42 protein-coding genes and 1 pseudogene are annotated in these 48538 nt (G+C 69.2%); 21 read left to right on the top strand and 22 right to left on the bottom strand.

Features of this window, described 5'->3' with window-relative positions:
• The first annotated feature begins 1130 nt into the window (after positions 1–1130).
• The 3 genes from ACIP89_RS37325 (at position 1131) to ACIP89_RS37315 (ending at position 3098) form a co-directional block, all read left to right on the top strand.
• Positions 1131–1751, top strand: coding sequence for a hypothetical protein (locus ACIP89_RS37325; protein ID WP_401933370.1), 621 nt, complete (start codon positions 1131–1133; stop codon positions 1749–1751).
• Positions 1752–1806: 55 nt separating this feature from the next.
• Positions 1807–2223 (top strand): hypothetical protein, encoded by a 417-nt coding sequence (locus ACIP89_RS37320; RefSeq protein WP_402118923.1) that lies wholly within the window; start codon positions 1807–1809, stop codon positions 2221–2223.
• Positions 2224–2645: 422 nt separating this feature from the next.
• Entirely contained in the window at positions 2646–3098 is a 453-nt protein-coding gene (locus ACIP89_RS37315) for a hypothetical protein (RefSeq protein WP_402118921.1), read from the top strand.
• 126 nt (positions 3099–3224) lie between these two features.
• On the opposite strand, the gene ACIP89_RS37310 is transcribed toward ACIP89_RS37315, so the two are convergent.
• Positions 3225–4832: an ATP-binding protein gene (locus ACIP89_RS37310; protein WP_402118919.1), complete on the bottom strand. Its 1608-nt coding sequence runs from the start codon at positions 4830–4832 to the stop codon at positions 3225–3227.
• Positions 4833–4940: 108 nt separating this feature from the next.
• Between ACIP89_RS37310 and ACIP89_RS37305 the strand changes: the two genes are divergently transcribed.
• From ACIP89_RS37305 to ACIP89_RS37295, 3 genes are all read left to right on the top strand, one after another.
• On the top strand, positions 4941–5759 hold the full coding sequence (locus tag ACIP89_RS37305; protein ID WP_402118917.1) for a response regulator: 819 nt from the start codon (positions 4941–4943) through the stop codon (positions 5757–5759).
• Between the two features lie 740 nt (positions 5760–6499).
• A complete protein-coding gene (locus ACIP89_RS37300) occupies positions 6500–7144 on the top strand; it encodes an RNA polymerase sigma factor (protein ID WP_401933383.1) in 645 nt (214 codons plus the stop codon).
• A gap of 77 nt (positions 7145–7221) precedes the next feature.
• A complete protein-coding gene (locus tag ACIP89_RS37295) occupies positions 7222–8055 on the top strand; it encodes a hypothetical protein (protein WP_402118915.1) in 834 nt (277 codons plus the stop codon).
• 215 nt (positions 8056–8270) lie between these two features.
• Here ACIP89_RS37295 and ACIP89_RS37290 read toward each other — a convergent pair whose 3' ends face one another.
• Entirely contained in the window at positions 8271–10763 is a 2493-nt protein-coding gene (locus ACIP89_RS37290) for a hypothetical protein (RefSeq protein ID WP_402118913.1), read from the bottom strand.
• Between the two features lie 214 nt (positions 10764–10977).
• Between ACIP89_RS37290 and ACIP89_RS37285 the strand changes: the two genes are divergently transcribed.
• Both ACIP89_RS37285 and ACIP89_RS37280 read left to right on the top strand, forming a co-directional pair.
• Positions 10978–11409 carry an ankyrin repeat domain-containing protein gene (locus tag ACIP89_RS37285; RefSeq protein WP_402118910.1) on the top strand — a complete coding sequence of 144 codons (432 nt, stop codon included), beginning with the start codon at positions 10978–10980 and terminating at the stop codon, positions 11407–11409.
• Positions 11369–11626: a hypothetical protein gene (locus ACIP89_RS37280; RefSeq protein ID WP_402118909.1), complete on the top strand. Its 258-nt coding sequence runs from the start codon at positions 11369–11371 to the stop codon at positions 11624–11626. The genes ACIP89_RS37285 and ACIP89_RS37280 overlap by 41 nt, the downstream gene beginning before the upstream one ends.
• Before the next feature lie 317 nt (positions 11627–11943).
• On the opposite strand, the gene ACIP89_RS37275 is transcribed toward ACIP89_RS37280, so the two are convergent.
• A complete protein-coding gene (locus ACIP89_RS37275) occupies positions 11944–12837 on the bottom strand; it encodes an NADP-dependent oxidoreductase (RefSeq protein ID WP_401934480.1) in 894 nt (297 codons plus the stop codon).
• Between the two features lie 69 nt (positions 12838–12906).
• Between ACIP89_RS37275 and ACIP89_RS37270 the strand changes: the two genes are divergently transcribed.
• Positions 12907–13482 (top strand): TetR/AcrR family transcriptional regulator, encoded by a 576-nt coding sequence (locus tag ACIP89_RS37270; protein ID WP_401933398.1) that lies wholly within the window; start codon positions 12907–12909, stop codon positions 13480–13482.
• Positions 13483–13838: 356 nt separating this feature from the next.
• Here ACIP89_RS37270 and ACIP89_RS37265 read toward each other — a convergent pair whose 3' ends face one another.
• The 4 genes from ACIP89_RS37265 to ACIP89_RS37250 all read right to left on the bottom strand — a co-directional run bounded on the left by ACIP89_RS37265 (position 13839) and on the right by ACIP89_RS37250 (position 17395).
• Positions 13839–14255, bottom strand: a complete 417-nt coding sequence (locus ACIP89_RS37265; RefSeq protein WP_401933401.1) for a hypothetical protein — start codon at positions 14253–14255, stop codon at positions 13839–13841.
• A gap of 45 nt (positions 14256–14300) precedes the next feature.
• Entirely contained in the window at positions 14301–14984 is a 684-nt protein-coding gene (locus tag ACIP89_RS37260; protein ID WP_401933404.1) for a hypothetical protein, read from the bottom strand.
• Positions 14985–15843: 859 nt separating this feature from the next.
• Positions 15844–16752, bottom strand: coding sequence for a PDR/VanB family oxidoreductase (locus ACIP89_RS37255; protein ID WP_402118907.1), 909 nt, complete (start codon positions 16750–16752; stop codon positions 15844–15846).
• Positions 16753–16765: 13 nt separating this feature from the next.
• Positions 16766–17395 (bottom strand): MSMEG_1061 family FMN-dependent PPOX-type flavoprotein, encoded by a 630-nt coding sequence (locus ACIP89_RS37250; RefSeq protein WP_401933410.1) that lies wholly within the window; start codon positions 17393–17395, stop codon positions 16766–16768.
• Positions 17396–17551: 156 nt separating this feature from the next.
• Here ACIP89_RS37250 and ACIP89_RS37245 point away from each other — a divergent pair, with 156 nt between their 5' ends.
• The gene (locus ACIP89_RS37245) at positions 17552–18169 is read left to right on the top strand and encodes a TetR/AcrR family transcriptional regulator (RefSeq protein WP_401934483.1); all 618 of its coding nucleotides are present in this window, start codon (positions 17552–17554) and stop codon (positions 18167–18169) included.
• A 589-nt stretch (positions 18170–18758) separates the two neighbouring features.
• On the opposite strand, the gene ACIP89_RS37240 is transcribed toward ACIP89_RS37245, so the two are convergent.
• Positions 18759–18977 (bottom strand): ferredoxin, encoded by a 219-nt coding sequence (locus tag ACIP89_RS37240; RefSeq protein ID WP_401933415.1) that lies wholly within the window; start codon positions 18975–18977, stop codon positions 18759–18761.
• 5 nt (positions 18978–18982) lie between these two features.
• Positions 18983–20173 carry a cytochrome P450 gene (locus tag ACIP89_RS37235; protein WP_401933418.1) on the bottom strand — a complete coding sequence of 397 codons (1191 nt, stop codon included), beginning with the start codon at positions 20171–20173 and terminating at the stop codon, positions 18983–18985.
• A 112-nt stretch (positions 20174–20285) separates the two neighbouring features.
• Here ACIP89_RS37235 and ACIP89_RS37230 point away from each other — a divergent pair, with 112 nt between their 5' ends.
• The gene (locus ACIP89_RS37230) at positions 20286–20888 is read left to right on the top strand and encodes a TetR/AcrR family transcriptional regulator (protein WP_401933421.1); all 603 of its coding nucleotides are present in this window, start codon (positions 20286–20288) and stop codon (positions 20886–20888) included.
• A 366-nt stretch (positions 20889–21254) separates the two neighbouring features.
• On the opposite strand, the gene ACIP89_RS37225 is transcribed toward ACIP89_RS37230, so the two are convergent.
• Positions 21255–21614, bottom strand: coding sequence for an ArsR/SmtB family transcription factor (locus ACIP89_RS37225; RefSeq protein ID WP_401933423.1), 360 nt, complete (start codon positions 21612–21614; stop codon positions 21255–21257).
• Positions 21615–21711: 97 nt separating this feature from the next.
• On the opposite strand from ACIP89_RS37225, the gene ACIP89_RS37220 reads away from it, so the two are divergent.
• Entirely contained in the window at positions 21712–22989 is a 1278-nt protein-coding gene (locus tag ACIP89_RS37220; protein WP_402118904.1) for an MFS transporter, read from the top strand.
• 51 nt (positions 22990–23040) lie between these two features.
• Here the strand turns inward: ACIP89_RS37220 and ACIP89_RS37215 are convergent, their stop codons facing one another.
• Positions 23041–23847, bottom strand: coding sequence for a phytanoyl-CoA dioxygenase family protein (locus tag ACIP89_RS37215; RefSeq protein ID WP_401933429.1), 807 nt, complete (start codon positions 23845–23847; stop codon positions 23041–23043).
• 119 nt (positions 23848–23966) lie between these two features.
• Here ACIP89_RS37215 and ACIP89_RS37210 point away from each other — a divergent pair, with 119 nt between their 5' ends.
• The gene (locus tag ACIP89_RS37210; protein WP_402118902.1) at positions 23967–24830 is read left to right on the top strand and encodes a GyrI-like domain-containing protein; all 864 of its coding nucleotides are present in this window, start codon (positions 23967–23969) and stop codon (positions 24828–24830) included.
• A gap of 28 nt (positions 24831–24858) precedes the next feature.
• Here the strand turns inward: ACIP89_RS37210 and ACIP89_RS37205 are convergent.
• The 3 genes and pseudogenes from ACIP89_RS37205 to tap all read right to left on the bottom strand — a co-directional run.
• A pseudogene (locus ACIP89_RS37205) lies at positions 24859–25049 on the bottom strand (thiamine pyrophosphate-dependent enzyme); the annotation flags it as partial.
• A gap of 162 nt (positions 25050–25211) precedes the next feature.
• Positions 25212–25766: a telomere-protecting terminal protein Tpg gene (gene tpg, locus ACIP89_RS37200; RefSeq protein ID WP_401933435.1), complete on the bottom strand. Its 555-nt coding sequence runs from the start codon at positions 25764–25766 to the stop codon at positions 25212–25214.
• A gap of 4 nt (positions 25767–25770) precedes the next feature.
• Positions 25771–27891 (bottom strand): telomere-associated protein Tap, encoded by a 2121-nt coding sequence (gene tap / locus ACIP89_RS37195; RefSeq protein ID WP_402118901.1) that lies wholly within the window; start codon positions 27889–27891, stop codon positions 25771–25773.
• A gap of 299 nt (positions 27892–28190) precedes the next feature.
• Between tap and ACIP89_RS37190 the strand changes: the two genes are divergently transcribed.
• On the top strand, positions 28191–28412 hold the full coding sequence (locus ACIP89_RS37190) for a hypothetical protein (RefSeq protein WP_401933440.1): 222 nt from the start codon (positions 28191–28193) through the stop codon (positions 28410–28412).
• 39 nt (positions 28413–28451) lie between these two features.
• Here ACIP89_RS37190 and ACIP89_RS37185 read toward each other — a convergent pair whose 3' ends face one another.
• The 6 genes from ACIP89_RS37185 to ACIP89_RS37160 form a co-directional block, all read right to left on the bottom strand.
• Complete coding sequence (locus ACIP89_RS37185; RefSeq protein ID WP_401933443.1) at positions 28452–28769, bottom strand: hypothetical protein; 318 nt, start codon at positions 28767–28769, stop codon at positions 28452–28454.
• A 455-nt stretch (positions 28770–29224) separates the two neighbouring features.
• Positions 29225–29614: a DUF6009 family protein gene (locus tag ACIP89_RS37180; protein WP_024490465.1), complete on the bottom strand. Its 390-nt coding sequence runs from the start codon at positions 29612–29614 to the stop codon at positions 29225–29227.
• A 151-nt stretch (positions 29615–29765) separates the two neighbouring features.
• Positions 29766–31313, bottom strand: a complete 1548-nt coding sequence (locus tag ACIP89_RS37175; protein WP_402118899.1) for a phage/plasmid primase, P4 family — start codon at positions 31311–31313, stop codon at positions 29766–29768.
• Positions 31310–32338, bottom strand: coding sequence for a bifunctional DNA primase/polymerase (locus ACIP89_RS37170; RefSeq protein ID WP_402118928.1), 1029 nt, complete (start codon positions 32336–32338; stop codon positions 31310–31312). The genes ACIP89_RS37175 and ACIP89_RS37170 overlap by 4 nt, the downstream gene beginning before the upstream one ends.
• Positions 32339–33125: 787 nt before the next feature.
• Complete coding sequence (locus tag ACIP89_RS37165; RefSeq protein WP_401933448.1) at positions 33126–33746, bottom strand: hypothetical protein; 621 nt, start codon at positions 33744–33746, stop codon at positions 33126–33128.
• Entirely contained in the window at positions 33743–34669 is a 927-nt protein-coding gene (locus ACIP89_RS37160) for a ParA family protein (RefSeq protein WP_402118897.1), read from the bottom strand. The genes ACIP89_RS37165 and ACIP89_RS37160 overlap by 4 nt, the downstream gene beginning before the upstream one ends.
• Before the next feature lie 3418 nt (positions 34670–38087).
• On the opposite strand from ACIP89_RS37160, the gene metF reads away from it, so the two are divergent.
• The 6 genes from metF (at position 38088) to ACIP89_RS37130 (ending at position 45071) form a co-directional block, all read left to right on the top strand.
• Positions 38088–38993: a methylenetetrahydrofolate reductase [NAD(P)H] gene (gene metF / locus ACIP89_RS37155; RefSeq protein ID WP_402118894.1), complete on the top strand. Its 906-nt coding sequence runs from the start codon at positions 38088–38090 to the stop codon at positions 38991–38993.
• 38 nt (positions 38994–39031) lie between these two features.
• Positions 39032–39178, top strand: coding sequence for a hypothetical protein (locus tag ACIP89_RS37150; protein WP_402118892.1), 147 nt, complete (start codon positions 39032–39034; stop codon positions 39176–39178).
• A gap of 929 nt (positions 39179–40107) precedes the next feature.
• Complete coding sequence (locus tag ACIP89_RS37145) at positions 40108–41208, top strand: bifunctional DNA primase/polymerase (protein WP_402118926.1); 1101 nt, start codon at positions 40108–40110, stop codon at positions 41206–41208.
• Entirely contained in the window at positions 41208–42719 is a 1512-nt protein-coding gene (locus tag ACIP89_RS37140; RefSeq protein WP_401933478.1) for a phage/plasmid primase, P4 family, read from the top strand. Before ACIP89_RS37145 ends, ACIP89_RS37140 begins: the two co-directional genes overlap by 1 nt.
• Positions 42716–43117 (top strand): DUF6009 family protein, encoded by a 402-nt coding sequence (locus tag ACIP89_RS37135; RefSeq protein WP_401933462.1) that lies wholly within the window; start codon positions 42716–42718, stop codon positions 43115–43117. The genes ACIP89_RS37140 and ACIP89_RS37135 overlap by 4 nt, the downstream gene beginning before the upstream one ends.
• 421 nt (positions 43118–43538) lie before the next feature.
• Positions 43539–45071 carry an FAD-dependent monooxygenase gene (locus ACIP89_RS37130; protein ID WP_402118890.1) on the top strand — a complete coding sequence of 511 codons (1533 nt, stop codon included), beginning with the start codon at positions 43539–43541 and terminating at the stop codon, positions 45069–45071.
• Here the strand turns inward: ACIP89_RS37130 and ACIP89_RS37125 are convergent.
• A complete protein-coding gene (locus tag ACIP89_RS37125; RefSeq protein ID WP_401933467.1) occupies positions 45068–45736 on the bottom strand; it encodes a ScbR family autoregulator-binding transcription factor in 669 nt (222 codons plus the stop codon). The genes ACIP89_RS37130 and ACIP89_RS37125 overlap by 4 nt on opposite strands.
• Positions 45737–45952: 216 nt before the next feature.
• On the opposite strand from ACIP89_RS37125, the gene ACIP89_RS37120 reads away from it, so the two are divergent.
• Entirely contained in the window at positions 45953–46849 is an 897-nt protein-coding gene (locus tag ACIP89_RS37120) for an NAD(P)H-binding protein (RefSeq protein WP_402118888.1), read from the top strand.
• Here ACIP89_RS37120 and ACIP89_RS37115 read toward each other — a convergent pair.
• Positions 46835–47797: a ScbA/BarX family gamma-butyrolactone biosynthesis protein gene (locus ACIP89_RS37115; RefSeq protein ID WP_401933472.1), complete on the bottom strand. Its 963-nt coding sequence runs from the start codon at positions 47795–47797 to the stop codon at positions 46835–46837. The two genes, ACIP89_RS37120 and ACIP89_RS37115, sit on opposite strands and share 15 nt — an antisense overlap.
• Between the last annotated feature and the right edge of the window lie 741 nt (positions 47798–48538).

The following is a 48538-nucleotide window of genomic DNA, read 5'->3' as shown; positions in this document are numbered from 1 at the left end:
CCCGCGGAGCGGGTACTGCAGCGGCAAGCCGCTGCAGAGGGCACGAATTGCGCGAGCGCAATTCGGATTCCCGCGCAAGCGCGGGAATGGAATTCCGCAAGCGGAATTTCGACGGAATGCAATTCGCGCAAGCGCGAATTGGAGGCGACCGCGCAAGCGCGATCACCTGGGCTGGCTACGAGGGGGTGCATCACGTGCGGGTCTGTGTAGAGCTTGGGGTTCCCAGCCACCATCCCTGCAACGCGGGTGACGGATCGTCGGCCCAATCGAGTGCCGGCCCCATCGCAGTGACGGGCTCCGCTGCGCTCCACCCTGACCCCTCCCCCGCCTTCGAACCTGACCGTTCACCTTCACCAATATCCCGTCAGCACACACGGAAATCCGCCACAGTGGGGTTTATTTGCGCGATGCATCATTTTGACAGGGAACACTCACTAGAATGATGCATCGCAGCAAGTGACTGTGTAGGGTTTGGTTTCCGGGCACGCCACTTCTGGTCCTGGCCATAAACTGGCCGCGCGAATTCGAATTGCGCAACCTGGACGGCTTAGCCACAGAACGGAAGCGCGATATGGGAATGCCGGAATTCGGCGTGCGGAGGTATGTGAGCCGTTCGGCCACCAGGCCGTACGGCAGAGCCCACCACCAACACTGGCCACGCCTCCGGGTTTTGAGCGTCACGGTCAGCACCGCCCAAGACTCAGAGTCGTTGCTGCTGTCCCGAGCCCGCACCGGGTCACGGCGCCGCACGCGAAGGGAGCTGAGCCACAGAGGCAGTGCCCCTCGAACCGGTGGTTGTCGGGGCGACACGCCCGTTGCTGCCAGCTGCTTGTGCCGTGCGGTTCGCGTGGTGATGGGTGTGGTTCGGGGGGCCGCTGGTGTCTAGTGACACATAAGAGCGTTCCGCGTCGAAACTGACCCTGACCTGCGATGATGCGAAACCGTTTGTTCTAGATCTCCAGAACAAACGGCTCCCGGGTGTTCTGGAGATCTAGAACAAAGTCACCCCAAAACTGACGTTCCGTCAGGTGACTGTGTGCCACGGCTTGTTCTGTTTCTCCAGAACAAGCCGGTTTACCTAGTGCTACCGTGCAGGCTGAAACGTTGATCATCTCTGGGGGACTGTGCTGATGGACCAGCTGCCGATCGTCCGCCCCGGCGAGCGCGTGGTTGCGCGGTCGGACGGCAAGGGCGGCTTGATCCTGGGCGTGGAGAAGATCAAGGGCCGCGAGTTCGCCGCGAGCGCGGAGTGCAGCGGCTACGTGCTGGACGCCCGGCTGCTGCTGGACGTCCTCGGCAGCCTCAAGATGCCCGGCTCCTGGTTCCAGGTCTGGTGCAAGCTCGTGGCGCTGCAGAACGCCAACCGCGTCGACGACCAGACCCGCGCCGCCGCCCGCGGCTTCGTGAAGACGAACCAGCGTGACCTCCAGGCCCGGTGCAACCTGTCGGCGGCCTCGGTGAACGAGGCGTCGCAGTTCTTCGCGCACGTCGGCTGGATGCGGACCGCCAAGCGCGGTGTCCTCCAGCTGAACCCGTGGCTCACGGTGGCCGGCACCTCCGGCGAGCAGGAGAAGTGGCAGGCGCTCTGGAACAGCGCAGAGGGCCCGGCCTGCCTCATCCCGCACGCCGACTACCCCGCCGAGTGGCGCCAGGCGCGCGAGGCGGAGAAGAAGGCCGCGGAGTCCGCCCGCCGCAAGGAGAAGGTCGTCACGCTCCGGCAGCGTCGGCCCGTGCGCAAGGCGAGCGCATGACCTCGCGCGGCATATCCTCGTTACACGTCGACCTGATCGGAAGTGGTGAGGCTCCGTGAGCAGCTCTTACGTCCCCAGCCCTCCCACAGAGGCCCCCGTCACGATTCCCCGTGACGCCCTGCACCTCCTGGCCCTGGTCGACATCACCACCGCCGGCCGCCGCGTCCTGGACGAACTGCTGTACCTCAGCGACCCAGAGGCCGGCACCGCCGCGATCAGCCAGAACGAGATGGCGCGCGAGCTGGGCGCCAGCAAGCCGACCGTGAACCGCGGCTTCAAGGAGCTCCGCGAGTGCGGACTCGCCTGGAGCCTCGAAGACGGCCTCTACCAGCTCCACCCGCTCCTCACCGGCGGCAAGGTCGCCTACCCCATGCCGATCCCGGAGATCCGAGCCGCCGAGCCCGAGCGCTTCACCGAGCAGCGACGGGCGAAGTTCGCCGCCCAGATGGCCAACCTCGCCGCGACCGGCTGACACCGAGAGCCCTCACACGCCCTCCAGCGACCTCCCGGCCCCGCGGGTACGACGAAGGCGCTGCACCCCGGGTGCAGCGCCTTCGTCGTACCCGCCCGCGATCAACCCGGTAGCACTAGGTAAACCGCCTTGTTCTGGAAGAGCAGAACAGCCGGCGCCCCTCGGAGTCGCACAGCAGGGCCAGGACGTCAGCGGCCTCGGTGTCGGACAGGTACGCGCGGGCGACATCGAGGAGCCGGTACGTCTGGGCGCGGCTGACGCCGAACTCTGCCCGGCAGTACGACTCCCAGCTGCTGTGCCCAGGGAAAGCCAGACGCGTGCGGCGTGCGCGGCGCGGACCCGGGCGGCGAGCACCGCCACGGAGCGCCGTAGGTCGTCCATCGCCTCACGCAGCTGGGCCGTCAGCTCCCGACCACGCCACGGTGCGTGTCCATCACCATGACCTGGCCCGGCTGCTGCTGATGTTCCGCTCGCTGACGGGCGAGACGCAGAAGCCGGGCTCGTGGGAGCACATGCACGACTACGACCTGTCCTTCGAACGGCTCGCGGACGCAGCCGACGCCGCTGCGGAGATCATCCACGGAAAGAAGTGGACGGGCCCTGACCTGCGCATGCGCTGCACGACCACCGAGGCGGTCTACGACTGGCCCGAGGGCGGCCCGTACGACGGGGAGGCGACGTTCACCTGGAGGGTGCCGGGCTACGGCTCACGCGCCAGCGAGGACGGCCAGGTCGAGCTGTACTCGAACACGGCGCTGTGCGGGTTCAGCTGGGCGAAGAACGACAGGCCGCGTCGAGTGGAGGGTCTGCCGGGGTGCCCAGAGTGCCGGCGCGAGGTGCAGCTCGGTGCCGACCGCCCCTGCGGCGTCTGGTGACGACCGCCCGGCTACGCGTTGCCGCCGGGCTGACTACCGGTGGATGCGGCGGTGGCTACGATGCGCAGCGGCCTGGCCGGCCGTTGCGATGCCGGGGCAGGCCGTTGTCACGGGTGGGCTTCGGGGTCAGCAATCCTCCGGATCGGCGGCCGGCGCGTCTGCGTGGGCCAGGGGGAGGGTGAAGACGAAGCGGGTACCGGGAGTGTGGCCGGTGTCGAGGGTGATGGTGCCGCCGTGGTATTCGACGATCTTCTTACAGAGGGCGAGTCCGATGCCGTTACCCGGATACGTGTCACGGGTGTGGAGGCGCTGGAAGATCACGAAGATTCTCTCGGCGTATTCCGGACCGATGCCGATGCCGTTGTCGCTCACCGCGAATTCCCAGCGGCGGTCGGCGCCCTCCGCACCGTCCGCTGGTCGCCGGGCGCTGATATGGACCCGGGGCACGACGCCCGGGGCGCGGAACTTGATGGCGTTGGAGATCAGGTTCTGCAGCAGGACGCCGAGCTGGGTGGGGTCTCCGTGCACCACGGGAAGGGGGTCATGAGTGAGGACCGCCCCGGTCTCCTCGATGGCCATGCCCAGGGAGTTGGTGGTGCGCTGCAGCAGGGTCGCGAGGCTGACGTCGGCGTCCTCGGCGTGCAGGCGTCCAACGCGGGAGAAGGTGAGGAGGTCGTTGATGAGGGTCTGCATCCGGTTGGCACCGTCGACCGCGAAGGCGATGTACTGCTTGGCGCGGTCATCGAGCTGATCCGCGTAGCGGCGTTCCAGGAGCTGGCAGAAACTGGCGACCTTTCGCAGCGGCTCCTGCAGGTCGTGGGAGGCCACATAGGCGAATTGTTCGAGTTCCTCGTTGGAGCGGCGCAACTCCGTCGCCCGTTCGTCGAGCTGGGCCCGCGCGCGGTCGCTGAACTCCAGCTCCCTGGCCAGGCGTCGACGCATCCCTTCCACGTCCCTCGCCAGTGCTTTCAGGTCTGCGGGGCCGGAGGAGGCGATGGAGTGCTCGAAGCGGCCGTCCGCGATCCTCCGGACGTCTGCGCGCAACCGTTCCAGCGGCACTTGGACGCCTCTGCGCAGCCCGGCGAAGGCGAGCGCGATGAGGGCCAGGACCACGCAGGCGATGGCGGTGAAGACCGTGTTGCGCAGGGTGCGGGCGCGCTGCAGGTCGCGGCGTGCCTGCTGCCGTTCGGCCTCGATGTGAGTCTGCTGTTCGGCCAGCGAGGCGCGGAGAGCGTCGAAGGCGGCCTTGCCCGACTCCGTCCGCTGCTGGGCGGAGCCGACGGGGTCGGCCGCTTCGCTGACGGGGCGGGCGGTAGTGGCCTGCCATTGCTCGGCGCGCTCGCGCACCCGGGCCAGGTCGGCCGTTGCCCGCCCGTCGCCCTCGGCCAGCCCTTCCAGTGCCCGGGCCGCGGCTCTCTGCTGGGCGAGGCCGTCCTGGTACGGCTTGAGGAATTCAGGCTTCCCCGTCATGCCGTACCCGCGGATGCCCGTCTCCTGATTGATCAGGGCACTCTCCATCCGGACGGAGGCGATCAAAGCCGGCGACCAGCGATCGATGAGCCGCTTGTTGACGTCGGTGGCGTGGGCCAGGGCCCAGACTCCGCACCCGGTCAGGGCCAGGAGGACAACCAGCGCTGCCGCCGAGCCGGCACCCAGCCAGCCACGGGTGGTCCAGCCCCCGGCCGACCGCGGCGGCGGTGTTACCGGGTCCTGCTGAACAGCGTCGATCTGCACGTCGGATCCATCCTCCCTGGTCCCCTGCGGCGTGCCGGGGCGGCGTCACCCTACCGGCGATGACAACCTTGGTTGTCCCCGGGGTGGCTGGGCGTCTACGGTGCACCCATGGCAGATGAGACGCGGCTGAGCCCCGAGCAGGAGGAACTGGCGGAGCGGGCACGATGTGCCGTCGCCGAAGCCGCCCGGCAGCTCTCTCTCCCTACGGCGGTGGCGGATGGCGACGGGCAGGACCCGAACGAGTTCCGGAGCGACGCCCTGGCCTCATTGCGTGCCCTGGCCTACCTAGGCCGGGCGGTGGAGGAGTGCGCGGCCCTGGCCGCGCGGGCCGCCGCGCAGGAGGGCGCCGGTTACCCGCAGTTGGGCAGAGCCTGGGGCGTCAGCCGCCAGGGTGCCCGCAAACGCTGGCCCGGACTCGTTTTCGCCGCTCGCCCCGCATCCCACCCGCTTCCCGACCACCAGACCCGGAGCTCCACCATGAACGGCCTCGCCCCCCGCACGTACACCGTCCTGCTCGTCGAGGACGACATGGCCGACGCCATGCTGATCGAGGAGGCCCTGACCGAGCGCGGCATGGCGCGCGGTATCGAACGGGCCGACGACGGCGTCGCGGCGCTGGAGTACCTCCGCGATCCGCGGAATGAACGGCCGGATCTCATCGTGCTCGATCTGAACATGCCCCGCATGAACGGCCGCGAGTTGCTGAACGTCCTCAAATCCGACACCGAGCTGTCGAGCATCCCCATCGTCGTGCTGACCACGTCCGCCGCGCCGGACGACATCGACGCCGCCTACCGTCAGCACGCCAACGCCTATGTCACCAAGCCCGTCAACCTGGACGAATTCATCGAGTCCGTCCAGAGCATCGATTCCTTCTTCCTCGACATCGCCTCGATACCTCCGCACCGCCTGGGCGACGCCGGCTGAGCGGGCGCGTCCAAGGTCACGCACTCCCGCGCGGGTGCCGGCCGAAGCCAGTCGGCGGATCTCCGTCGGCTGGTGTCACGCGCGGGTGAAGGTTCGCTCGGACGACGTCGGGCGGCGCAGGGTCGGCCGTCCCGCGTTAGGGCGGTCGCCGCGTGCAGAACCCGGCAATCGGCGCGACGGCGGGTCACGACACCGCTTTCGGCGGCTGCTATGGCGTGCCAGAGCCGCCTCAGGCGGTGTCAGCGGGGAGCCGGCCCCGGAACGGTGCTGGAGGGCCGGTCGCAGACCGAGGCGGCGCTGTGGGGCACCACGTGTGGACCGGTGTGCCCGACTCGTCCACGGTGACGTCGAAGCCCCTTCCTGCGGGTGCGGCGGGCACCTCCTTCACCACGCTCGACACGTGTGTGCCCAGCGAACTCCAGGCCGCGGAACGCTGGGTGTACTGGGCTTGCCGGGACAACACGAATTGGCCCCCGTAGTGAGCCGTCGTCACAACGCCGGGCCCCCGTACCACCGGCGGCCCGGTGCATTCCGTATGAGCCCGGTGCATTCCGCATGAGGAACGACACCTCCGGGAAAGGCCTCCGCGCGAAAGCCGCAGGAGCGCCGCAAGCGGGTGAATGGACTCAAGCAATGAACTATCCGCCCAGAGCATGTCTTTACGGCCCGTTCCGTGCCGCCCGTCGAAGCGGAACCGGCGAAGCGGGAACCTTCGGCCGGTTGCCGGACACGTCTAGAGCATGGAACTGAACGACGCAGATCCCGCACCGGTCGGAGGGATATCCGACCGGGAGCTATGGGCCAGAGCCGTCGACGGTGACCGGGAGGCGTTCGGCAGGATCTTCGACCGCCATGGCAAGACCGTCTACAACCACTTGTTCCGGCGGACGGCCGACTGGTCCGAGGCCGAGGACCTCACGTCGACCGTGTTCTTGCACGCCTGGCGCCGGCGCTCGGAGACGGTACTGGACCGCGACTCGGCCCTGCCGTGGCTGCTGGGCATCGCCGACCGTCTGGTCTCGAACACCAGACGACGGCTGAGACGGGCCGAGGCGTTGCTGCGGCGGCTCGTCTCGCACGACGAGTCGGTGGGCGACCACGCGGACCGCGTCGCCGTCATGGTCGACGACGAGCGTCATATGTCGGAGATCCACCGGGCGTTGGCCCGGCTGCCACGCCACGAACGCGAGGTCGTCGAGCTCTGCGTGTGGTCGGGCCTGGATCAGCAGGCGGCCGCGGCAGCGCTCCAGGTGGCGGTCGGAACCGTGAAGTCCCGGCTGCACAGGGCGCGGCGGAGACTGGGCGCCGACCTCGTCGGCGGAGCCGCGGGTCCGGCGTCGTTCAGTTCGATGCATCCCGTCAACGCGGAAGAGGTCGCACGATGAATGACATGCAGGGCATTCCCGCGGCTCCTTCCGATCGTGATCTGCCGAACCACCGGCGGACCCGAGAGGAGCTCCTGATGAAGATCGATCCAGAGGACAACCATGCTTCGCTGCGGCGCAGGTGGGGAGTGCCGCTGGGGGTCGCCACCGGCGTCGCGGCGCTGAGCGTCGCGGCCGTGGCGGTCTTCGGCGGAGTGGGCGACGCCGATCCGCTCCTCGCCTCCCCCGCCGGAAACCCGGCGGGCACCGGGACACCGAGCCCGGTTCCGAGCACTCCGGACGGCTCCGCGTCGGCCGGAGCCGGCCCGTCGGCGTCCTCGAAGCGCGAGGCTGTCACCCCGGACGCGTTCTCCATCATCAGCGCGAAGACGACCCCGATCGACGCCGAGACCGTCACCAGAATCCTGGCTTCCTGCCTGGGCCAGGACGCCTCGCGCTACCACGCGGTGGTCGCGGTCCGAACTCCCGTCGCCTCGCCCGACTGGGACGGTGTGGTCGTCGCCGTCGACTCCGCCGACCAGTACGTGCAGTGCCAGTCGAAGGGCGACAAGGGCAGCAGCCCGGACTCCCCGCCCACGTTCATCAACAACCGGCTGTGGGGCACCGGCCGGACGGTCTCCTACTTCGACTCCCTCAGCACCCCTGTCGGCAAGGGGCAGTTCGTCACGCTGGGCGCCGGGCACTACACCGCCGGCATCACCAGGATTACCATCAACTACGGCGACGACCCGAAGCAGTACCCGGCTGTCATGGCGGGCGGGGCGTTCGTCTACGCGGCGTCGCTCTCCTCCGGCACGTCCCGTCCCGGCCCGCACTACGGGGGCCCGAGCTCGTACGTCCACGCCTACGACGCGTCCGGCAAGGAGGTCTACAACCAGAAGAAGGACCCGCAGTTCGTCGAGGGGAACTGAGCACCGGCCGGGAACGGAACGGACCCTTCCGGCCGGTCACCCCGCACCGCTGCCCCGGCGATCTGCCGGGGCAGCGGTGTCCGCGACGGGCGGTCAGGGCGGCCGCCGTACGGCGGCCGGGTGTCAGGCCGGCAGCCCGTCCCGCCGCAGGGGAAGGCCGGCGCGATCCGTCTCCCGTCCGGCAACGAGGCGGTCGCGGCCAGCGGCCCAGGGGCTCAGCGTCGTTGCCGGCGGCGTCGGGCCATGGCCAGCAGCACGACGGAGCCCATGAGAACGCAGGCCAGTGCGGTCAGTGCGAGCGGACCGTTGCCGTCCGCACCGGTGTGGCTGAGCTCTCCTCCGCCGCCTCCGTGGCTGCCCCCGGGGGGTTGCGTGGGGTGCGGGCCGGGCCACGTTTGTGAGGGGTGGGGTGAGGGCGACGGGGAGCCGCCGCGTTCCGTGTTGGTGAGGGTGCAGGTGACCTTGTCCCCGGCGGTGAGTGTCACCCGGTCGTCGGCGGTCGGTACGCCTTCGCCCCCGGAGCCGGTGCATGCCCAGCCGGTCGGCCGGTAGCCTTCGGGCCCGCCGGACTCACCGAGGGTGTAGGTGCCGGAGGGGACCGTCACATCTGTGACCTCGTCGCTGCCGCTCGTACCGGAGAGGTCCTCGGGGCCGTCCGCGGTCAGGGTCCAGTCGCCGGGCTCCGCGGACCCGCCGTGCTGGTTGACGACGCGCTTGACCAGGGTCAGGTGGGCCTCGTCCTCGTCCTCGCAGTTCACGGTGTTGCGTACGGTGAAGGTGTTCTCGGTCTCCGTGAGCTGTGCCGCGTACGGCAGGGTCTCGTCCACCGTGGTGCCGTTGGCCGAGACGACGCGGCTGCTCTCCACGCGGCACGTGTCGGGAACAGCGGTGGTCTCGGCGATCGTCGCGGTGTCCCCGACCGTGTAGCCGCCACGGGTCGCACCCCACGCCTGCGGAGTTGCGGCGTCGCTGCCGGGGCCGGTCAGGGTCAGGTTCGCGTCGAAGCCGTCCGGCCGGTCGCCGTGGGTGTACGTCTTCCCGTCGATGAGCCATTCCTTGTCGACGGTGATGTCCGCCTTCGGTTCCTCCTGCGGCCGGTTGTACATGGTGCAGCTGATCGCGGAGAGCCGGGGCACGTCCACCCCGAAGGCCGGACTGCCGGCCGTTCCGGTGTTGGTGACCCGGACCGGCGCACCGGTGTCGAGGTCGGTGCAGACGGCGTTGAGCCCGCCCTGGGTGACCAGGTCGTAGCCCGGCTTCCGGCTCTCGGCCACGGTGATCCCGGCGGTTTCGGTGCCCGCCGGGTAGGTGGGTTCGAAGGAGACCGCGCCGGTGCCATCGGTGGTGGTCTCCTGGGTGTCGGGCAGTCCGCCGATGTCGGGGGTCGTGGTGGTCGCGGTGAACTCCCAGCCCTCGCCGGCCGGGGTGGCCCCGGTGATGTCCTCACCGGTGGTGCCTTCGGGCACGATCTGCTTGACGACGGAGAGCGTCCCCGCGCAGTTGCTGAGAGCGAGATCCGTCAGTGCCTCACCGGCCCCGGCGAAGTCGGCGGTCTGGTAGTAGTCGGCGGTCAGCGGGTTGGTCCCGTCGAAGGCCTCCGTACCCGAGATGGCCCGTAGGTTCAGCCCCGAGACCCCTTCGACGCCCCGGCCGACGCCCACCGCGACCACTCGGGAGCCCTCGGCCTTGACCGAGTTCGCGGCGAAGATACCGCCCTCCACGTCGGAGAAGTGGGTGTGCGAGCCGTCGCCCATGCGGGGGTTGTTCCAGTAGGTCGGATTGCCGTCGGTGAGAACGACGACCGCGTCGTAGTGCGGTTCGGCCTTGGCCACCGCATACAGCCCCTGGTCCCAGTTGGTGCCCGAACCCAGGGTCCAGTCGGCATACAGGTCCTTGAAGGCGTCGGCCCCGGACTGTGTGGAGACCGGCATCAGATCCGGGTGATTGGCGGTGCCCGTACTGGGCGAGCCCCGGTCGAACGAGAACAGCGCCATCCGGGACGGGGTCTGGGCCAGGGCATCGGTGAACCCGTTCGCCGCCGCCTTCAGGTCGGGCAGCGCGTTCCCCACGGATGCCGAGAGGTCCAGGACGAGAGCGACGTCCAGGCCGCAGGTCTCGGGCAGCTCCGGGTTGTCGCGGGACTGCTGCCAGATGCCGCCGGAGGCGACGTAGGGATTGGCCGCGTAGTCGGTACTGAACATGAAATCGCTGGTGGAGGAGTACGTCTGCCCGTCGTGCAGCGCCGGGGTCAGAAACCGGTACGGGGAGCTGACGGAGCCGGACCCGCTTCCCGCCCCGGTCCGCAGGGAGGTGTTGGTGTACCAGCCTGGAGGCACGCCCTCCTCGGGCTGGCCGACGTAGTAACGGGCATCCTCGTTGGCACCGCCGTCACCCGTGTCCGGCACCACGAAGCTGCAGTCGCCGTCCGCGTCCGACGTGCACTGTGCCCACGCGGCGTCGATGGGGGCAGCGGCGTCCTCCGAGACGTACAGGGCAAGCCGTACGCCTGCGAGCGGACCGACGGCAGAGTCGCCGGTCCGGTCACCACCCGTCTTCACGGTGACGACGGAACTGCCGGGCGTCGGCGGTGGGACCGTCGCGGGGGCGGCCCCCAACGAGGCGACGAGTGCGACCGCGCCCGCCAGGACCCGGCCGACGGCCCCGCGTCTCCCTGCTCGACGGCCCGGTGCTCTCATCAGCGAGCGCATGGGTACTCCTCCGGTATATAAGTGCGGAGAAGCCATTAAAAGTTGATATTAAGTGCAGATTCCTCTATTAGGCCGTTCGATGGCGCGGCACCTGACTGATCAGCGCTCAGGCCCTGGAACCGGAGCCGCGGCATTTACCAGCGAGGTCGGACGATCGGCGGTTCGTGACAGCGAAGTTGGACCGCCCGACCCGGAGGCCCGGGATGATCGGGGTATGGATGTCGCGGATCAACTGGTGAGGTCGGCCGACGACGGTGACGTGAACGGGGTATCCCGGTGGCTGGGGCAGGGTGCCGTGGTGGATGCGCCGGACGGTGACGGGCGCACGGCGCTGGACCGGGCGGCACAGAAGGGGCATGCCGATGTCGTCCGTCGGCTTGTCGAAGCGGGGGCCGATCTGGAGCAGCAGGCGGGCGAGTACCGGGAGTCGACGCCGCTGTGCCTGGCTGCGAGCCGGGGGCACACGGCGGTTGTCGGGGTTCTTCTCGATGCCGGCTCCCGCACCGGAGCCCAAGGTCGGCTGGGTTACGTTCCGCTGGTGCTGGCGGCCACGACCGGCGACGAGGGGCATCCGGAAACGGTAGCCCTGCTGCTGGATCGCGGGGGTGGACATCAACGCGGTGATGAAGCACAGGACCGCCCTTGACTGGGCGGTCCGGTTCGGGCAGGAGGAGATGGTGCACCGCCTGCTCGGTCGCGGTGCCGTGCCTTCGGCCGAGACCCTGGCCACCGCGCGTGAACATCTCGGATGTCATCCGGAACGTCGGCGGAAGACCGAGCGCATCGCCCTCGCTCTCCTTTCTGTGGATATCGCGCCCGCCACGGGCCGGGAGCCCGGAACGGAAGCCGGGAATCTGGCATAGCGATCGTTCAACATCGCAACGGCACTCTTCAGGGGGCTTCGGCCCGGCCCGACTTCGCTGTCACAGAATCACCGGTCGTCCAATGACGAACGGATAGTCGGCTTGGACTGCCCATCGACACGTCCATCCGACTCCGGCTGGAGCTACGCGCTCCTCTCGCCGGTCGTGTTGGAGCTCGGAGGGGGCCACCGCCTCGCCCTCGGGCGGGTCACACCAGTGCCTGCCTGCGTCGACCGGGCCCGGCGTGCGTACACCGCGTACGCCGGGCACCTTCGCCCACCGGGCCGCATCCGTGCCCGCCCCCCTCCTGACCCCGGTCAGAGGACGATGACCCGACGCCCGCGGGTGTGGCCGGCCTGGCTGTCGGTGTGGGCCGCCGCGGCTTCGGCGAGCGTGTACGACTTCTCGACCGGGATGTGGAGCTTCCCTCGCGCGATGAGACGGGCGGCCTCGGCGAGCGCCTCCGGCACGCTCCCGGCCACGCCGGAGAACCGGACCCCGAACTCCGGCGCGCCGAGATCGGCGATGGAGACGACCCTGTCCGGATCCCCCGTCAGATCGACGAGCTCGCGGATCACTCCCGAACCGGCCAGATCGAGAGCGGCGTCGACCCGGCCGAGCTGCCGCACCCGCTCGGCCCAGCCCTCGCCGTACGTGGTGGCGAGGGCGCCCAGGCCCCGCAGATAGTCCTGGTTCGAAGCACTGCCCGTGCCGATCACCGCGATGCCGCGGTCGCGGGCGATCTGCAGCACCGCCGATCCGACTCCCCCGGACGCCCCGCTGACCAGCAGCGTCTGCCCCGACAGCACGCCGACCTCACGGATGACACGCAGCGCGGTCTCCACCACGGAGGGGTACCCGGCCGCTTCCTCGAACGGCAGCCCCTCGGGCATCCGGGCCCAGGCCGACAGGACGGCGAACTCGGCGTACGTGCTGGAGCCCTCGCCGAACACGTGGTCGCCGATCTCGATCCCGTCGACGCCCTCACCGACCTCGTCCACAACCCCGGCGGCGTCCAGCCCGACTCCGGCGGGCAACTCGGTCGGGTGGGCACCCAGGACCTGTCCTTCCCGGATCCGCCAGTCGACGGGGTTCACGCCCGCCGCCCTCACGGCGACGCGTATCCGACCGGGGCCCGCGTGGGGCTCCTCGGCATCGATGAGTCGCAGGACGTCCGGACCGCCGAACTCGGCAAAGTTCACTTTCTTCATGCCGAGAACGTAACACTAACGGTTAGCTTTTTGAAACGGTTAGGATTAACTACCTGCTAGCGTCACCGTATGACCGTTGAGTCCGGACGCCGTGAGCGCAAGAAGGCCGCGACCCGCCAGAAGATCGCCGACACCGCCCTCCGGCTCTTCATGGAACGGGGATACGACGCGGTGGGCATCCGTGACGTGGCCGCCGAGGCCGATGTAGCCGTCACCACCCTCTTCTCCCACTTCGCCTCCAAAGAGGCCCTGGTGTTCGAGCAGGACACGGACTTCGAGCAGCGCCTCACCCAGGCGGTCACCGGACGGGCGCCGCACGAGCCGCTCCTCCCCCCGCTGCGCCGCGAGATCCACGCCCTGGTGCGCCACTGCACGGCAGACGGCAACGCCCCGGTCTGGCACATGATCACCGGGTCCCCCGCTCTGCGGGAGTACGAGGAGTCGATGAGGCTCCGTCATGCGGAGACGCTGGCAACGGTCATGGCCGCCGATCCCGACCTGGCGCGGACCACGACGGCGTGCCGGACGATCGCGAGGTTCGTGATCGACGCGTACGCGCTGGCCCGCGAGGCGCCCGATCCGCAGGCCGCGGTGGACGAGATCTTCGAGATGATCGAGGCGGCGTGGCGCGTCACCTCCCCTTAGCGGGTCCGTCACTTCCCGGGTCGGCGTGCGGTGCAGGGTGTCGGAGAAGCCGCTCCCCGCTTTCTCCCCGATGCGGACGGTTTCTCCCCCATGCGGACGGTCCTGCCGGGCCGGTCGATGAGAGCTCGGGCGAACGTCTCACCTGCGCCGAACGTCGAGGATGACCCCAACGGCTCGTCGCGGTCGTCGCCGCCATCGGCCGTCGTTGCCATCGTTGCCATCGTTGCCATCGTCAGACGGTAGACGCAGCCCTTCCTTCGCCCGGCCGGCCGCGTCATCCGGCGCTATAGTGGCGTTGCACCTCTTACTCAGGCACAAGGGCCCCACCGGATTCCGGTGGGGCCCTTGTCTTGTTCCTAGGCGACTTGGAGGTTCGGCCGGCCTTCGGTCGGTGGCGCTGTGGCGTAGGAGGGGAGCTTGAGGTTCGGTAGGTCGCCCGCCTTGATGGCCTGGAGGGTGTGCCGGAAGGCGGCCTCCATGTCGTCGTGGCTGGCGTATTTGGCCGCGAGAGGGTGCAGTTTGTAGCTGTTGCCTCGCCGGCCGTCCTCGTTGCGGGGGCGCAGGACGATGTTGAGGTCGCACAGCGGTGCCATCAGGGAGCTGACGGCCTGCGGTGTGATCTTGTACTCCTGCGCCATGTCCTTCTGCCGGACGGGGAGGTTCCCGCCGAAGTCCGAGCGGAAGACCAGGTAGTGGAGGAACTTCACTGCCGCTCCCGAGACCGGGAGGGCCCAGATGCGGTCGCCCACGATCGGTGACAGGACCTCAGCCATCAGACCGCCTTCCTCGCTGCTTGTCGCACCGTTGCATGCCAGGTATCACCCGGTTCTCTTCTCTCCGGTGTACGGATGCTGCCCAAAGTCGAACTCCTCCTGATGCGGCTCGGGGCCGATGTCGTGAGGGAAGGCTGTTGGGTCGTGGTCATGTTCAGTGGCGATTTCGGCGAGCACTTCGTGCTGGGCAGTGCTGTTGCCACGGAACCAGAGCGTGACGTTCAGCCGGATCTTGCCGTTCCCGGCCTGTTCGACCCACTTGTACTCGCACAGCGCCTTGATCGCCCGGTTCACCGTCGACCGGGTGATCTTCTTGCCGTTCTTCTTCACGGCGAGCTCATTGAGCCCGTCGGTGATCTCCTGTTGCGTGTACTGGGCGACCCCGGTGCCGGCGACCTGCCCACCTGCCACGTACAGAAACACGCACAACTGCGACTTGGTGATCGAGTTGGCGACGGCCAACTGGCCGAGCAGCTGGGTGAACCAGTTGCTCGCAAGGCTGTAGCCCGAGGTCCCAGCCATGTTGTGGACCGAGCGGGCGTCATCGGTGTACTCGAAGGTGACGCCCTTGAGCTTCCGTCGGCTGCGGGGGTCCGGAGTCTGCGCGGCTTCGCCCAGTTGTCTGCCGAGAACACTCAGGATGTCGTCACATACGGCGTCGTCAGACGCCTGTGACGGAACGGCTCGTGGCCCGCCGGGACGGCGCCGGGCCGGCGGTTCAGATGACACATGACCTCCTTGATACTCAGGCGAGGCCGACCTTATCCGGAAAATCAAGGACAGCTTGTCTTTTGGTGCGGAGGCTCGCTCGCGAGCCGCACGGGGCGCAGGGCTGCGCGGTACCGCTCCATAACTCCACTGCACGTTGATTTATGTCGTCGCGATCGACGATTAATCAAGCAGAGCTTGATTTCCTGTGCCCCCTGCGGCACATCTCGGCCTTCCGCCTCGACCCGAACCGACTCCACGGGTCGACTGCGCCACGCCCGTGACCAGCACATATGCACACAGGACCAGTCGATTGCGGCGATCAACTCCTCCTTGATTTCTCAGCCCATATGTGACGGCCAGGGTCACATTCCTCCTCTCGAAATGTGTCCCCCAGGACAACACTCCGGCAGCAAACATGCAGGTCACAGCGGTATTTCGGCGCCCGCCTCTTATAAAAGAACCCACCGTCCCGCAGGTCTCACCGCCCGGTACCGCCAGATCACCAGTGCAGGGACCTCGTCCACAGAACGGCGGGCGAAGACACTCCGTACCTTGCGAAACCCCCGCAGCGGTCACCTGCACCCCCTCAGGGACCAGCCACTTCTCCCTGTCGAAGCAACGACCCGCGGCGCTCGACCAAGGTGAACCACCCCGACGGGGCACCACAGGCCCGCCAGGGCCGAGGAGCTACCGGCCCTGCGCACAGCCGATGCTTGAGCAGTCACGCGTAGGCCTCAGGCTCCGGGCCGCGGCTGAGTCGGTTGAGTCCCCTGCTGTTCGATGCCGAAGGCATGGGCGTCTGCCTCGGGATCGACGCAAGACCGCCCATCCCGAGCTCCACCCCCGACGACCGGGGCAGTGCCTCCCAGGAGCCGTCCTACAGGTCCAGAACCAGGCGTGGAGAGATCGAGCGGGACACACACGGGTACATCCGGCTCTCGGGTGCGCCGATGTCGTCGCGGTGTTCGGGCTCGCCGTGCAGGACGGTGAGTTCGCAGCTGCCGCAGACACCTTCGCGGCAGCCGGACGGGACAGGCCGGCCGGCGTGGTTCAGTGCGTCCAGCAACGACTTCCCGGCATCGACTTGGATCGTCTGTCCGCTTCGGGCGCACACCGCTTCGAAGGGCGTGTCCGGTGCGCATTCTCGTGCGGTGGGCCGGAACCTCTCGGCGTGCAGCCGTCCGGCGGGGAACGCCTCCTCGACCGCGGCGAGCATTGAGGCGGGGCCGCAGCAGTAGGCCAGCGCGCGGGGACCCAGACCGGCTGCCATTGCTGCGAAATCCGGCCTGCCGTGTTCTTCGGTCGCAACGATGGCCACCCTGTCGCCGTACGCGGCGCACAGCTCGTCGGCGAAAGGCATGGAGGCGCGGGATCGGCCCACGTACACCAGTGTCGCCTCGGCGCCCCCGTCGGTCGCCGAGCGCAGCATCGGCCGGATGGGCGTGATGCCGATCCCGCCGGCCACGAAGAGGTACTCCGGCGCGGGTTCCAGGGGGAAGTGGTTGCGTGGCAGGGATACTTCGAGTGTGCGGCCGGGCTTCAGGAAGCGGTGTACGTACTCCGAGCCGCCCCGGCTGAGCTGTTCGAAGCGGACCGCGATGCGATACCGGTCGCGTTCCGCGGGGTCACCGCACAACGAGTACTGCCGTCTCAGCCAGTTCGGCAGGGCGAGGTCGATGTGCGCTCCCGGCCGCCAGGGGGCCAGGGGCCCGGCAGCACCGCGCAGGGCCACCGCGACCACGTCGTCGGCGATCTCGTCGATCCGGTCGACAACCGTCTGCTGCATGGAAATCCCCCCGTCAGTACAGCTCGCGGTAGCCGGCTTCGAGCCCCGCTTCGAGCATCACCGGATCGATGTCAACGCCGAACTGGGCAGCCGCGACCTCACCCACCGACGGAAGCTCGTCGGCCAGCGCCTGGCTCGCGGGATCCCACAGCCGGGACCGGATCAGGGCGCGACCACAGTGGAAGTACGCCTCGGCCACCTCGACAACGATGGCCAGGACGGGTTCGCGCGCCTCGGTCTGCATCCGGGCGAGTACGTCGGGTTCGTCGGTGGGATAGCCGCGCCCGTTGACCCGCAGCGTTTCCCGGGCGCCAGGGATCAGGAAGAGCAGCCCGACCCCGTCGCGCTCGGCGAGGTTGGTGAAGGAGTCGGCGATCTTGTTGCCCGGGCGGTCGGGAATGGCGAGCGTGTGCTCGTCGAGCACCTTCACGAAGCCCGGGTAGTCGCCGCGGGGCGAGCAGTCCAGATGTCCGTCCGCGCTGGAGGTGGCCAGCGCCAGGAACGGGGAATGCGCGATGAAGCGGCGGGAGAAGGCGTCGATGCGGTCCTGCTTCTTCTCCTTGAGCATCGCCTCGGGCTCGCCCAGCCGGGCACGGACCTCGGCGGGCGCCACCCGGCGCGGCCGGACGCGGGCATGCGTCATAACGGACTCCTTTCGGATTCGTCCTGGATGGGATGCACGGGGATACGCAGTCGGCGCGACGGGAGAGAATCGGCTCAGCCGCAGGTCATGGCACTATTATGAGCAATCATTCAGTTTGTGCGCTACTCGCTTTGGCGCCGCTTCGAAAGGGGTGTCATGACGTCGGGGAAACAGCGGCTTCAGCCACGTAAAGAGCCAGTCCAGGCGCGCGCCGAGCTCACCCGGCAGCGCATCCTCACCGCGGCTGCTCACGTTTTCGCCGAGCACGGCTACGCCGCGGGCACCACCAACCGGATCGCCGAACGCGCCAGGGTCTCGATCGGTTCGCTGTACCAGTACTACCCGAACAAGGACGCGATCCTGGCCGAACTGGTGACCCGGCACCTCGACGCCGGCGCCGCGGCCATGAGCCGTCGCCGCAGCGGCGCCCTGCCGGAGTCGCTGGAAGCGATCATCCGCCTGTTCGTGCGCACGTCGATCGAGAACCACCTGGAAGATCCGCATCTGCTGCGCGTCATGATGGAACAACCACCGCTGTCGGCCGCCCTGTTGGAGAAGATCGCCCGGTTCCAGGAGGCGGACGTCGAGTACGTCCGGGAGCTGTTCGAGCGCCATCCGGAGGTCCGGGTGGCCGACACCGCGATGGCGGCACGGGTCGCGGTGTCGGCGATCGAGTTCATCGTGCACCCGCTCGTGGCAGAGCCCGGCCCGGTCGACACGACCAGGCTGGAGAACGAACTCGTGGCGATGCTGACCCGCTATTTGCTGGGCTGAGCAGGACGAGGGTGCCCAGTCCCGTGCGGGTGCCGCGGCGGGCGACAAGACGCTCCACGCCGAGCGCAACTACGCCGCAGGCCACTGCCCAGGCCACGATCAGAGCGAATCCCGGCAGGCTGTCGAAGTTCACTGCTTCTGGGGGCAGAGGGAAGTTCGCTGCTCCTGGAGCAAAGGGAAGGGGCAGCGCAAGGAGCACGACTCCGATGACTGCCGCTCGCATGAATCCACCTTCCCGCCGACGGGCGAGATTCACCCGGTCCCTTCCCTGCAGCCGCCCACAGCCTGCTGAGCACCATGCCGGGCAGCGCCCCGGAGGCGAGGTGGACCCTCACGGCGCGACGCGATCGGTTCGTCCTGACAGTGCTGCTCGCCCTCTTGGGATCGCAGCGGCCCGGCGATCTGATCAAGGCCATGCACGAGGATGTCGCCAGGCCCCGGGGCACAGCCGGCCCCACTTCGGCCGCGAACAGCCCGGTCGCGGCGCCGCGCAATGAACTGGACAGCATCATTGCCGCCGTGAGCGACGGCGCCCCGGCCAGGTCGACCAGTCGATCGTCCGACTGGCACAACTCCCCGTGGGGGCCGTTCAGTCGCGGTGGGGGCCGATGACGGAAGCTCCGTCGTGCACGGTGATCGCCAAGGCCGGGCAGATGTCGGCCGCGTCCAGGACCCGTTCGTCCGGCTCGATCCCTTCGGCCCGTACCCGGGCGCGCTCGCCGTCCAGGGCGAACACCTCCGGGACCGTTCCGGCGCACATCCCCGAACCCTGGCAGAGCTGGCGGTCGACGCGTACGTTCCAGGTCATGTCGCTCACCACTCCACCGGCATGACGCGCGGGCCGCGCACCAGCATCTCGGACTTCCAGGTGACGTCGCCCGCCAGGCGCAGTTCCGGGAAGCCGGCGATGAGGGCGGACAGCGCCTCCTGGAGTTCCAGCCGGGCCAGCGGGGCGCCCAGGCAGTGGTGGACTCCATGGCCGAATCCGAGGTGCTGGTTGCCCTCCCGGGCGATGTCGAGCACGCCCGGGGCGGTGAACCGCAGCGCGTCGCGGTTGGCGGCGCCCACCGCGACCAGGACCGGGCTGCCCGCGCGGACGAGTGTTCCGCCGACCTGGACGTCCTCGGTGGCGTACCGGGGCTGACCGGCCCCGCTGCCCAGGGGCACGAAGCGGAGCAGCTCCTCCACGGCGTTGGGCACGAGCTCCGGCTCGGCCCTGAGCCTGGCCAACTGGTCCGGGTGGTCGAGGAGGGTGAGGACGAAGTTGGGGATCTGGGACGCGGTGGTCTCGTGCCCCGCTACCAGGATGGCGACGCAGAGGTCGATGAGTTCCAGTTCCGAGAGCCGGTCGCCGCCGTCGCGGGCCTCGATCAGGGCCGTCATCAGGTCGTCCTGCGGTTCCTGGCGGTGGAGCTCGATCAACCCGGCCATGTAGGAGCGGAGTTCGGCGCGGCTCGCTTCGAACTCCTCGGCGGTGAGCGAGCTGGTCGACAGCGCGTCGTCGCTCCACACGCGGAACCGCGGCCGGTCCTCGGTGGGCACGCCCAGCATCCGGCAGATCACGGCGACCGGCAGCGGCAGCGCGAAGAGGTCGACCAGATCGGCGGGCGGTCCGGCGGCCCTCATCCCGTCGAGCAGGTCGGCGGTCAGCTCGCGGACCTGGGGGCGCAGCTTCTCGACCTGGCGGACGGTGAACGCCTTGGCGACCAGGGAGCGCAGCCGGGTGTGGTCCGGCGGGTCCATGCCGAGGATCCCGCCGTCGCGCTGTCCCTCGGACTGGCGGGGCTCGTCGTGCGCGGCGGCCGCCGCGCGGCTGAATCGCTGGTCACCGAGGACCAGCCGGGCATCGGTGTAGCGGGTGACCAGCCAGGCCGGTTCTCCGTACGGCAACTGGACCCTCAAGAGGGCCGATTGGTCGCGGACGCGTTCGTAGGCATCGGAGAGCTGGAGTCCGTCGGGGGTGTTGAAGGGGTAGGCAAGGGGCGCGATATCTGCGGTCGTCACTGCGGCCTCCCGGATGTAAGCAGCTGCTTACAACGGTAGGAGCGCCCTCCGAGAGCAGTCAACAACGCTTTACAGCCGTTATCCTGACGGGCCGTCCGAGAGGAATCCCGCCATGGAACCCGGTTCCGCACCGCCGTCCGAAGAACGCCGCAGGGATGCCCGGGCCACCCGTCGCCGCCTGCTGGAGGCGGCCCGTGACCTGTTCGCGGAGCGAGGCTACGAGGGGACGACGGTCCGAAGCATCGCCGCGCTGGCGGGGGTCAACCAGGCTCTGCTGTTCCGGTATTTCGGCTCGAAACGGGGTTTGCTTACGGAAGTCGTCGCGCTCGGAGGGCTGGAGCAGTTGCGGGCGACGCCGCCCGAGGAGCTTTTCGAGACGGCTCTGCGTTCGATGCTGACTCAGAGCGCGGAGGGGGCGGAGGACCGTTCCCTGGAGGTCTATCTGCGCTCGGTCGGCCGGGGCGACGAGGCGGCCGGAACCCTACGGGAGCTGGGAGAGGAGTACCAGAGTGCACTGGCCGGGCTCTCCGGTGCCCCGGACGCGGTGCTGCGGGCGGATCTCGCCATGGCCTGGCTGCTGGGGATCGGACTGATGCGGACGGTCGTCGCGCGGGAGCCGCTGGCCGGTGCCGAGCCCGACGATGTCTGCCGTCTCGTCCTCGGCACGCTCAGCCATCTGTGGTCGGCAGAGCCGGGCGACGCCGAGGTGCAGTAAGGCCGCCTTCTCCGCTGCCCGGTGGGTTCATCCGCTTTCGCCTCGACCGGACAGCGATGGGCGGTAGCCCGCGACGGAGATTACGGAGACACAGAGGCCATAGAGACCACGGACGGCATGGTATCGGCGTCCGCGTCCGCGTCCGCGTAAGCCGGCAGCTGGCAGCTGGCAGTCACTTCCGCGGTCGTCCTCGGCGGCCTTGAACAGGGCGCCGCGACGGTCGACGCGACGGCCTCGCCGGGACCGGCCGCGCTGACCGCCGCAGCCGCCCCGGACGAGAGCCATCTGCGGGCTCACGCTTCGGCACGTTGCCTGATCGGGTGCCGATGAGCGCGATACGCGCGCCGGGCTGCCGGAACGGTTCGGTTACGCCGGTGGGGTCCAGGCCTCGACCAGGCCGAGGAGGCCGGGGAAGCGGGCGTTGAGGTCGTCGATGCGTACGTTGCTGCGGCGTTCGAGTCCGTACTGTCGCTGGCGGGTGACCCCTGCCTCCCGCAGCGCTTTGAAGTGGTGCGTGAGGGAGGACTTCGGCCGGTCGAAGCCGAACCAGCCGCAGGGGTGGTCGAACTGCTCGGATTCCAGGAGGAGTTTGCGGACGATCGTCAGCCTCAGGGGGTCGCTGAGAGCGGCGAGGACCGTTTCCAGGCGCAGGTCTTCGACCGCCGGCTCCGGCAGCGGTGCCGGCAGGCCGGACGGCTCCGGGAACACCGTTTCGGGCGGAGGCATGGGTGGCTCCTCGTGGCTCGATCCCTTTGTACGAGTTTCATCGTACTGCATGCTAAGTTCGACTTAACTCGTACTACAGGGAAGTCGGGAGACAGCCATGTCCGAGATCCGTACCCCACCCGCACGTGCTGCCGTCGAGGCGGGGCAAGGTGACCCGGTGCACGGCGGCCGCCGGGGCGGCGCTCCGATGTGGTGGGTGTGGCTGGCCGCATGGCCGGTCACGGCCGTCTTCGTCCTCTCGAACGCGGCCACGCCGCTGTACGTGCTGTGGCAGCGCGATATCGGGTTCTCCAAAGGCACCCTGACGGTCGTTTTCGCGTTCTACATCGTCGGACTCCTCGGCTCGCTCCTCGTATCCGGTGTCGTCTCCGACCGGATCGGGCGCAAGCCCGTACTGCTGCCCGCCCTCGGGCTCGCCCTGGTCGCATGTCTGATCTTCGCGACTGCCACCAGTGTGGCCGCGCTGATCGTGGCCCGGCTGTTCACCGGCATCGCTGTCGGTGCCGTGGTCTCGGCCGGCATGGCGGCCGTGTCCGACGTAGCCGGTCATGAACGCGGGCGGACCGGCGCCCTGCTCGCCTCCTGCGCGATGGTCTTCGGTGCCGGTCTCGGCCCGTTCCTCGCCGGCGTCCTGTCCGAGACCCTGCCCGCGCCGACCGTCACCGTCTTCGCCGTCGAGGCCGCGCTGCTCCTGACCGCGGTGTCCGCCGTGCTCCGCATGCCGCTCCGGCGCCCCACGGCGCCCGCGAAAGGCGCCTGGGTGCGGATGCCCTCGGTCCCGCGCGGCCACGGCCGTCAGCTCGTCCAGGGCATCGCCGTGTTCGCGCCCGGCATCACCGCCACCTCCTTCGTGCTCTCGCTGGGCCCGTCACTCCTTTCGGGGCTGCTCGGCACCACCAGCCGGATCACCGCCGGAGCGATGGCCTTCGCCATGTTCCTCGCCGCCACCGCGGTGCAGTTCGCCGTCCGTCGGCTGCGCCGCCACACCATCCTCACGGCCGGTGCCGGCAGCACCGCGCTCGGCATGATCATGCTGGTGGTCGCCGTGCACGCCTCGTCGGCGCCGGTCCTCGTCGCCTCGGCACTGCTCGCCGGGGCCGGCCAGGGGATGGGGCAGCTCGGCGGCCTGTCGCTGCTCAGTTCCAGCGTCCCTCCCCAGCGTCTCGCGGAGGCCAATGCCGCGCTCAACGTAGGGGGTTACCTTCTGGCCGGCGTGCTGCCCGTGTCCGCCGGCTACCTCAGTGACGCGGTGGGCCTGACCGCTGGTGCCACGGTTTTCGCAGTAGTCCTGACGAGCCTCGCGGCCGTCGGAGGCCTGGTGGTCCTCACCGCACGGCGGCAGGCGAACGTGCCTGGCGGTGACGGGGCGGGCTAAGGCCTCCCGTCCGGTGGATCAGGGTCGGACAGGTCCTTGTGCTCCGACCGCTCAGGGTCGCCGAGTTGGTGGGCACCAGCTGCCGGAGGTGTCCTGTCCCAGGCCCCGGCGAATCGCGGTCTCCACCGGTGAGTACGCGCCGTCGGCCCGCTCCGGTTCGTACGGCGCGGCCGGGATCAGCGGCGGCTGGGCCATGAAGCGCGGCCGCGTCCCGTGGTGCGGCTGTGCCGCGTGCACCAGGAACGGATGGCACAGGAAGACGTCACCCGGGGAGCCGGTGGCAAGGGCGAGCGGCCGGTGGGCGGACGCCGCTACGAGGTCCGGCGCGATCGCCAGGCCGTTCGCGCCCTCCTCCCCGTACGGTTCCAGCACCTTCGGCACGTCGAGGTGGGAGCCGACCCGGATCCGGGTCGGGGCGTCCTCCTCTCCCACCTCGCTGAACAGGAACAGCATCAGCAGGGCCCGCCCGCGTGAGCGGAGATTGGTGAAGGGCCAGGTCTCGCCCGCCACCTCATAGCTGCCCTCGATGTGCCAGCCGGCGTCGTCGGGCTCCTCCTCGTGCGGGAAGCGCAGCGGGAAGGTCCCGAGCGAGTACCGCGGTTCCCAGCGCCCGGCCCCGGCCAGCAGATCGTACGCCCGGTGCAGGGCCGGGGAGTTGGGTGCGGCGGCGAACGGGCCCTGTGCCATCCCGCCGACCCAGTGCACGGGCTGTGTCCACGTCTCCGGGTCGTCCGGGTCGCAGCCCGTCTCCCGCCACAGCAGCCGTGCGCAGCTTGCGGCCACGCGGGGTGCGACGGCGCCCTCCAGCTTGACGAAGCCGTCGCGGAGGAAGCGGGATACCAGGGTCGTGTCGTCCATGCCGTCAGCGTGCCGCACCGTCCGTCCCGGACACCCGACACTTGCCGCACCGGTTTTCTCGGGTGCGCTGTGCGGGGCCCCGCCTGGTTGAATCGCTGTTCGAGATCTTGGAGGCGAGCGTGCTGGAGCGGCTCAACCAGGCCATGGAGCAGATCGAGCGGGAGCTCGACGGCTCCATCGACGTCGGCGAGCTGGCACGGGTCGCGGCCACCTCGCAGTACCACCTGCGGCGGATGTTCTCGGCGCTCGCGGGGATGCCGCTGTCGGAGTACATCAGGCGCCGGAGGCTGACCGTCGCGGGCGCGGAGGTGCTGGCCGGTGAGCGGACGCTGCTGGAGATCGCGGTGCGGTACGGATACGGCTCGGGAGAGGCGTTCGCGCGGGCGTTCCGTACGGTGCACGGCGTCGGCCCCGGCGAGGCACGGCGCACCGGCGCGGAGCTCAGCTCCCAGCCCCGGATGACGTTCCGCCTCATCGTCGACGGGAGCAGCAGCATGCGCTACCGCGTCGTGCACAAGCCGGAGTTCACCGTCGTCGGGGCGAAGACCCGGGTGCCGCTCGTGCACTCGGGGCCCAACCGGGCGATCATCGACTTCGTCCGCGGGACCGGCGACCGGGCAAGGGGGCTGCTGGAGAAGCTGTCCGACCAGGAGCCGCGCGGCATCCTCGCGGTCTGCGACGGCCTCGATCCCAGCCGGGTGGAGGGCACGGACCTCGACTACTACTACGGGGTCGTCACCCTGGCGGCCGCGCCGGAGGGAATGGCCACGCTGCCGGTGCCGGCCGGGACATGGGCGGTCTTCACCACCTCGGGGCCGGCGCCGGAGGCGATCCAGGTGCTGTGGCGGGATGTGTTCACCGAGTGGTTCCCGTCGAACCCGTACCGGAGCCGCCCCGGGCCGGAGATCCTTCGTACGCGGATGTCGGAGGACGGCAGCGAGGCGGACGCCGAGCTGTGGCTGCCGGTGGAACGGGAGGCCTGACTGGATCCCAACGAGGCGCGTGATCTTCCCGACCTCGGAGGTGGGGGCACTGGCCCTTGGTGAGCCCGTAGATCTGGTTGTTGAAGAGGAGGATCTTCAGGTTCACGTCGCGGCGCAGGGCTGGATGAGGTGGTTGCCGCCGATGGACAGCGCGTCGCCGTCACCGGTGACCAACCAGACGCTCAGGTCCCGGCGGGAGGAGGCGAGCCCGGTCGCGATCGCCGGGGCCCGGCCGTGGATGGAGTGCTGAAGCCGGATTGGACGCTGGGGGGGGCTTCGCCCCGGGCCCTCGGCACCGTTGACTGAGCGGCATTGTCGGCGCGGCCGGGGAACGCCCTCGACCAGCCTGGCCCGGCGGTCTGCCGGCGTGCTGGTCCCTGTTCAGTAGTCCAGGTCCAGGTAGTCGATGTCGTTGATCTCCACGTCCGACAGTCCCGGGGCGCGGACGCCACCGTCCTGGAAGTAGATGGTCCTGAATCCGTCGGCGATGATCCCGCGCATCTCCTGATCGTCGGCTCCCGCGCCGCGGGCCTCGAACAGCCGTTGCGCGTAGCTGCCGGGCAGACGGACCGTGAGGCGGCGGAAGCGGCCGTCGTCGGTGGTGCCGATGGGGGCGGTGTAGCCGAACCGGGCCCGGGTCTCCACGGTCATTCCGGTGGTGGCGGCCTGCTGGTGCCGCCGTTTGCGGACCTGGGGCTGCCAGCGGGACAGCACGGCTTCCTCGATCTTCAGGGCGATGTTCCTCGGCGGGTGCTTCCGGGCGCCGCGCCGGTAGCGGTTGACGGAGTCGGCCGTGATGCCGAGCTCCGCCGCGACGGCCCTGGCGGTGCCCAACTGGCGCAGCAGGTAGTTGATGCGGCCCTTGAGGGTCTTGGGCGGCTGCCGGGTGAAGGCTTCCCGGTCGGCGCGTTCGATGGCGTCGTCGATCTCCCTCACGGCGCTACTCCCCTTCGTCCAGGACGGCGTCGCCGCCCTTGATGTGGCGGGCAGGGTTGAGGTCCTTCTCCATCAGGTCGACCGCCCACAGCATCGACTGGACGCCCTCCAGCTTCGCCAGGCCCGGGGTGGGGCCGAGCCGGAAGCCGCCGGGCTGCGGCTTGCCGGACGCCGCATAGGGGAGGAAGCCGAGCGGGCTGTCGCCCGGCGAGGGGTAGACGACGCAGTCGGAGAGCACAGCGAGCGGATACAGGCCCGTCATGCGGGCCATGTTCTGCAGTTTGCGGTGCATGTTGACGCGGGCCTTGCTGATGACGGCGGCCCGGATGTCGGGGCGCCAGGTCGGCCGCTCCAGGGAGGGCCACCGGTCGCCCTCCTTGTAGGACTTGCCCTGCGGGCGCTCCCTGAGTTTGCCGACGCCGCCCTTCACCGTCGCCTTGATCGCCGACAGGACGGCGGCCAGGGCCGGGTCGACCTGCTTGTGCCGCTCCATCGCGGCGAGGAACTGGCGGTCGTCCAGGTCCCGGGTCACGCCCAGGTCCGCCAGGGTGTCGACGTACGCCGTCTTGAGGCGGTCGTGCCACGGGTCGAGGTACGCGCCGGTCTCGCGGCGCAGGTAGGCCTCGACCGGGTGCACGTCGTGCCCGAGTTCCTGGGCGTAGGCGACCGTGTGGGTCTGGTACCAGGCCGGCCCTGTGGGGCGGGTTCCGTCCGGGGTGAACGGGCTGGGCAGGCGCGGGTCGGGTTCGATGTGGGAGAGGTCGACCAGCCAGCTCCCGGGGATCTTCGGGTTGAACTTCGGGGCGTCGAAGTGATCGGGGGCGGAGAGGCCGACGACCAGTCGGGCCGCGGCCGCGAGGAACGCCGTGTTGAGGTCGAGGCCGACCGCGTACGGCAGGGTGCACTCCTCGTCGGTCAGGGAGTCCACCGGCCGCACCCATTGGTACGCCTCCTCGTTCAGGAAGCCGCCGGTCCAGCCGCTGTTCACGACGACGGGGTGTTCCGGGGTGGCTTCCGGCGGCGCCGGGTCCATCGGCTCCGTCCCCAGCGAGCCGGCGTTGTAGCCGGATACCCAGTTTCCGGTCTCCGGGTCCTGTACGGCCTTCGTCGGCGGGCGCAGGGCCGTCATCAGTTCCAGTCCGGAGACCGCGGTGGAGCCGCGCGGGGTGATGACGCGCTGGGCGTAAATGCCGAGGACGCGGGCGATGTCGGCCGGTTCCATGTCCGTGACGCCGGGCCAGGACCGCTCGTCGAGGGCGTCCCAGGAGAGGAGCGCGAGCTGCACGCACTGCCGGTCGCGGCCCTGGACCTTGCGGTAGATCCGGGCCCACGGGCCGAATCCGCGCCGGGTGAGCCGCCATCTGGCCTTCGCGATCTGCTTGACCACGGGGTGGTCCTCCGGCAGGCGCAGGGAGCGGCGCTGTTCGTGGCCTTCCAGGTGTTCCGGCAGTCCCAGTTTCACGGCGGCTGTCGCGGTGAGCGCGATCAGCGGGTCGGAGTCCTTGCCGTAGCGGTTCAGCCTCGCGGCGCCGAGACCGGATTCACTGAGCGTCCACTCCACGAGTTCCGGGACCGTGCGGGCGGGGCAGTCGAGCACGATCCCGTCGGCACCGTACGCGGAGCCGTCGCCGTCCAGTACGGCGAGCGGGCCGTGCGGGAAGCGCGGGTCCTGGGCGGGCTGCGCCGCCTTCTTCACCGCCGGGCGCCGCGGGGCCGCGGGGGCCGCTACGGGGGCGGCAGCCGTACGGACCGGCTGTTCCGGCGCGACCGAGGCAACCGGCTCCGGTGCGGGTGCGGGTGGGGTGGGCTCCGGCGCGGGCGGCTGCCGTGGGGTGACCGGGGTGACCGGGCCGGGCTGGGGGGTGGCAGTGCCGTGGGCGGGGTACTTCGCCGCCCAGCCGTTCAGCAGGCGCTGGTAGGCCTCCAGGCGAGGCGACCTCGGCTCGGAGCGGCCGTTCTCGTAGTTCTTGACCGACTGTGTCGTGGTCTTCAACGCGGTGGCGAGGCGGGCCTGGGTAATGCCGGCGGCCTCCCGGAGGCGGGCGCGCTCCGCAGGAGGCGGGAGCTGCGGCTCCTCGTCCAGCAGTGCGTCGATGTTCGCGAACAGCTCTTCTTCGGATGCCATGTGGTGGATCTCCTCCCGCGCCGACACCGTAGCACTTTTACCCTGGGCTTTATCCCATTTTTTAACCCGTTCCGACTTCTGTCCCGTTGAGGTGCTGCCCTCGCGCGCCCGACACCTCGGTCACCGCGGCGATCTGCCGGGCAGTGCGCGCACCGGGCCGCGCACACATTGGTCATCGGGCGAGATCGTCGCACTCGTACCAACTCACCTACCGGCGCGCTGGGTTGCCCGTACCGTGAGCCTTCGCAGCGGCTCTGCGCCGATCCGGGACAGGCGCATCAGCCCCAGGATGAAGACGCGTGTCGAATACGACGCGCCCCTCCCGCACCCGGCGGTCGGCCGGCCGACGGAGCCGTGATGCTCATACCCGGCCATGCCCGCATGGCATCGAGGCCGGAGGCAGCTGGGACCAGCTGGAGCTGATCGCGCTCGCGGGCTCGTTCGCGCTGCTGTCCCGGCGCCGCGGCGACACCTACCTGAAACTGGCCCTCGCCGGTGTCATCAGCGGCCCGCACCACTGAGCGGAGCGCGGTGCGGGCGTAACCCGGTCCGTGCGCGGTTCAGGCGGCCGGGGACGGCACGGCGGCGACAGCGGTGGGCCTGGATCCGGCCGGCACCAGGAAGTCGCGGTACTCGCTGACCTCGCCCTGCGCGTCGAAGCGGAACTCCGCGATCAGGCCACGTACGACGGGACCGCCTGCGAGCGTGATGCGGGCGGTCACCCGGTCGTTCTCCGCGATCACCGACTCGTGGCGCGCCCCGTGGTGGCCGGCGGAGAGCAGGGCGCGGGCCAGCGCCTTGTTGCGCTCCTGGACGGCCTGCGTGCTCAGCAGCCGGGACAGGGCTCCGCACATGGAGTCATGTGGTGTTGCGTCCATTCCAGGACCTCCTGTCCCTTCGGCGCACCACCGCGGGCACCGCTTCCCGACCGTGTCACACAGGGGTCGAGCGCCGATCGAGCGCTGGTACAACCGGTGCCGCGTTCCCGGTCGGGTCCGTGCCGCGCCCACTTCGGCCGGACACGACTTCCGTCGCCCACGTTGGAGCGGAGCACCGGGCTGGGGTGCCCTGTGTGCGCTCCGGCCCCGGGCCGTCCATTCCTTCCGCCGGCTGGACGGCCCGGGTTCAGGTTGTCCGGCCGCCCCGGGCGGCGGGGCACGCCGACCGCACCCCGGTGATGGCCGTCGGCCTGCAAGGGGCGAGACCGTTCACCTCGACCATGACGGGCCCCGTGCGGTCTCCGTGGCCACATCGCCGCGCTCCCCCGCAGCACATCGCGAGCGCGTCGTGACCCGCCGCACGGGTCACGGGACATCCGTGCGTATGCGGCGGCTCAGGAACCGGCCGGGACTATCTCCGCGGTGCCCTGCGACCGGCTGGTCTTCTCCCCCACCTCGCCCGGCGCGACCGTGCGCGGGTCGACCGCCTCAAGGGGCGAGCCGACCTTGTAGGGGCACTCGGGGTCGTCGGGCCGGTTGGGGCGGTCGTGCGGCAGCAGGTAGAACGTACGGCGGGCGAACAGTCCGCTGTCGGCGCTGCGGGGCGCCTTCGGGGCAAGATTCGTATAGCCGATGAGCCGGCCGTCACGCTCGTACCGTGGCTTGCCCTTGCGGGTGTTGACCTTGTCCAGCGCCTGACGGACGTAGTCGAGGCCCCTCGGGTCCTCGAGCCACACGATCTCGACCTCCTGGGCGACATCGCCTTCCTGGGGCAGCGCGCTCATCGGCCCTCCTGCGGGTGGGTGGCCGCGAGTCGGCCTGGCGGTGTGTCGTTCAAAAGGCTTGTGCCCGGTCCGGCGGTGCGGAACCGTCCGGGGCAGCCGCCCCTATCGTACGGTCGCCCGGCAAGAGCGGGCAGGACGCATGGCGTTGCTGTCATCGGGCGCCCCCTCCATGCGCGCCGTCGGGGAGCAGCGCGAGACCCGGGTAGAGCTTGGTCGCGTTATTCTTGATCATTTCGGCGGGTGAGGCCAGACCCAGTTCCTGACGGATGCGGCCGGCGAAGGCGCGCGGCGTGGAGGAGCGGATGCCCTCGTCCGAACACCAGCGGCCGTAGGCCTCGTACAGCAGCTTCTGCTCGACGCGCAGATCGCGGTCTCCCTCGCCCTTGGTGCAGCGTTCGGTGAGGAACCGCCCGATGTGGTCCTCCGTGGTCTCGTACGCGGCTGTCGCGACCCGTACGGAGGCGGGACCGGTGAGCGGGTCCCTGGTGGCCAGGTAGCGCTGGGCGCCTTCGATGAGCCACTGCAGAATGCCGGGGCCCTCGTCGGCGACGAGTTCGGCGGCGAGGTTGTCGATCTTCCGCTCGTCGGGAACGCGCCGTTCGAAGGGGATGATGCGCATCCGGCGCCAGAACGCGTGCCCGCCCGTGCCGACCTCCGGGCGGTGGTTGCCGAGCAGCCAGAGTTTGTGGGTGGGAGTGAAGGTGAAGAAGTTCTGCCGCATGCGCCGGGCGGTGATGGTGTCACCGCCGGTGAGGAGCTTGACGCGGGCCTCGTTGAACTTGTCGTTGGGCTTGAGTTCGCTGCACACCACGATGCGCCGGCCGTGCAGTTCGGTCAGCTCGGTGGAGTGTTCGGTGAACTTGCCTTTCTCCATGAGGAATCCGGGTGGGGCGGCGTTCGCGTAGTCCCCCAGGATCTGGGTCATGACCTCCAGGAGCACGGACTTGCCGTTGGCGCCGGAGCCGTACAGGAACGGCAGGACCTGGGCACCGACGTCACCGGTGATGGAGTAGCCGAGCAGCAGGTGCAGGAAGCGGGTGGTTTCCAGGCCCTGGTCGTCGTCGCCGAAGGTGTCGCGCAGGAAGCTGTCCCACCTCGGGACCGGCGTCTTGAGCGGGGCGACGGTGGTGGCGCGCGAGTGCATGTCGGTGAGCGGATTGGGCTTGCGCAACAGGCCGGTGCGCAGGTCCACCACGCCGGACGGGGTGCACAGGGCGTACATGTCGCCGTCGAGGACGTCGGGGTACAGCCGCAGGCTCGGTGCTGCCTGCGCCTGGAACAGGAGGGCCTTGACTCCGGCGGTGGACTCCGAGTGACGGCGGTGCCCGGCCAGTTGCCGGTCCATGAAACGGCCGGTCGGGTCGTGGTCGGCGTACTGCTCGGCCATCTCCCCCGCGGCCCAGACAGCGGCCTCCTCGCCGCCGGTGAGCTTCCACCGGTACCTGTCCCAGGAGTGCCAGCCCATCCCGATGACGTACCGGAAACGGTCCCGGTACAGCCGCGCGAACAGCTTCGCGTTGCCGCGGTCGGTGAGGGCGGTCGGCAGCAGTCCGGCGGGCTCCGCAGGGTGCTGGGCGGGCCCCTCGTTCTGCTGGGCGGGGAGGCTGGGCTGCGGCAGGTCCAGATCGAGATCGAGGCTCTGCTGATGAATCTGCCTGGCTGCGGCTTCGGCATCGAAGCGTACGGGCTCGACGCTCATGAGCTTCCTCGCGGGTGGAGCGGGCGCTGAGCGCCGGCGGACAGAGCGGATTCGATGACCATGAGATTGCGGCGTTCCTGGTGCGGTCGGGCGGTACGGGCAGTCTCCGCAAGCAGGCTGCGCGCCTCGGCCCCGGACAGGTGGCCGCCTTCGACAAGGCCGCCCGCGGTGTAGGCGGCCCGGTTGAGTTTCTCGGTGAAGCTGGCTCCTTCGCTGACGGTTCGACAGGCGGCGACCTCCGCGAGCAATGGCTCCAGGAGCCGTTCCGCGGCCCTTGTGGCGGGCCGTGAGCGGCGTGTGGGGGCCGCCGGGATGCCGGGGGACGTCCGGGAAGGGCTGACGGCCTCCGGGACGTGCCCTGTGCGTTTCAGCTCGGCCGCCAGCCAGGCGGGCAGCGGGGCCGGCTGCCGGACTGCGCTCACGGGGACGTAGTCGCCTGCGTTGGTACGGACGCCGGGAGCCACGATGTAGCCGTTGTCGGAGCGGACGTCGACCTGCCAGGCCAGGGCCGTCCGCGGGCTGGATCCGGTGGACGAGCGGTAGCGGGTCGCCGGGTGCGGGTTGCGGTACCAGATGTGCAGCCCGCCGGACGGGGTCCGCACCCGCAGGGTTGTCTCGTCGGCAGCCGGGTCCTGCTCGCCACGCAGGGCGGCGAGCAGCGCCAGCGTGTCGAAGCCCGTGGCCAGGCCCGCCAGGTCCACCTGGGGGCCGATCGGGATGCCGGGCAGCAGCCGGGCCCTCTCGGGCACTTGGGCCGCGTGGGAATCGACATCGAGGATCACCAGATCGGCGGGGCCGCATGAAACCCCCACCCCGAAGCGGGGCTGCGCGCTCCACCAGGCGTCGATGAGCCCGGGGGCCGTGGTGGCCGCGTGGAAGCCGTGGCACCAGCGGCCCGCGGCCCTGCACGGGCAGGTGGCCGGGGCGTGGTGTCCCTTGCAGTCGGCGCAGTTGGCGGGCGGCGTCTTCTGTGCCGGGGCGAGCGGGTGTACCGGCCAGCCCGCGCGGGCGCACCAGCGCGCGATCGTGTGCCCGTCCGCCGGCCGGGGCCGGGAGGCAGCCGGCGGGGTGGCCGAGGCGTGGTCGGGCAACTTTTGGTCCTTGTCGGGCTCTTCGCGTGCGGGTCTTGTCCGTCGCCTCCACAGACCCCGCGCCGACGGGACTACGGGACTGAAGGGACTGAGCTTTCGAGTCAGCCGAGACAGAGCGTAGCCCACCCCCCGGAGGGCTCAGCGGGGGAAAACCGCGTGTCGCGGAAAATGAGTCCCGTCAGTCCCGTTCCCTCGCCGGGCGGAGCGGCGCCCCGCGTTTCGTTCAGTCCCGTGAGGGGCTGAACGCTTCAGTCCCGTTCGGTAAAAGTGCAGGTCAGAGAAGTATCCTGCAATCCAACGGGACTGACGGGGCTGGACCTCGTAGTTATCAGCTGTGTAAGAAAATATAGGAACACGCGTGCGCACGCGTATGAGGCATGTTTCTTTATGTAGCTGATAACTACGAGGTCCAGCCCCGTCAGTCCCGTTGTTCTCCGGGAAAACGCTCTGACCTGCAGTTTTGTGCGGGGCTGAACTGCGGGGCTGAACGGGACCGGAGTCTCCGGTCCCGTTCAGCCCCGCAGTTGCCTGTCCCGGGACAGCGGGACAGGTTTTCCCTCTTCGAGGACGGCCCGGCCGCTCCCCCGCCCCCTCCGGGACCGGGCCGGAGGCCCTCCCCCATCGCCCGCTGTGGGCCCGCCTGCGGCGCCAGGACGCGGCTGTGCGCCGTACGTCCGGCGGACCCGGACACACGGCGCACAGCCGGCCGGCGGGGCGTTTCTCAGGCGTCCCTGCGCCCGGGGAGGTACTGGTCGAGGACGACCGCCAGGAACTTGGTGTGGTCAGGGAGCCCGGCCTCGGTCACCAGGCCGTCGATGACCGCACGCTGAGCCCTCGTCGGCTTGTACTGCAACTGAACCGGACCGAGGCCCCGCAGGTCCGTGTTGTTCGTCGCCACGGCGAAGAGCTTCGACTGGAACTTGGGCGCCCGCCGTGCCTCCTCGACGACCTGCGTGAGCCCCTTCTCGACAGCGTCCTCCACGGCGAGGAACACGATCTGCGTATGGGTCAGGTCGCTCTGTTTGCGAAGCTTGCGGAAGCGGTTGGCCACGTTCGTCGACACGTAGAACCCGACCGGCTTGGCGGTGTCCGCGTCGGAGACCGGCGGTGCGGGCTCCTCCACGAGCTCCTGGGTGGGCCGGGGTACCGCGGGAGGCCGCGGTACGGCCACCCCCGGCTGGGCCGTCGGTACGGCCTGCGGTGCAGGGCTCGGTGGGGCCGCCCAGCCGGCGAGCGCGCCGGACGGGGCGGCCCCACCGCTGAACAGGTTGCCGACACCCTCGTCCGACATGCTCTGCTCGTCGTCCTGGTCGGAGGTCTTCTTGTTCTTCGGCGGTGTCATGCCGCGGCATCCTTCCTGAGCTCCAGAGCCCTGGCGAACATCTCTTCGGTGAATCCTTCGTAGTCCGAGTCGAGCCCCACCACGGTCTCGGGAACCGAGCGATCGCCCGCCACGCGCTGATCCGCCAACTCGTGGACGAGAAGGCCTCGTTTCCGCACCAGCCGAGCCACCGACTCGGTGTGCCCGATGAGGTGCTTGAACATGTGGGCTTCCTCGCCCAGCACCTTCTGCACCTGACGCCGCACGTCGGCATGGATGCTGCTGTAGTTCCGCCCCGTGTCGAACAGCAGTACGCCGAGGAGTGCGATGTGCGGATTGATGTGGCTGAGGAACTTGACGTAGGAGAACTCCAGGCCGATCTGCGCGAGGCCGTCCTCCGCGCCACCGTCGCTCTTGACCGGGATGACCAGCCACCGCGCGGCCGCGAGGGCGAGGCGCTGGAGCGACGGGTTCTCCGGCGGGGTGTCGAGAATGATGATCTGGTACCGATGGGCGATCGGCAGTAGACACATCAGCAACCGCAGATACGCGTGCGGCCCTTCCTTGGCCAGAAGCGTGTGGAAGAAGATGCCGAACTCGTCACCGAGGGCTGGACCGCCCAGGACGACGTCGAGGTTCTCCCGCACGTTCTCGACCGGAGTCAGGGGCGCGCCGGTACGCAGCGCCTCGATGAGCCCCGCTCCCCCGTCGTTCCAATCGGCCCGCTTGTACCCGAGCTCGCGTGCGATGTTGCCCTGGGCGTTGCAGTCGATGATGAGCGTCCGCAGTCCGCTGCGAGCGGCCTTGCCCGCAGCGTTCGCGGAGACGGAGGACTTACCGACGCCTCCCTTGCCGTTGCCGAACATGAAGATGTGCGACAACGACTCCCAGGGGATGCCGGCGAGCTGCGTGTCAGTGGCAGGCGCTTCGAAGGGACTGGCCATGGATCCTCTCACTCTTGTTGGGGCCCGCAATCGGGGTATGAAACGCCCCTTTTGCTCTGGTACTGATGGTCAAGACTTCGCTCAGAACGATTCTGCGCTCCGAAGCGGCCCTTAAGGGCGTCAGGTAGGGCCCTGAACCTGCCGATCGGGGCGCCAGAACGTCCATCAGGCCCCGTTGTCCCAGCTCATCGGCATATCTCGGGTTGGCAGCGCAATAGGTGTCGCCGCCTGTTCTGATGTTGCTGTCACTGCTGGTACTCACGCGTTCTGCTTCGCAGCTTGGCGAGTTGACTGTCCAATGAAGAGATCAAGAGACGTCTCCATGTGGACAGTTACCTCCAGAGAAGTTTTGCGAAAGGGAGGAGCACAAGTTATCACGAAGATCAACGGCTCAGCTGCCTGACACACGAACGAATCAGCGTCCAGGCACAGGTACGGGCAGACATGGCAGCCCGTTTGGCAGGTAGCCGGTCGGCCTGCTTCAGTACCGACCCGTCCAGCTGGTTCCATGCCTGCCTGTGCACTTGCACGCCAAGCTACCTACAGGCCTGCCTGCGGACCCAGTTGCCTACGGGCGGACAGGCAAAGTGGCATGCCGGTCGGCACTCCGGCTGTTCGTCCCGCATGCCAGAAAACCTCACCATCAACACGCGGGCAATCCGCGGGGCGGACTCTCCAGCCCGTGAGGCTGCGTACACGACGCCCTGCCGGTGGTCCCGCAGGCTGCCATGTACGCATGTCTACAGCGAGGCCTGCACGCTGTTGCACTTGAACGGAAGCATGCGACGGTACGTGCGTACCGGCTTCGCGCCGGACCCGCACACGGGCCTCTGAGCCAGCACGCAGGCGGCCCGGCATCCCAGTGGACGGGCAGACCGGGCATCCGGCAGCGCGGCCATCAGGCACTCCTGTCGGCACCTGCGCAGTCCTACCGACACGAGTGCCCCTTATCAGGCTCACCTGAGTGTCCGCTGCCCCACCTATCTGCTTCTCTGCCTGGCAACGCATGGCCAGACAGACCTACTGCCTTGCGTGACATCGTGTCCGCTCTCCTCTTTGTGTACGTGTTGAGCGGCTGGCTAGTGAGCCAACCCCCGGTCCCGTGTACACAGCTACAGGGGGACGAGCAGGTATACCTGCGCACATGCAGACCACTCAGCGTGCAAGTGGGCGGGCAGGCACGTCTGCCCGCGTATCTGCAAGCGGGGTAACTGGTCGTCGCGCCACCGGAGTGATGTGCGGTCTCGCATGCAGACGCGCCTGTGAACCAGCTGGCAAACAGGCTGTCTTCTCCACGTGAATACAAGGGATGAAGCAGGTCTGAACGAAGGCCTTTGGACATGCGTTGCTCAGGGAAGTGACAGCTACCTACAGACACGCTGCTGTGAAACCGTTGGTACACACTCTTGCCAAGGCTAGGGTTCAGGCCGTGCGTCATGCCTCAACTCCTATGTGTCGACAAGCTTGCGCCAATGTTTGCAGTGTTGTTTGTTTGCCCAGGTCAGAGGCTCTTTTTCGCGTTTCTATCTCTGCATACTAGCGCCATGGTTCTCTCGTGCTCCAGTACCTTCCCATCTGGTGTCGATGAGGTTGGTTGATCGCTGATGCTGTCGGCTCTGCCGGAGGAGTGGTGATCGCAGTTCATGGAAGTCCGAAGAGGGCATCCGTCAATCAATGCGCCGATTCCGGCTACGTTCAGTGGGTGCCGATGTACCGACACGGTAACGCCGTTCGGGAGGTCGTGATGGGTGGCGAGGGTGTACAGAGCGCAGATCATGGCTCATCGACCCCGGTGCCGAACGATCGCGATGAAAGCGAACTCCTTCTGTCCGGCCAAGCGACCTGGCGTCGAGGGAAAAGGAGTCTGCCCAGATGGCCGGCCCTTTGGCGGAGTGAGTCGGGCGCGCAGTGTGGTGACGAGGAATGATCACGGTTCCTCGCTTGGGCGGAGAGTAGGGGAGGTATCCGAACCGGAGGAAGGGCGGATCAGCAGAGGATGGTTCGTCGCGTGTCGCTCGCGTCCAGCCCGGTACAGCGCACGTATTCGATGCCGACTCGCCGCTGTCCGACCGATCGTGGTGGCACGAGGTGAGGCCCCCCGAGATCACCCACAGTCTGCTCGGGGCCGGACATTCCTTGATCATCTGTCCTTCCGAGACGTGATCAGAGCCTCCGGTCCGCTCGCCGCGAGCGGACCGGAAACGCGTCTGTCGGCTTCCGCATGATCTCCCTGGTGGAGTCCCCACATGTGACCCGGCCCTTTGTATCGACACTCCAGGAGTGTCGATACAAAGACCGAGGGAGATGGCTGCCATACGGTTCCGTCGATGCCCGGGTATGGCCTGGAGCCCTGCCCGCGAAGCCGCCCGTGGCCCTCAGTGACAAGGATGGCTGCCCACCTGACGCGGCTCCACCCCCGAGGCTCCAGGTCCCCCACCGCCGTCCAACTCGCCGCTCGTGGAGCAGGGGCCTGCCGGACTCCACGCCGAGGGAAGCGTCGTACACCAGGGGATACGCCAATCTCTCCGGTACCACCACGCGACGTAGAAGGGCGTGGATGACCGCTGACCGGGCGGCAACCGGCAGACGGCCCGAGCGCGGTGCCGCCCGTCGCTGCCGGGGACTCCGTGACCATCCGTCGGCGTACCGAGAGCGCGGCCGCGAAGCCCGTCTTCGCGCTGCCGCCGAGGACACGCTCCCCGGTCGCATCCCGCAGCGAGCACAACAGCTGATCCCGCACGGGGGAGTCGAGCGAGAGCGGGAACCCGGAGAGCACGGTCCGGCCCACGCTGCCACCTGCGCGGAGCCACGGATTCCCTTCGTGTCCAGCGGGTCGCACCGCCCGGCAGAGTCTCTGCGCCGGTCCTCAAACAGTGGCCGTCTCTATCGGACCGCCACCGATGGAGAACTGTCGGAGCACCGCGTGCGGTGGCAGCCGAGGCACCTCCAGGCCGGCGGGGTGCCTCCCCCTGGACGGGGAGAAGGCCTGTTCGGCAACGCGCCTCATGGGCCGGTGGGGGAGGGGCGCTCCGGCCCGGTGCCGGAAACGGTGAGGGAGGGCGTCCGTTCGACAGGGGCCCGCAAGGGGTCGCTGGAGCCCGGGAAACCCGGTTCTCGCGTGACGGCGGCTTCCGGGAGAACGGCTCTCACAGAAGTCGTTCAACTTTGTACAATCTGGTGCGGGGGCACGTTGCCCCGACGAGGTGCCCGGGACCGGTCCCGGGCTCCGGGCTCCGGGCCCCGGGCACCGGGCGGAGAACCCGGCCGCACAGGGCGTGCAGGGTCGTAGCCCCTCCACGCGCGTTCCAGCGCTGCGCGAAGGATCCTCGTGCGCGGGGCCGCATGGTGGAGGATCCGAGCGATCGAAGGAGTCCCGTGCGTATGGCGGTGACCGGAACCATCGAGATCAGGGGCCGACATGACGATGCTGCGTGAGGCCCTCGACCGGCCCGCCCCCTCGTTCTCCTTCGAGTTCTTCCCGGCGAGGACCCCGGCCGGTATGCGCGCACTGTGGCAGGCCATCCGCCAGGTCGAGCGCCTCGGACCGGACTTCGTCTCCGTCACGTACGGGGCGGGCGGCTCCTCTCGGGAGCGCACCATCGAGGTGACCAACCGGATCGTCGCGGAGACGACGATGCGCCCGGTCGCCCATCTCACCGCGGTCGGCCACTCGGTGGCCCAGCTGCGCCACATCATCGGCCAGTACGCCGATGCCGGTGTGCGTGACGTCCTCGTCGTGCGCGGGGATCCGCCCGGTGATCCGAACGGACCGTGGATCCCGCACCCCGACGGCTTCCGGTACGCCCACGAACTGGTCTCGCTCGTCCGGGAGCTCGGTGATTTCAGCATCGGGGTGGCGGCCTTCCCCGAACGGCACCCCCGCTCGCCCGACTGGGAGAGCGACATCAGGCACTTCGTCGCCAAGTGCCGGGCGGGCGCCGACTACGCCCTCACCCAGATGTTCTTCCAGGTCGAGGACTATCTGCGGCTGCGTGACCGGGTGGCCGCAGCGGGCTGCGACATCCCGATCATCCCGGAGATCATGCCGGCCACCGACGCCCGCCAGATCAGCCGCTTCGCCGAACTGAGCGGCGCCGCGTTTCCCGAGGACCTGGCACACCACCTGAATGCCGCCCGCGAGGACCCGGCGCTGGGCTACCGGATCGGCGTCGAGTACGCCACCGCGATGGCCGAGCGGCTCCTGGCCGAAGGTGCCCCGGGGCTGCACTACATCACGCTCAACCGATCGACGGCGGCGCTTGAGATCCACCGTGCCGTGACCGGTTCGAGGAGTGTCCGGCGAGTGGAGATGCTCCATGGCTGACCCTTCACCGACCTGGACCTGCTGAGACGGAGGATCACGTGCAGGACATCAAGAAACAGGACGTCGGATTCGGATTCGTTCACGAGGTAGTGGACTTCTTCCCGGGCTGGACCCCGCCACTGCGGCTCGCGGGCATCGACGAGGACGACATCGCCGAGCCGCACGTCGTCCGCGGTATCGACTGACAGCCGGACCTGTACCACGGACCTGTACCACGGGCCGGGCCGACGGCGTCGTTGACGTCCGCGACAGGAACGCGACCTGGCCTCAACTCGGCGGCCCTGGTGCGCAGTCCGGCGGCTGCGCGGAGGCCCCGAGCTCCTGACGAATAGCCGACCGGTACGGGCCGGTGCCGGTCGTACTCATCGGCCTCATCGGCGCCGTGATCCCCCTGGCCGGCGAGCGTGCTGACCAGCTTCGGCACGGGCCCCACGACGATGACCAGCGTTCCCCTCGTCCTGGCGGGCCTCGGCCGGAACTTCGGCGTGGCCGGCACCGGCCACGTACTGCCTTCCGCCCGCTGAAGTGGCGGAGGCCTTTGCGCCGGGGCTCCGGGATCTGACAAGCGGAGCGACCGAAGCGACTCTGAACCCCGGTTGGGCCTTCGTCCCGCGTGCCCGGTCCAGGGGCGTCGTGCCTGACCGCCCTGTCGCGACAGGGCGGTCGTTCCGCTTCAGTCGCTGGCCACCTGGATCCCAGCGACTGAATCTGAGCGACCGAAGAACTTCTCAGTCGCTCGCTCAGAATCTGTAAAATCCCAGTTCAGAGCAGGTTGACAGAAGGAAAAGCGACCGAAGCGACCGATGGGTCGGGTATATGAGGACATTCGCGTGTGTGCGTGTGCGTTATATATAGGTGCGTTGAGTCGCTTCAGTCGCTGTTTTGGGATTTGCAAGCTCCTGACCTGCAATCTTTCAGAGTACTGGAGCAGCGACCGAGACCGCCAGAGTCGCTGGCGTTCGGACGCCTCGGTCGCTGATGGCTTCTCCGGCGGGCTGACAGCTCTGTCCCTGGACATGACAACCCCGTTTCCGGCCCGGAGAACCCTCGGCCGCAGGGGCTTCGATAACCTATGTTCGTCGTTGAGTCGCTTTGGTCGCTGATGGGGGTGCGCATGGCTCATGAGCTGGACGTTTCAAGCAGCGACTCAGAGCAGCCCGTAGCGGGGCCGCCGAGTATCGCGATTGCCAGGTGGTGTGCGAGCCGGGGCTGGCCGGTTCATCCGCTGGCTCCTGGACGCAAGACGCCCACGGCGAACTGCGAGGCGTGCCGGCAGCCCGGCCACGTTCGCAACGGGTGCGCCTGCCTCCTGGCCGGCCGTTGGTGCCATGGCTTTCACGCGGCCACTCTGGACTTCGCCCGCATCGAGGAATGGTGGTCCAACCGTCCCGGTCTCGGGGTCGGGGTCGCCTGCGGACCCGCCAACCTCGTGGTCATCGACATCGACGCGCATGGACAGCCCCCTCCGGACCGGGACCGGCTGCTGCCGGGCATCCCGATTCCCCGCAGCGTGGATCTGAGCGGACTGGCCAACGGATTCCACACGCTGGGCGTACTGGCCGCTCTGCGGGGCGAGGTGAGTCCGGCGGACGACGAAACGACCCTGCGGGTACGCACACCGTCCGGAGGCCTCCACGTCTGGTACCGCGCCCATGGCAGCCACCGCTGGCAGTGCTCCACCGGGTCCAACAGCCCCCGGGCCCTGGCCTGGCAGGTCGATGTGCGGGCCCATGGCGGGTACATCGTCGTTCCGGGCACCACCACGGCCGCCGGGACCTACACGCCGGTCGGTCCGACCCGCGAGCCCGCAGCACTTCCGAGCTGGCTGGCACAGGAACTCGCCCGTACCGGGCACCTCCCGCCCGCTGACGTGCCCGCTCCGCGCCCTGTCCCGCCCAGGGCCCGCCAGGCGGTCATCGCGGCGGGCGGAGGCCGTGACGCACACGTGGGGGCCCTCTCGCGGGTCCTGGGCGAGGTGACGGCCTGCGCGGCCGTCCCGGAAGGCGCTGCCTTCTCCACGAAGCTCAACCGGGCCGCGTACACCGCCGGGGGGCTGGTCGCCGGCGGTCACCTCTCGGAGGCGGCCGCCGAGCAGGCGCTGAGAGCGGCCGCCGAGCAGGCCCGCCCCGGTCAGGACCGCCGTTCCGGAGCCATCATCCGCAGTGGCCTCGACGCCGGACTGCTGCGCCCGCTGTCCCCGGGAGGCCGTGCGTGATCTCCGGGGACGACAACGCCCTTTTCGACGCGCAGGCGGTCGCCGCGCAGATCCTCGCGCAGCCCCCCGTGCCGCTGCCCGCACAGGGAGGCGAGACCACGGCCGGCCGGCCCCCGGCCGGCGAGGCGACAGCGGCGGGGCTGCTGCCGGACACACTCACCGACCGCGGCAACGCCAAGCTGTTCGTCAAGCTGTACGCCAACGACTACCGGCACGTACCGGGCCTCGGCTGGTACCGCTGGGACAGCACCCGCTGGCAGATCGATGAGGATGACACGGTGATCTGGGCCGCGGGGGACCTGGCCGAGAGCATCGCGGTCACCGATGCCCGCGGTGTGCACACCGGCGCGGCGCTGCACCGGCACCGCAGCCGCGCCCTGAGCACCAGCGGCATGAACGCGATGCTCACGCAGGCCAAGGCCGCCCCCGGCATGGTGCTCAACGCCGCGCGGCTGGACGCCGATCCGTACGCGCTGTGTACCCCGGCCGGCATCGTCGATCTGCGCACGGGGCTGATCCGGAACCCTGACCCGGACAAGGACTTCCACTCCCGTTCCACCAGCGCGGCACCGCAGGCCGTGGCGACGCCGCGCTGGCACCGGTTTCTCACCGACACCTTCGGCGAGGATGCCGACGGCGCGGAGATGGTCGATTTCCTGCACCTGCTGCTCGGCTACTCCATCACCGGGGATGTCGGCGGCCAGGTCATGCCCTTCCTTTTCGGCTCCGGCAAGAACGGGAAGTCGGTCCTGCTCGATGTCCTGATGAAGCTGCTCGGCGACTACGCCGACGCCGCCCCGCCGGGCTTCCTGATGGCCCGTCCCTACGAGGGGCACCCCACCGACCTGGCCGAGCTCCACGGCCGGCGGGTCATCGTGTGCAGCGAGGTCAAGCCCGGGGACAAGTTCGACGAGGCCAGGGTCAAGCTCCTGACCGGTGGCGACCGCATCAAGGCGCGCCGCATGAGGCAGGACTTCTTCAGTTTCGAGCCGACGCACAAGCTCTGGCTGCTGGGCAACCACCGTCCCGAGGTCGGCACCGGCGGCTTCGCGTTCTGGCGGCGCATGCGGCTCATTCCGTTCGAACGAGTCGTCTCCGACGACCGTAAGATCGACAACCTGGCGGACATCCTCGTCACGGAGGAGGGGCCGGGCATCCTGAACTGGCTTATCGAGGGCGCCCGTCGGTACCTGGCCGGTGAGAAGGTCCTGACCGGCCCCGAACGGGTTCGGATCGCCACGACCGCCTACGCCGAGACCGAGGACCACACGGGGCGCTTCATCAGTGAATCCTGCCGGATCGACGGGGGGTTGAGAGTGGAACAAGCCACGCTCTACGCGGCCTATAAGTCCTGGTGTCACAATGAGGGTGCCCCGGCAGTCTCGTCCCGAGCTTTTGCGGCCAGGGTCCGTGAAGCGGTCGGACTGGCATCACCCAAGGAAATGATCCTGTCCAACCAGCGGAAGTACTACCCGGGCATTGGACTGTTCGCTGATCAGGAGACAGCATGAGCGCCCTCATCGCAGAGGACGAGATCAGCCACGAAGTCGACTTCGTCTGGCTTGAGGACATCGGTGATCTCGACTACGTACGACAGAGCCTCGACCGGCTGCCGACCCGCCGGGGGAAGCCCGCCTACCACCGGGACGGCCGGATGGTCGGGTACACCCAGCTGGGGCCGCAGGCCAAGCCGTCGCGCTCGTCCGGTACGTTCCGACGCAGGGTCTTCTGGCTGCTCCCGCACGACCGTGACAGCGCTCCTGACGGCCTGTACGCCACCGGAGCGCCCGCAGAGGGTGTCGACCCGCGCACGCTGATGCCGGGACACAAGGGGCGCAAGACCGCGCGTTCCGAGGGAAGGCCCCCTTCCCTGACGGCGCAGGAAACAGGCACGACCCTCCCGCTGTAGCCGGCAGGCCCCGGACGGGGTATCCGGGCCGCGAGGGACGCCGGGGGCAGGGCCGCGCGCCGGCACGGGCGACCGGGCATGTGTCCCAGGCGTTCCGGCTCCTGAGCCCAGGCGAGCCCGGGTAACTCGCCCGTCCGGGGAAGCAGGCCGATACGTCGCTTCGGCGGTGCTCCGAGCCCTGCTCCACCATGGAATATGTCCCATCCCCTTGCCCATGAGCCGCCCCGGCCTCCCGCGATGAGGCTCCTGATCCGGAGCTGAGGGAGAGGCGTTGCAAAGAACCGTCCAACCGGTATATTTCTCGACGGAGAGGTGTTCCGCGAGAAGAACGGGGCGAAGCCCTCTCCTGCGTTTCCGTATGTGGTCCGTTGATGACCAGGGGCGTGGGGACGCTCCGGGCGCAAAGAGGGGGAGGCCCAGGATGACTGGCCGAATATCTGCACAGGTGATGGTGGTCGGGGGAGGACCGGTCGGCATGCTGGCCGCGGCGCAGCTGGCCGCGCAGGGCGTGGACACGGTGGTCCTCGAATCCGAGGCCGCCACCTCGGAGAGACCCAAGGCCACCACGCTCCACGCCAGGGCGGTTCAGTGTCTGGCCCGGCGAGGCTACTTCTTCGCACCGGCGTCCCGGCCCGACGGCCGGACAGCCACCATGCCCTTCCACTTCGCCGGCATCCCGGGCCTGTCCATCACGGCCCCGGAGGCGGAGCCCAACCCGATCTTGAAGTGTCCCCAGGTTGAACTCGAACGGCTCTTCGAGAGCCGGGCGCGGGCCAACGGTGCGCGGGTGTTGCGCGAGCACCGGGTGACGGAGATGGCGCAGGACCGCGACGGGGTACGGGTCACCGCGGAGACCCCGCAGGGGCGTCGGACGTTCACCCTGGCGTACGTGGTGGGGGCGGACGGTGCCCGCAGCACGGTCCGGGAGATGGCGGGAATCGCCTCCGACGTCAGCACGCCGACCATGTCCGCGATGATGGGCCTGGTCCGTATCCCGGACGATCAGGCGATCCCGGTGGGCTGGCACCGCACGCCCAGGGGCTGGCTCATCGCCAAGAAGGGCTCCGACGGCCACACCCTCGTCCACACGCTCACCCGTGGAGATGGTTCCTCCAGCCGGCATGTCCCGCTCACCCTGGCCGAGTTGAGCAGTCAGGTGTCGTGGATCGTCGGACACGCGATCACGATGACCGCCCCCCGCTGGCTCAGTCGGTTCAGCGACTTCACCCGGCTCGCCCGGACGTACCGCGCCGGACGTTTCTTCCTGGCCGGGGACGCCGCGCACGTGCATTTCCCGATCGGTGGGCAGGGCCTGAGCACCGGGGTGCTGGACGCCCTCAACCTGAGCTGGAAACTCGGCCTCGTGGTGCGGGGTGCCGCGGCCGACGGGCTGCTCGACACCTACGGCCTGGAGCGCCGGCCCGCGGCCCAGAAGGTCATCGACAACACGCGTGCCCAGGTCGCGCTGATGGGTCCCGGTACCGAACTCGACTCCCTGCGGACGCTGCTCACCGGGCTCCTGGAGTCAGGCAGGGGCAATGACTTCCTCAGCGGGATGATCAGTGCCCAGGACACCGTGCTTCCCGCGAGCCCGCGCTATCGGTCCCCGCACGAAGGAACCTTTCTGCACAACATCGAACTGGCCACCGCCAAGGGCCCGTCGGACCTGATCGGACTGCTGGGGGAGGGCGGCGAACCCCTCCTGCTGCTCTTCGGGGAGGGAGGCAGGCGCTACGCGGACACGGCGCGGGCCTGGGAGCGGTCCCTGCGTGTGGTCCATTGCCTGCCGACGCGCTCCGTGCCCTTCTCGGCGGTACTCGTGCGCCCCGACGGATATGTCGCCTGGGCGTCGGACGGTGGCGGACCGCTGGCCGACGCACTGGCGGCGTTCTTCGGGATGGACGCGCGCCCGGGGCCGATGGCGGCCCCCGGGCTGGAAACGGTGCCGGCCTAACCGACCGGGATACCGGCCTTCTCCTCGAGTACCTCGGTCAGCTCGGTGAAGACCGCCACTCCTCGGGTGCGTGAGATGTCCACCGCGGCGAGGACGGACGCGAGCACCACATTGGGCAGCAGGTGACGCAGCAGGGAGCAGACCCGCTCGGCGAGGTCCTGGTACTTGCTGAGCGCCTGCGACATCGCCTGGACGCCGGCGAAACAGCCCACCAGGACGTCGGAGGTTTCCCGGGGCACTACGTGCGGGAGGAGCTCGCCCTGGGCCTGCGCCTGGTCGAGGAGCCTGGTCAGGACCGCGCCCCAGTTCAGGAAGGGGCCGCTGCGGTCGAGGTCGTGCGCCTGCTGGTCCAGGGACAGCCGCACGCCGGCGCGGACCATGGGGTCTGTCTGCAGCCGGTAGGCGTGCAGCATGATCACGTCCACGAGCTCCTGCGTCTTGCAGGCACGTTCGGGGACACCCAGGCGCTGCTCCTGCTCGCTGAGCACACCCTGGGCCAGCTCTTCCTTGGACTGGAAGTGGAAGTACAGGGCCCCCTTGGTGACTTGAGCCTCGCTGAGTATCTCGGCGATCGTGGCTGCCTGGTAACCGTGCTTCTCGAACACGTTTGCCGCTGCCGACAGGATCGTCTGACGTGTACGGATGGCTCGATCCTGCTTCGCCACTCTCGCCTCCTCCATTTACGTGACTACTGCATCGAAGACACCGTAGCGCATGAAAAAAACCGGCTAGTATGTATCTTACAGTGATCGGCGCCCGCAGCGAATGGGGGGAGAGCATGATCGACTCACATCGCGGAACCGGAGCCACCTCGAACCCTGGCGCGGCGGTCTGCTTCCCCAGCCCTGTCGGGAAGCCGGGACGGAGAGGGAGGGGACCCGATGATTCTGGTGACAGGTGCGACAGGGACGGTCGGCCGGGAAGTGGTGCGCGCCTTCCCGCCCGGCGTGCCGCTGCGTCTCATGACCAGGAACCCGGAGGGCGTCACGGTCACGCGGCCCGAGGTGGAGGCCGTGGCCGGGGACTACGCCAGATCCGACTCGCTGACCCGGGCGCTGCGCGGGGTGCGGAAGGCCTTCCTCGTCCCGAGCCGGGTCGGCGGTGACGAAGGCGCCGTCTTTCTCCGGGCGGCGCGGGCGGCGGGTGTGCGCCACGTCGTCGCGCTCTCCGCGGCCTCGGTCACCGATGCGCGGGCCGACGACCTGATCACCCGTTGGCAGCGTGACAATGAGGAACTCCTGCGCCGGTCCGGGATGGCCTGGACCCTGCTGCGGCCCCGTTCGTTCATGTCCAACTGCCTGTCGTGGGCGGGGACGGTCCGTTCGGATCGCGTCGTGCGGGCTCTGTACGGGACGTCGGCGAACGCGTGTGTCGACCCGCGTGACATCGCCGAGGTGGCGGTGCGGGCGCTCACCGAGGACGGACACGAGGGCGCGGCCCACACGCTGACCGGGCCGGAGGCGATCAGCGCGGCCGAACAGACACGGCTGCTCGCGCGGGTCCTCGGGGTGTCGCTGCGTTTCGAGGAACTGGCACCGGAGGAAGCGCGCGCCGCGCTGTTGCGCCGCCACCCGCCCGAACTGGCGGAGGCGTTGCTGAGCAGTGCGCGGCGGCAGCGCGACGGAGCCAAAGCCGCGGTGGGAAGCGGGGTCCGCGAAGTGACGGGCCGGCCCGCCCGGTCGTTCGCCGAGTGGGCCGGGGACCATGCCGGTGCCTTCGCCCCGAGGCGGCCTCATGAGGGCGAGGGCATCGGCATGGTCCGATCAGCTCTCGGGTGACAGCGTCTTCACCGTGGAGGTGAACACCAGGTCCCCGTCCTGGTGGGCTGTCACCAGGACCGACTTCTCGACGCCGGCCGTACCGGGCAGGTGCTGCGCCTGGATCATGCAGGGCGTGTCCAGTTCGGCGTACCGGTGGAACTCGCTCACGATGCCGATGGGCAGCATCGCGGAGCTGTCGAGGGCCGCTGCCGCCGCCTGACGGGCTGCCTCCAGGAGCACCATGCCCGGCACGTGGTCGACCGGGTGGTCGAAGAGGACGTGGTGGCGGGTGTCGGCTCTCAACTGCCAGCGGTTCGTCTCCCCGGTGGGGGAGAGCACCACGTCGATGGGTGACATGCGCCCGACTCTCTGCGGCGAGGCGGGGGCCATGAGGGGGAGCCGGGGCCGGCCCTCGGCGGTGCAGCGGTCTCCCCGGAGCCTGCGGTAGACGGCCGGTGTGGTGCAGGTGAAGGCACCGCCTCCCCGTACGGCCGGCTTGCCGTCGCGGTGGATCACCGCTTCGTAGCGCAGTCCGGTCAGGGCGCTGCCGCGCCGCTTGACCTCGGTGCAGGTGACGTCGATGTCCAGCGACGCGGGTGTGCCGCCGATGAGGACCTGGTCGGGCTCGACGGCGTACTCCAGGTCCCACATCAGGAACTGGTGGCCGAATGGAACACCGAACTCCGCGTGCGCGAGGAGCGAGCCCACCTGACGTATCGTCTCCGCCGCCAGCAGCGGGTCGTGGTGTGCGCCGATGGGGCTGAAGAAGCTGTGCCCGCGGGGCCACTGGGCCGTCACCTTGAAGTGCTCGTCATCCTCGCGCTTCCAGTCGGTGAGCATGACCTCGGCGACGGCCGCCCGGTGGACGAACTCCTTGGGCACCGTGGTCGTCAGCGACGGGAAGCGGAACAGGGGAGGCGCGATCGACGACCCTGACCGGGTGTCCCGTGCAGATGCCTCGTTCATGAGCGGGTGAGCAAGCTGGATCGTTGCTGCAGTCATCTTTCCCCCAAAACAACGGTAACGAAAACCGGTGAGCCCCTCGCGGGACACCAAAGATACATACCAACCGGTTTAATTTCTACCGTCCTTTGGTACTCGGCAGAAGCGAAACCGCGAGCTCCGCTTGCGACTGTGATGACGCCTTCACATCTTGCCCCCGGGCGGGGAACGCCCCCCGCGATCGCCGCTCGACCGCCGCTCCAGCCTGCTGTTCCAGGGTTTCCTGATGAGGAAGGGGGCTGTCATGAGTGGATTCGGCGGTGCTGCGGCCGGGGTGGCGCGAGTGGAGCGCGGTAGGGCGAACCAGGACGAACTGAGCGCCCTCAACGAGGCTCTGCTCTCGGTGCTCGCGCGGAATCGGGCCGTGACCCGTGCGCGCGGGGGTGGTGCGGAGGGTCGTCCGGCCGCGTGGCGGCGCTGGGAGCAGGCCCCGTACAGGGCGCCGCAGAGCTGGCGTTAGTGCGGCTGAAGGCACGTTTCTGCAGCCAGGCTGCCCTCCGGCAGAAAACCGCTTAGGTGGTTTGTTACGCTTAGTTCAATGCCGAGAGGCAACATCGAGAGGGGCTGTGGCATGTCGGTGGGGAGGCTCGCCGGGTCCGGTGAGCCGAGCGACACCCGTGGCCGTGTGGCGGAGCTGCTGGCGCTGCGTGAGCAGGCCCGGCGCGGGCCGAGTGACCGGGCGACCGAGGCGCAGCACGCGAAGGG

The sequence above is a fragment of the Streptomyces sp. NPDC088730 genome (assembly GCF_044751215.1).
Classification (GTDB): Bacteria; Actinomycetota; Actinomycetes; order Streptomycetales; family Streptomycetaceae; genus Streptomyces.
Note: the sequence above shows the minus strand (reverse complement) of the source record. Positions and strands in the feature narration are given on the sequence as shown.

Bases quoted from the DNA above. Each gene is read 5' to 3' on its own strand.
- ACIP89_RS37265 (WP_401933401.1), bottom strand. From the start codon at position 14,255: ATGGCTGAGGTCCTGTCACCGATCGTGGGCGACCGCATCTGGGCCCTC.
- ACIP89_RS37160 (WP_402118897.1), bottom strand. From the start codon at position 34,669: ATGGCCAGTCCCTTCGAAGCGCCTGCCACTGACACGCAGCTCGCCGGC.
- ACIP89_RS37285 (WP_402118910.1), top strand. From the start codon at position 10,978: ATGGATGTCGCGGATCAACTGGTGAGGTCGGCCGACGACGGTGACGTG.
- ACIP89_RS37300 (WP_401933383.1), top strand. From the start codon at position 6,500: ATGGAACTGAACGACGCAGATCCCGCACCGGTCGGAGGGATATCCGAC.
- ACIP89_RS37325 (WP_401933370.1), top strand. From the start codon at position 1,131: ATGGACCAGCTGCCGATCGTCCGCCCCGGCGAGCGCGTGGTTGCGCGG.
- ACIP89_RS37130 (WP_402118890.1), top strand. From the start codon at position 43,539: ATGACTGGCCGAATATCTGCACAGGTGATGGTGGTCGGGGGAGGACCG.
- ACIP89_RS37255 (WP_402118907.1), bottom strand. From the start codon at position 16,752: ATGCAGCAGACGGTTGTCGACCGGATCGACGAGATCGCCGACGACGTG.
- ACIP89_RS37295 (WP_402118915.1), top strand. From the start codon at position 7,222: ATGAAGATCGATCCAGAGGACAACCATGCTTCGCTGCGGCGCAGGTGG.
- metF (WP_402118894.1), top strand. From the start codon at position 38,088: ATGACGATGCTGCGTGAGGCCCTCGACCGGCCCGCCCCCTCGTTCTCC.
- ACIP89_RS37185 (WP_401933443.1), bottom strand. From the start codon at position 28,769: ATGGACGCAACACCACATGACTCCATGTGCGGAGCCCTGTCCCGGCTG.
- ACIP89_RS37215 (WP_401933429.1), bottom strand. From the start codon at position 23,847: ATGGACGACACGACCCTGGTATCCCGCTTCCTCCGCGACGGCTTCGTC.
- ACIP89_RS37220 (WP_402118904.1), top strand. From the start codon at position 21,712: ATGTCCGAGATCCGTACCCCACCCGCACGTGCTGCCGTCGAGGCGGGG.
- ACIP89_RS37145 (WP_402118926.1), top strand. From the start codon at position 40,108: ATGGCTCATGAGCTGGACGTTTCAAGCAGCGACTCAGAGCAGCCCGTA.
- ACIP89_RS37305 (WP_402118917.1), top strand. From the start codon at position 4,941: ATGGCAGATGAGACGCGGCTGAGCCCCGAGCAGGAGGAACTGGCGGAG.
- ACIP89_RS37225 (WP_401933423.1), bottom strand. From the start codon at position 21,614: ATGCCTCCGCCCGAAACGGTGTTCCCGGAGCCGTCCGGCCTGCCGGCA.
- ACIP89_RS37115 (WP_401933472.1), bottom strand. From the start codon at position 47,797: ATGAACGAGGCATCTGCACGGGACACCCGGTCAGGGTCGTCGATCGCG.
- ACIP89_RS37275 (WP_401934480.1), bottom strand. From the start codon at position 12,837: ATGAAGAAAGTGAACTTTGCCGAGTTCGGCGGTCCGGACGTCCTGCGA.
- ACIP89_RS37270 (WP_401933398.1), top strand. From the start codon at position 12,907: ATGACCGTTGAGTCCGGACGCCGTGAGCGCAAGAAGGCCGCGACCCGC.
- ACIP89_RS37180 (WP_024490465.1), bottom strand. From the start codon at position 29,614: ATGAGCGCGCTGCCCCAGGAAGGCGATGTCGCCCAGGAGGTCGAGATC.
- ACIP89_RS37120 (WP_402118888.1), top strand. From the start codon at position 45,953: ATGATTCTGGTGACAGGTGCGACAGGGACGGTCGGCCGGGAAGTGGTG.
- ACIP89_RS37250 (WP_401933410.1), bottom strand. From the start codon at position 17,395: ATGACGCATGCCCGCGTCCGGCCGCGCCGGGTGGCGCCCGCCGAGGTC.
- ACIP89_RS37230 (WP_401933421.1), top strand. From the start codon at position 20,286: ATGGAACCCGGTTCCGCACCGCCGTCCGAAGAACGCCGCAGGGATGCC.
- ACIP89_RS37135 (WP_401933462.1), top strand. From the start codon at position 42,716: ATGAGCGCCCTCATCGCAGAGGACGAGATCAGCCACGAAGTCGACTTC.
- ACIP89_RS37165 (WP_401933448.1), bottom strand. From the start codon at position 33,746: ATGACACCGCCGAAGAACAAGAAGACCTCCGACCAGGACGACGAGCAG.
- tap (WP_402118901.1), bottom strand. From the start codon at position 27,891: ATGGCATCCGAAGAAGAGCTGTTCGCGAACATCGACGCACTGCTGGAC.
- ACIP89_RS37290 (WP_402118913.1), bottom strand. From the start codon at position 10,763: ATGCGCTCGCTGATGAGAGCACCGGGCCGTCGAGCAGGGAGACGCGGG.
- ACIP89_RS37240 (WP_401933415.1), bottom strand. From the start codon at position 18,977: ATGACCTGGAACGTACGCGTCGACCGCCAGCTCTGCCAGGGTTCGGGG.
- ACIP89_RS37245 (WP_401934483.1), top strand. From the start codon at position 17,552: ATGACGTCGGGGAAACAGCGGCTTCAGCCACGTAAAGAGCCAGTCCAG.
- ACIP89_RS37175 (WP_402118899.1), bottom strand. From the start codon at position 31,313: ATGAGCGTCGAGCCCGTACGCTTCGATGCCGAAGCCGCAGCCAGGCAG.